The sequence below is a fragment of the Janibacter melonis genome (assembly GCF_003721155.3).
GTDB classification, from domain to species: domain Bacteria; phylum Actinomycetota; class Actinomycetes; order Actinomycetales; family Dermatophilaceae; genus Marihabitans; species Marihabitans melonis.
The window spans coordinates 3364794-3419274 of the sequence record NZ_CP044548.2; the positions used below are offsets into that span (position 1 = coordinate 3364794).

Genomic DNA, 54481 nt, shown 5'->3' on the forward strand with positions numbered 1-54481 from the left:
CCCGTCGACGGCGGACCGGTCGTGCCCGACGCTGTCTTCGCCGACGAGACGGTGACCTTCGTCGCGCCCAAGCCGGTGCACCTGCTGCCGCCCACCGAGTCGACGACCGGCCTGCTCACGGTCATCGACATCGGTGTCCGGGCGCCCGGCGAGCCGGCCGTCACCTCGCTCGACCCCGACGACGTCGCGGCCCTGTGGCCGGTCCCGCAGCGCGGCGACGACAAGTACTCCCGCGGCGTCCTCGGGCTCGTCGCCGGCGGCGAGTCCTACACCGGGGCGGCGGTGCTCTCCGCGACGGCGGCGGTCACCGCGGGCGTGGGGATGCTGCGCTACGTCGGCACCCCCGAGCCCGAGGCGCTCGTGCGCGTCTCCGTGCCCGAGGCCACCCACGGGCCCGGACGGGTGCAGGCCTGGGCGATCGGCCCCGGTCTCGACGTCGCGTCCCGGGCGAAGGGGGCCAAGGCGCAGCTCGACGTCGCGCGAGAGGCCCTCGACTCCGGTCTGCCGGTCCTCCTCGACGCCGGCGGCCTCGACCTCGTCACCGGGGTCCGCGACGCCCCGACCCTGCTCACGCCGCACGCCGGCGAGGCCGCCCGGCTGCTCTCGCGGCTCGGGGGCGGCGAGGTCGAGCGGGCCGACGTCGAGGCCGACCCGGTGACGCACGCCCGGCGGATCGGCGAGCTCACCGGCGCCACCGTCCTGCTCAAGGGCGCGAGCACCCTCGTCGTGCCCCCGAGCGGTCCGGTCCTCGTCCAGTCCAGCGCCCCGGCCTGGCTCGCGACGGCCGGCTCCGGCGACGTCCTCACCGGTCTCGTCGGCACCCTGCTCGCCGCCGGGCTCGACCCCGCGACAGCCGCCGCCCTCGGCGCGCTCGTCCACGGCGAGGCCGCGCACGACGCGAGCGGCGGCGGCCCCGTCCGGGCCCTCGCCGTCGCCGAAGAAATCGGTCGAACCCTCGCGCGCCTCCTGGCAGCATCGCCGGGGTGACCGACACCCCCTTCGCCGCCGCCACCCCCGACCGGGCCGCGCTCCTCGCGCTCTACGACGAGCACCTGCGTGCCGAGGGCGAGGTGCCCTCCGCCGACCGCGTCGAGCGGGTCGGCCCGGTCCTCGTCGGGCGCTACGGCGCCGAGCGAGGCTTCGTCACCTACCGCGACCTCGGCGGTCTCGACGCCGACGGCGTCGCCGACCTCGTCGCGCGGGTCGTGCGTCCGCTCCTCGACGACCCGGCGGTCGACGTCGTCGAGTGGAAGACACGCGGCCACGACGAGGCCCCGGGCCTTGACGAGGCGCTGCGCGCGCACGGCCTGCAGCCGCAGGAGGTCGAGTCGGTGATGATCGGCGCGGCGAGCGCGCTCGCGCTCGACCTGCCGCTGCCGCACGGCGTGACCATCCGTCGGGTCGAGGACGAAGGGGGGCTGCGCGCGGCCGAGGCGTGCGCGGCTGCCGTCTTCGACAGCTCGCCGCAGGACGCGCGCCGGATCGCCGACGAGATCGTGCGACGGGTGATGTCGGGGCGCGACGACCTCGAGATGTGGGTCGCCGAGCACGACGGCCAGGTGATCTCGTGCGGCCGGCTCGAGCCGGTGGGTGACTCCGGGGTCGCCGGCATCTGGGGCGGGGCCACCCTGCCGCAGTGGCGCCGTCAGGGCGTCTACCGGGCGCTCACCGCCGAGCGGGCCCGCTCGGCGATGCGGCGCGGGGTGCGCTGGATCCACTCGGACTCGACCGAGGGGTCCCGGCCCATCCTCGAGCGCTCGGGCCTCGTGCGGGTGACGACGACGACCCCCTACGAGTGGCGCCGGACCCGCTGAGCGGCCTGCGCGGTCGCCCGGGGCGGCCGACCTAGGATGGGACGACCATGTCCACCGCCTCGCTCGAGCCCACCTCGTCAGCCCCGCCCTACCTCGGCACGAGCCGCGTGAGCGTCGACCTCGACGCGATCCGCGACAACGTCGTCGAGCTCGACCGCCGGGCCGGTCAGGCCGGCGTCATGGCCGTCGTCAAGGCCGACGCGTACGGCCACGGCCTCGTCCCCTCGGCCCGGGCCGCGCTCGCCGGCGGGGCGCGCTACCTCGCCGTCGCCCAGCTCGCGGAGGCCCTCGGGCTGCGCCGCGCCGGTGTCGACGCGCCGCTGCTCACCTGGCTCTTCGCCCCGGGCGACGACCTCACCGAGGCGGTCCGGGCGGGCATCACCCTGTCCGCCGGCTCCCCGTGGGCGCTCGAGGCGATCGCCGGTGCCGCTCGCGAGACCGGCCTGACCGCCCGCACCCACCTCAAGGTCGACACCGGCCTGGGCCGTGGCGGGTCGTGGGGCGAGGACCTCGAGCACGTCCTGCGCCGGGCGGCCCAGCTCGCGACCGAGCAGGTCGTCGAGGTCGAGGGCATCTGGTCGCACTTCGCCTGGGCCGACGCCCCCGAGCACCCGACGGTGCGCGCGCAGCAGGAGGTCTTCGAGACGACGTGCGCGCGGGCCGAGCGGCTCGGGCTGCGGATCCCCCTTCGTCATCTCGCGAACTCCGCGGCGACCCTCACCAACCCCTCCGCCGCCTTCGACCTCGTCCGTCCTGGTCTGGCGGTCTACGGGCTGTCGCCGGTGCCCGACCTCGGGTCGCCCGAGGACCTCGGGCTGCGCGAGGCGATGCGGCTGACCGCTCGGCTCGTGTCGGTCAAGGACGCCCCGGCCGGCCAGGGCGTCTCCTACGGCCACGAGTACACGACCGCGCGGGCGACCCGCCTCGGCCTCGTGCCGCTCGGCTACTCCGACGGCATCCCGCGCCACGCGGGCAACGCCGGCCCGATCCAGGTCGGGGGAGACCGCCTGCGTATCGCCGGACGCGTGTGCATGGACCAGGTCGTCGTCGACCTCGGCCCGGGCAGCGACGCGCAGCCCGGTGACGAGGTCGTGCTCCTCGGCCGCGGCGTCGACGGCGAGCCGACCGCGCAGGACTGGGCGGAGGCGGCCGGCACGATCAACTACGAGGTCGTCACCCGCATCGGCGCCCGCGTGCCGCGGGTCTACCTCGGCGGGGCCGGCGCGGGAGAGCGGGCGTGATGGCCTCGCGACGCACGAAGACCGCGCTCGGGGCCTCGCTGGGCGCCGGTGTCATCGCCGCGGGCGCCGGGGCGATCGCCGCTCGCCGTGGCCACGGCCCGGTCCGCACCTCGCACCCCGACGGCACCCACCCGTGGGGCTTCACCCCCGGTCGGGTCGAGTCGGTCCTCGCGACCGACGGCACCGTCCTGCACGTCGAGGTCGACGAGCCGAAGGGGGCGACCCGCCGCGGTCGTCCCACCGTCGTCCTCGTCCACGGCTTCACCATCGACCTCACGACGTGGGCGCACCAGCGCCGGCGCCTCGTGCTCGAGGGCTACCGCGTCGTCACCTACGACCAGCGCAACCACGGGCTGTCCGGGCAGGGCGACCTCTCGGACTGCACGATCGAGCAGCTCGGCCGGGACCTGCGCAGCGTCCTCGAGGCCGTCGTCCCGAGCGGCCCGGTCGTGCTCGTCGGGCACTCCATGGGCGGCATGACGATCATGAGCCTGGCCCAGCAGCAGCCCGCGCTCGTCGAGGAGCGGGTGCGCGCGGTCGGGCTGGTGTCGACGAGCGCGGGCGGCGGCGGACTCGTGAGCGTCGGCTTCGGGCCCCTGCTCGACGGCCTCGTCGTGCGCCTCGGCCCGGGCCTGCTGCGCCGCCTCGGTTCGCGCGACGGCGTCTGGGGCGGTCTGCGGCGCGTCGGTCGTGACGCCGAGCGCACGGCGGTCCAGCGCTACGGCTTCGGCGAGAGGGCCGACGACGAGACGCTGTCGTACTTCTCCGACGTCATCTTCTCGACCCCGCTGGCGACGATCGCGGCCTTCCTGCCCCAGCTCGACGAGCTCGACGTCCGCGACGCACTCCCCGGGCTGGCGCGCACCGAGGTGCTCGTGCTCGGCGGCAGCCGTGACCAGCTGACTCCGCCGTCGCACAGCGAGGCCATCGTCGACCTCGTGCCGCGGAGCATGCACGTCGTCGTGCCCGGCGCGGGTCACCTCCTGCCGATGGAGCGGCCCGACGTCGTGACGAGCGAGCTCCTCGCGCTCGTCGAGCGCGGCGTCGCCGCGCGGGCCCGCAGCGGCCGCTCCGCCGCAGGGGCCGAGGTGCGCGACACCGGGTCGGGCGTCGGGGCGAGCGCATGACCTCGATCTCGCTGCCGACCCCGGAGAGCACCCGAGAGGCCGGCCGACGTCTCGGCGAGGCCCTGCGTGCCGGCGACCTCGTCGTGCTCACCGGCGGCCTGGGCGCCGGCAAGACGACGATGACCCAGGGCCTGGCCGACGGGGTGGGCGTGCGCGGGCCGATCACCTCGCCGACCTTCGTCATCGCCCGGGTGCACCCGAGCCTCGTCGGCGGGCCGGCTCTCGTGCACGTCGACGCCTACCGGCTCGGGGGCGCCGCCGAGCTCGACGACCTCGACCTCGACACCGACCTCACCGACAGCGTCACCGTCGTCGAGTGGGGCAGCGGGCTCGTCGAGGACCTCAGCGAGGACCGCCTCGAGATCACCCTCGCCGCCGACCCCGAGACCGAGGCGCGCACGCTGACCCTCACCGGCCGTGGCCGGTGGGCCGGCGCGCCCGCCGACGCCCTCGTCCGATCCCTCACCGCGGAGGTCTGATGCTCCTCGCGCTCGACACCTCGACCTCGGCCGTCGCCGTCGCCCTGCTCGACCTCGACGGCGGCCTGCTGGCGCAGGAGCACGTCGTCGACCCCCGGGGCACGACCGAGCTCCTCGCGCCGCTCGTGCAGCGGGCGCTCGCCGCCGCCGGTGCGACGCCGGCCGACGTCGAGCTCGTCGCGGTCGGCACCGGCCCCGGTCCCTTCACGAGCCTGCGGGTCGGCATCGTCACCGCGCGGACCTTCGCCCTCGCCCGCTCGGTGCCCGTCCTCGGGGTCCCCTCGCACGACGCGATCGCCCACGAGTGGTACCTCGCCGGGGGGCGGGGCCCGCTGCTCGTCGCGACCGACGCCCGACGCAAGGAGGTCTACGCGAGCGTCTACGCGCAGGCCGCGGGCGACGAGAGCGCGCTGCCCTGGCAGCTGACGCGCGGTCCGCTCGTCAGCCGCGCCGTCGACCTGCCCGAGGGCGAGCGCGTCCTGCCCACCGCCGGTCGTGGTCCCTCGCTCTACCCCGAGGCGCTGGCGAACGCCGACGGCCCGCTCGACGTCTCCGCCGCCGCGCTCGGCGGGGTCGCCCTGGCCCGGCACCGCCTCGGACTCGACCAGCCCACCGACCCGCTGTACCTCCGCCGCCCCGACGCCACCCCGTCGGTGCCACGCTCGGCGATCGGCGCCCAGCGCCAGGACGAGCAGACGCCCGGCACCGCCTCCGCCGGGCCCGCGGGGGCGACCCAGCAGTGAGCGCGACCGCGACGACGCCGACGTGGCGCGCGGTCGGGTGGCGAGACATCCCCGCGCTCGCCGCGCTCGAGCAGCAGATCTACCCCGACGACGCGTGGTCCGAGCAGTCCTGGTGGGGCGAGCTCGCCGCGCGTCCGCGGCGCGACTACGTCATCGTCGAGGACGACGAGGGCGTGCTCGGCTACGCCGGTCTGGACCACGGCGGCGAGGTGGGTGACGTCATGACGATCGCCGTCGCGCCGCGCGGCCGCCGCCGCGGGCTCGGTCGGTCGCTGCTCGACGAACTCGTCGCCCGGGCGCGGGCCGGGGGCGCCGCCCGCCTGCTGCTCGAGGTGCGCGCCGACAACGTCCCGGCCCGTGCCATGTACGAGGCCGCCGGGATGAGGCTGCTGAGCACCCGACGCGGCTACTACCCCGGGGGAGTCGACGCGCTCGTCCTCGGGCTCGACCTCGACACCCCTTCGCCGCCCGACGGACCGGAGAGCCGATGACCCCGCCCACCACCTCCACCCCGCTCGTCCTCGGCATCGAGACGTCGTGCGACGAGACCGGCATCGGGATCGTCTGCGGCGAGGAGCTGCTCGTCGACGCGATCGCCAGCTCGGTCGAGGAGCATGCCCGTTTCGGCGGCGTCGTGCCCGAGGTCGCCAGCCGCGCCCATCTCGAGGCGATGGTCCCGACCCTCGAGCGTGCGTGCGCCCAGGCCGGTGTGCGCCTGCAGGACCTCGACGGCATCTCCGTGACCTCCGGGCCCGGTCTGGCCGGCGCGCTCATGGTCGGCGTCGCCTCGGCGAAGGCCCTGTCCGTCGCCCTCGGCGTCCCGCTGTACGGGGTCAACCACCTCGCCAGCCACGTCGCCGTCGACATCGTCGAGCACGGGCCGTTGCCCGAGCCGACCCTCGCGATGCTCGTCTCGGGCGGGCACTCCTCGCTGCTGCTCGTCCCCGACGTCACGCACGACATCCGCAGCCTCGGCTCGACGATCGACGACGCGGCCGGCGAGGCCTTCGACAAGGTCGCGCGGGTGCTCGGGCTGCCCTTCCCCGGCGGGCCGCACGTCGACCGGGCCGCGCGCGACGGGCAGGTCGTCATCGACTTCCCCCGCGGGCTGACGACCGGTCGCGACATGCAGCGCCACCGCTTCGACTTCTCCTTCTCGGGGCTCAAGACCGCCGTCTCGCGGTGGGTCGAGCACCAGCGCGCCGACGGCGTCGCGATCTCCGTGCCCGACGTCGCCGCGTCCTTCCAGGAGGCGGTCGTCGACGTGCTCACCCGCAAGGCCGTCCTCGCGTGCACCGAGCACGACGTCGCCGCGCTGCAGGTCGGCGGAGGTGTCGCCGCCAACTCGCGGCTGCGGGCGATGGCCCAGGAGCGCTGCGACGCGGCCGGCATCGAGCTGCGCATCCCGCGACCGGGCCTGTGCACCGACAACGGCGCGATGGTCGCCAGCCTCGGCGCGCAGATGATGATCAAGGGCCGCCCCGCGAGCGACCTGTCGCTCCCCGCGGACTCCTCGATGCCGGTGACCGACGTGCAGTCCGGGCTGCCGGTGCACGTCGACCACGACCACGCCCACTGAGGCCGCCGCCCCCTTCGCACCCCGCCGCGCCCCCTTCGTGCTCGGCTACGCCTCCACCTACCACGCCGTAGGTGGGGCGATCACGACCAGTACGGCGTGGTAGCCGGGTCGGCAGCCGGCGGCGAGGGGGGGCTGGCGACGGGGGGCCGGCGGAGGGGCGAGCGCGGACGGGGTCAGCCGCAGCGCAGCAGGCCCATGTCCTCCTTCAGAGTGAGGACGCGCGTCACCGAGGCCTGCACCTGCTCGGCGAAGTCCTCGTCGGACGCCGCCCGGCGCACGATCGCGGAGGTCATCGTCTGCGTCTGGGTCGCGTCGGCGGTGAGGACGACGTCGCCCCCGGCGGCGATGAAGCGGGTCGCGCGCTGGCCGACGGGCACGTCCGCGACCGCCTTGGCCACCCCGACGTCGTCGGTGACGACGACGCCGTCGAAGCCCATCTGCTCGCGGAGCAGGTCGGTGACGACCGCCCGGCTGAAGGGCGCCTGGTTGTCGGCGTCGATCTTCGGGTAGCGGGCCGACCCGACCATGACGAGCGTCGGCGTGGCCCGCATCGCGGCGGCGAAGGGGGCGAGGTGCGGGTCCGACGTCGTCGCCGTGGAGTCGGTGATGCCCGAGGCCGTCGCGTCGGTGTTGCCGGTGATCCGGCCGATGCCGGGGAAGTGCTTCGTCGTCGGCATGACACCCGCCGCGTGCATGCCCTTCGCGAAGGCCGTCGCGCCCCGCGTCACGGCCGCGGGGGTCGAGCCGTACTCGCGCCCGTACTGCCCGATGGGGGCGTTGCCCCGGCCGATCTCGGCGGGGACGGTGTCGGTCGTCGGGGCGAGGTTGACGTTGACCCCCGCCTGCTCGAGCTCGGCTCCCCACCCCTTCGCCTGCCGGGTGAGCTCGGCCGGTGCGAGGGCACCCTGCTCACGCCCGGAAGGGATGGTCGAGAAGCCCTCGCCGGTGAGCTGCTGGACCTCGCCGCCCTCCTGGTCGGCCGCGACGAGCACACCGACGCGGGTGCCGCCGACGCGCACCGCGGAGTCCTGCAGGTGCTCGCTCGTCGCGGCGACGTTCGCCCGGCCGGTCCAGCCGCCGAGGTAGAGCATGCTGCCGAGCCCGTCGGCGAGCTGTACGTCGAGGCCGTTCGTGCCCATCTGGGGGGTGAGCGCGACCATGAGCAGCTGGCCGGCGTGCTGGGTCGGCGTCATCGCCGCGACGGTGCGGCTCACGCAGGACGAGACGACCGGGGTGCTCGACGTGCTGCTCGTGGCGCTCGAGGTGGTGCTGCTGCTCGGGCTCGAGGCGCTGCTGGGGGAGGTGCTGCTCGAGGTGCCGCTGGAGGACGCGCTGCTGGAGGACGTGCTGCTCGTGCCGGTGCTGCTCGAGACGGGGGAGTCCCCCGAGCACGCGGCGAGGGCGAGGACCGCCAGGGTCGCGGGGGTGAGGAGGTAGCGGTGCGTCACCCGGGTCACGCTACGCGAGCGGCTCGACGACGACCGCCGCGCTCTCGCCGGCCACCCGCGTCAGCACGACGACCGCCTGGGCCCCGTCGCCGGCCCCGCGGCCGATGCGCAGCCCGCGTCGCAGCTGCTCGTCGTCGACCCGGATCCCGCGCTTCTTGATGGTCAGACCGGTGATGCCGCGCTCGCGCAGCCAGGCGCGCAGCACCTTGACGTTGTAGGGCATCGCCTCGACGACCCGGTAGCCGCGGGCGAAGGGGACGTCGTGCGCGCTCTCGCTCGTCACGAGCCCCAGACCGGGCTCGACCTCCGCCCCGCCGACCTCTCGGGTCAGCGCGCCGACGAGACCGGCCCGCACCACCGCGCGGTCGGCCTCGTAGAGGTGCGCGCCGAGCCCGCCGAGCGAGGCGACGGCGGGCGGGTCCTCGTCGGCGTGCGACTGGTCGACCCGCACGCTCGGCGCCCCGTGGCGCATGACGAGCGCGCTGCGCCCGGCGGTGCGCACGAGGGGGCCCCACCACACAGAGCACTCGAGGACCGTGCCGTCGTAGGAGACCCACTGCGCCTCGGTGCCCAGCGGGGGCACGTCGTGCGGCAGAGAGGGCGACATCTTCACCCCGGTCGCCGGCACGGCGGTGGCCAGCTCGAGGACGAGGTCCCACGACGGCGAGAGCTCCTCGAGCCGGAAGACCCGACGGGTGCGCCCCTGCGCGTCGGCGACACCGGGGGTGCGCCGCGCGGGGTCGAGCCAGATGCCGACCCGGGCGTGGATCGGGTCCGCCGGGGGCTGCAGGTCCTCGGCCAGGCCGACGCGTGCGCGGCTGTCCGGCCACGGCCGCAGGTTGCTGTCGGCGACGGCGGCGGTCACGGGGTCGCGGTCGAGGCCCTGGACGGTGACGCCGAGAGAGCTCATCGCCATCGCGTCCGAGCCGATGCCGCAGCCGAGGTCGTGGACGGTCGCGAGCGAGGCGGCGGCGAAGCGGGCGGCGTGAGTGGCGGCCACCTCGAGCCGGGTGGCCTGCTCGAGCCCGTCGGGGGTGAAGAGCATGCCGTCGGCGAACTCGCCGAACTTGTCCCGGGCGCGGTGGCGCAGCCGGTGCTGGGTGAGCGCCGCGGCGACGAGCTCGGGGGAGTGCCCCTGCGCCCGCAGCCGGCCCTGCACCGCGAGCACCTGCGACTCGTCGTACGGGGGGAGCGAGCTCAGCAGCTCGTGCCCCTGGGGACCCGCGAGGGCCTTGACCGTCGTGACGTCCACCGCCCCACCCTCTCACCCCCCTTCGCGCGGTGCGCCGCTCGGCCCGGCCTCCCCAGGCCGTGCCGTGCTGCGCGCTGCGCGAAGGGGACCCGTCGTCGGCGTGGCCCCCTGAGACCTCCTCCGGTCGGCCAGACCCCACGCGAAGGGGGACCTCTCTGGCCCCTTCGCCAGTGAGGTCCCCCTTCGTCCCTCCGGGGGCTGCCAACGGTCCCTGCGCCGGGCAGACGGGTGGCTGATCTCCTGCGCGCGCCCGCACCAGCGGGGTCACGCGGTCGAGCTCAGCTCGGGAGGCTCCTTCCGCGCAGACCGGCGCGACGTCATGATGTGTCACGCCCGGATCTGGCTGTGGTCTCGGTGCGATTCGTCCAGGTGACATGCTCTGACGGAGCACACCCCTTCGTGCAGAGATGAAGTGAATCCCTTGAAGGCCTTGCCCGCGCCCGACGAGCTCGTGTACCGGCTCACGCCGACCGAGCTCATGACGTCGCGCTTCGGCATCTCCGCCCTCACCGAGGCCTGCCTCTCGCTGCGCGTCATCCGTCGGCCGGAGGACTACCCGCACCTGCGCGAGTGGCGTCGGCACGTGCTCGCGACGACGCCGCTGCCCGTCCTGCAGACCCTCGCCGCGCTCGTCTCCGACGACATGTCGACCCCGGAGTTCCTCAACCCGCGGCCGCACGCGGGGGCGCCGGACTTCGCCGCCGAGATGCGCGAGCTGGCCCGCATGGACCCGGCCGTCGTCGGTGCCGAGCTCGACGTGCTCTTCCCCGACCGTCGCCCCCTGGCGCTGCAGGGCTCGGACGTCGCCGTGCACCGCCAGGTCGTCGCCGCGATGCAGGCGTACTGGACCCACAGCTTCGCGCCGTGGTGGGAGCGGATCAGCGCCGCGCTGCGCGAGGACATCGCCGTGCGCTCCGACGTCGCGGTGACCGCGGGGCTGCTGCCGGCTCTCGACCAGCTGAGCCCCCATCTCGAGGTCACGGCGACGCAGGTCGTCTGCCGCAACCCCAACGGGCCGAATTTCGAGGCCGACGTCGACGGGCGAGGGCTCGTCTTCGTGCCGACCCTCTTCGCGCCCTTCCCGGCCTGCCCGGTGCACGAGGGGGCGCAGCCCTACGTCCTCTACCCGGCGCGTCCGGTGCCGCTCGGGGCCGCACCGCACCGCCCCGACCTCTCCGCCCTGCTCGGCCCGGCCCGCGCGGCGGCGCTGTCCTCGGTGGGCCTGGAGACGACGAGCACCGCCCTCGGTCGCCACCTGGGCGTCTCCACCTCGGCCGCCGGCCAGCACCTGCGGTGGCTCACGAGGGCCGGCCTGCTCGAGCCGAGCCGGCGGGGGAGCAGCGTCTACTACGCACCGACCGCGACGGGCCGCCAGGTCCTCAGCTCCCACCACCACGGCCCGCGCTGACCGCCTGCTGGCACTCAGGTTGACCGAGTGCTAACGAGCGGCCTAGATTTCTGCTTGGCACTCTCCACTGGTGAGTGCCAGGACCAGAGCCGGTCGACCCCCGCGACGGCGAGCGGCTCTGACCACCGAAGACAAGCGAAGTAACTTCCATCGAAGGAGCCAACGTGTCGGTTTCGCTCAAGCCGCTCGAGGACCGCATCATCGTCAAGTCGCTCGAGGCCGAGCAGACCACGGCCTCCGGCCTGGTCATCCCGGACACCGCCAAGGAGAAGCCCCAGGAGGGCGAGGTCGTCGCCGTCGGTCCGGGCCGCGTGTCCGACGCCGGTGAGCGCGTCGCCATGGACATCTCCGTCGGCGACCGCGTCATCTACAGCAAGTACGGCGGCACCGAGGTCAAGCACGGCGGGACCGAGTACCTCATCCTCTCGGCGCGCGACGTCCTCGCGATCGTCGGCTGACCCACCTCTCAGCACGCTGACGCCCCGGGTGCGGGCCCGCCCGGGCTCCCCGGGGCGTCGCGCTGACCTCCCCCCTTCGATCAACAGTAAGGACTGACATGGCCAAGGAACTGGCGTTCAACGACTCCGCCCGTGACGCCCTCCAGCGTGGCGTCGACCAGCTCGCCAACGCGGTGAAGGTGACGCTCGGCCCCAAGGGCCGCAACGTCGTCATCAACAAGTCGTGGGGCGCCCCCACGATCACCAACGACGGTGTGACGATCGCCCGCGAGATCGAGCTCGAGGACCCCTACGAGAACCTCGGCGCGCAGCTCGCGAAGGAGGTCGCGACCAAGACCAACGACGTCGCCGGTGACGGCACGACGACCGCGACCGTCCTCGCCCAGGCCATGGTCAAGGAGGGCCTGCGCAACGTCGCCGCGGGCGCCGCCCCGTCCGGCCTCAAGCGCGGCATCGACAAGGCCGTCGAGGCCGTCTCCGGGCGTCTGCTCGAGACCGCCCGCGAGGTCGAGGGCAAGGACGAGATCGCCCAGGTCGCCTCGCTCTCCGCGCAGGACCAGACCATCGGCGGGATCATCGCCGAGGCCTTCGACAAGGTCGGCAAGGACGGCGTCATCACGGTCGAGGAGTCCTCGACCGCCGAGACCTCGCTCGACTTCACCGAGGGCATGCAGTTCGACAAGGGCTACATCAGCCCCTACTTCGTCTCCGACGCCGAGCGCATGGAGGCCGTCCTCGAGGACGCCTACGTCCTCATCAACCAGGGCAAGATCTCCACGGTCGCCGACATCCTCCCCGTCCTCGAGAAGGTCGTGCAGTCCGGCAAGCCGCTGCTCATCATCGCCGAGGACATCGAGGGCGAGGCGCTGTCGACGCTCGTCGTCAACAAGATGCGCGGCACCTTCAACGTCGCGGCCGTCAAGGCCCCCGGCTTCGGCGACCGCCGCAAGGCGATGCTGCAGGACATGGCCATCCTCACGGGTGCCCAGGTCATCGCCGAGGAGGTCGGCCTCAAGCTCGACCAGGCCGGTCTCGAGGACCTCGGCCAGGCCCGTCGCGTCGTCATCACCAAGGACGCCACGACGATCATCGACGGCCAGGGTGAGAGCTCGCAGGTCGAGGGCCGGGTCAACCAGATCAAGGCCGAGATCGAGCGCACCGACTCCGACTGGGACCGCGAGAAGCTCCAGGAGCGCCTCGCCAAGCTCGCCGGTGGCGTCTGCGTCATCCAGGTCGGTGCCCACACCGAGGTCGAGCTCAAGGAGAAGAAGCACCGGATCGAGGACGCGATCTCCGCGACGCGCGCCGCGATCGAGGAGGGCATCGTCGCCGGTGGCGGCTCCGCCCTCGTGCACGCCGTCTCCGTCATCGACACCCTCACCCTCGAGGGCGACGAGGCGACCGGCGCGAGCATCGTGCGCAAGGCCGCTGTCGAGCCGCTGCGCTGGATCGCCGAGAACGCCGGCCTCCAGGGCTACGTCGCGGTCTCGAAGGTCTCCGAGCTCGAGCCGGGTCAGGGCCTCAACGCCGCGACCGGTGAGTACGGCGACCTCGTCGGCGCCGGCGTCATCGACCCGGTCAAGGTCACCCGCTCCGCGCTCGTCAACGCCGCGTCGATCGCGTCGATGGTCCTCACCACCGACACGCTCGTCGTCGACAAGCCCGAGGACGAGGAGCCCGCTGCCGCGGGCCACGGTCACCACCACTGACCCGACCTCACCCACGACGGGGCGACGCACCACGGTGCGTCGCCCCGTCGTCGTCTCGGTGACCCGGCACCGATGGGACCCGTGGGGGTCAGAAGGACCCCGAGGACCCGCCGTCGCCGCCTCCGCCCCCTCCCCCGCCGAAGCCGCTCCCGCTGTCGAAGCCGCCACCCATGTGCCCGCCGTGATGGTGATGGTGGTGCGACATGCCGAGCGCGACGCCGGCCGCGCTCGAGCGGTGGCGCGAGGACCCGCGACCGCCTGTCACCACGGCCACGAGCCCGAGGACGACGACGAGGCCCCCGACGAAGGCGAAGGGGACGCCGTAGAGGTCCTGCCCCGTCGCGACCCCGTCGTCGCCGACGTCCCACGGCCCGCCGAGCATCTCGTCGTGCTCGACCCAGTCGCTCTCGGTGTCGGCGCCGGTGCGCTGGGCGGGGCTGCCGGCCTCGGCCGCGGCGAGCTCGACGGCCCGGGCCACCGCGGTCTCCCAGCGCCCGTCACGCAGAGCAGGTCGGACCTGCCCGATGATGCGCGCGGCCTCGCGGTCGGTGAGCCGCGCCCGCTCGCGGCTGCCGACCTGGACCCGGATGCGGCGGTCCTGGGTCGCGACGACGACGAGGACCCCGCGTCCGACGCCGGCCCGCCAGCTCGTCCCCACCCGCCGGGCGTAGGCCTCGACGTCCTCGTCACCGGTCGTGCGCACGACGAGCGCCCGGACGACGACCCGGGGCTCGGAGCGGGCGGTCTCGCGCAGCGAGCGTGCGAGCCGGCTGCGCTGACCCGAGGTCAGCACGTCGTCCGGGTCGGCGAAGCGGGTGGCCGAGGAGGGCGCCGGCGGCACCGGCACGCGCTCGGCCGCGGCGGCGGGCGCCAGCACGAGCAGGGGCAGCAGCGCGGCAAGCAGCACCTGCAGCGCACGGACGGACCTGCTCATGACGACCCCTTGCCGACATCGCGGGCCCTGCACCCGCGTGTGCGGAACCTACCGGCTCCCGCACCTCCCCGCTCGTCGCCGCGCAGCGGGCAGGAGAGCTCGGCTCAGCAGGTCAGGGCGTCGAGGAGCACGCGGACGGCGGGGGACTCGCGCATCGACACCCGCGACAGCGCGAGCACCTCGCGGGTCGGCACGGGGTCGACGACGGGCACCGCGACGAGGTCCGCCGTGAGCTCGGAGCGGCCCATGCGCGGCACGAGGGCGACCCCGAGACCGGCGCGCACGAGCGCCAGCTGGGCGTCGAACTCGGCCGACTCGTGCACGACCCGCGGCCGAGCCCGGTGCAGCGCATGCATGTGGACGAGCCACTCGCGGCAGATCGTCCCCTCGGGCGTCGCCACCCAGCTCTCGTCGACGAGGTCGGCGGCGCGGACCTCATGGGCCGTGGCGAGGGGATGACCCGCCGGGACGACGAGGTCGGCCCGGTCCTCGCGAAGCGGGCGGACGTCGACGTGCTCGGGGATCGACAGCGGCACCGTCCCCCACGAGTGGGTGATGCCGAGGTCGACCCGACCGGCGGCGACGAGCTCGACGGTCTGCCACGGCTCGCTCTCGCTGAGGCGCAGGCGCAGGTCGGGCCAGGTGCGCAGTACGTCGCGGGCGACCGGGGCCACGAGCCCGCGCAGCGCCGTCGAGAAGGCCGCGACGCTCAGCTCGCCGACGACGCGGTCGGCGGCGGCCTGCAGCCCGGCCTCGACCTGCTCGACGGCGCGCAGGACCTCGCCACCGGAGTCGCAGAGCCGCCGGCCGTGCTCGGTGAGGATGACGCCGCGCCCCACGCGCTCGAGGAGCGGCAGGCCGACGGCCCGCTCGAGCCGCTTGACCTGCTGCGAGACCGCACTCGTCGTGTAGCCGGTCGCCTCCGCCGCGGCGACGACGGTGCCGTGGTCCTGGACGGCGCGCAGCGCGCGGACGGCGTCGAGATCGATCATGCAGCGAAGGTACACGGTCAGCACGCAGATCATTTGCTGGTGCTACGAGGTCGTCGCGCGCAGACTGGCACGCATGACCCCTCGCGACACCGGGCTCGCCGCCCTCATGGCCCTCATCTGGGGGAGCAACTTCGTCGTCATCGAGTGGGGTCTGCAGGACGTCCCGCCGCTGCTCTTCGCCGCGATGCGCTTCGTCCTCGTCCTGCTGCCGGCGATCTTCCTCGTGCCGCGCCCGGCGCTGTCGTGGCGGGTGCTCGCCACGGTCGGGCTCACCGTGAGCCTGGGCCAGTTCTCGATGCTCTACCTCGCGCTGCACCTCGGGATGCCGAGCGGGATGGCCGCGCTCGTCCTGCAGGTCCAGGTGCCCCTCACCATCGTCATCGCGGCCGTCGTCCTCCACGAGCGGGTCGCCCCGGCGGTGGCGATCGGTGTGGGCGTGGCCGTCGTCGGACTCGCCGTCGTCGCCCTCGGCCGGGGAGCGGCCGGCCTGCTCCCCTTCGCCGTCACCCTGCTCGCCGGCCTGTCCTGGGCGGTCGGCAACGTCGTCGTGCGGGCGAAGGGGGTGCCCGGTGGCCTCGGTCTGACGGTCTGGTCCTCGCTCGTCGTGCCGCTGCCGCTGCTCGCGCTGTCCCTGCTCGTCGACGGCCCGGCGACCGTCGTCGACGCCCTCTCCGGGCTCGGCTGGCGCCCGCTGCTGTCGACGGCATGGACGGCGGTCGTCTCGACGCTCGTCGGCTACGGGATCTTCTACTCGCTGCTCCACCGCAACCCCAGCGCGACCGTCGTCTCGTGGGTGCTCGCGGTGCCGCCGCTGGCGATCCTGCTCGCCTGGGTGCTGCAGGGCGACCAGCCCTCGGCGACCGACCTCGTCGGTGCCGGCATCGCGATGACCGGCCTGGCCGCGGCCCAGCTGCTCCAGGCCCGCGCGCGCCGCGCCCCGGTGCTGCCCGAGGTCGTCCCGGCCCGCTGACCCGCCCTGGGTGTCGGACGGCGGGTCGCCGGCGACGGACGAGCCCTGGCGGGTCGTCCCCCTTCGCCCGCCCGAGGTGCCGTCCGACGCGCCGGACGGGCAGGCCTCAGGAGGTGATGACGCGGACCTCGATGGTCTCGTCGAGCTCGCGCAGGCGCTGCTCGACGTCTCCGGGCAGGGAGCCGGCGAGGTCGGTGACGGCGTAGCCGTACTCGCCCCGCGTCGAGAGCTGCTGGCTGTCGATGTTCGCCCCGCCCTCGGAGAGCAGCGTGTTGACCCGGGCGAGGACGCCAGGGACGTTGCGGTGCAGGTGGAGGATGCGGGTGTCTCCGGGCGACTGCGTGAGCGCGACGGGGGGCACGTTGACCGACATCGTCGTCGCACCGGTGTGGGCGTAGTCGCGCAGCTTGCCGCTGACATAGCGCCCGATGTCGTACTGCGCCTCCTCGGTGGACCCGCCGACGTGCGGGGTGAGGATGACGTTCGGCAGACCCTGGAGGATCGAGACGAAGGGGTCGCCCGCCTTCTTCGGCTCCTCGGGGAAGACGTCGACCGCCGCGCCGGCGATGTGACCGCTCACGAGATGCTCGCGCAGGGCCTCGAGGTCGACGACGAAGCCGCGGCACAGGTTGAGGAAGAGGCTGCGCGGTCGCATCTGGGCGAACTGCTCGGCGCCGAAGACCCCGGCGTTGCCGTCGCGTCCGTCGACGTGGAGCGAGACCGTCTCGCAGGTCTCGAGCAGCTCCTCGAGGCTGTCGCAGCGACGCGCGTTGCCCAGCGGCAGCTTGTCGTCGACGTCGTAGTAGCTGACGTGCATGCCGAAGGCCTCGGCGATGACGGAGAGCTGGCTGCCGATGTTGCCGTAGCCGACGATCCCCAGGCTGCGTCCGCGGACCTCGTGCGCCCCCTTCGCCGACTTGTCCCAGACGCCCGCGTGGAGCGCGGAGTTCTTGTCGGTGAGGTGACGGGCCATCGCGATGATCTCCGCCATGGCGAGCTCGACGACGCTGCGCGTGTTGGAGAAGGGCGCGTTGAAGACGACGGTGCCGTGCGCGGCGGCCGCGTCGAGGTCGACCTGGTTGGTGCCGATGCAGAAGGCGCCGATGGCCCGCAGCTCCGGCCGGGCCTGGAGCACCTCCCGGGTGACCTGCGTCTTGCTGCGGATGCCGAGCATCTCCACGCCCTCCAGCGCGGAGATCAGCTCGGCCTCGTCGAGGGCGCCGGAGCGCGTCTCGACCTCGAAGCCGGCGTCGGTGAGCGCGGCGGTGGCGCACTCGTGGATGTTCTCGAGGAGCAGGACCTTCACGTCGCACGAGCCTAGATCGCCCGGGGAGGACGGTGCGCAGGGTGTACGCCACTCGGACGCGCGCACCCCGGCCCCCCGTGGTTAGGGTGAGCGCCATGAGGCTCCTGGGTGTCATCGGCGGCATGGGTTGGTCCGCGACGGCTGAGTACTACCGGCTGCTCAACGAAGGGGTGGAGGCGCGCCTGGGTGGTCTGCACAGCGCGCGGGTGCTCCTGCACAGCGTCGACTTCGCGCCGGTGACGGACTTCGAGCACGCCGGCGACTGGGACGGCATGGCCGAGGTCCTCGTCGACGCGGCCCGCTCGCTCGAGCGCGGGGGAGCGGAGGGCCTGCTCATCGCGGCGAACACGATGCACGCCGTCGCCGACCGGGTCTCGGCCGCGGTCGACATCCCGCTGCTCCACATCGCCGAGTCCGCCGCCCGGCGGGTCGAGGAGCAGCGCCAGAGCCGCGTGGGCCTGCTCGCCACGGCGACGACGATGGGCGCCGACTTCTACACGGGGCCGCTGTCGGCCCGCGGGCTCGAGGTGATCCTCCCCGAGGAGAGCGAGCGCCCCGAGGTCGACGCGCTCATCTACGACGAGCTCGTGCACGGCGTCATCAAGGACGCCTCGCGCAAGCGGGTGCGTCAGGTCATGGAGGGCATGGTCGACCGCGGCGCCGAGGCCGTCGTCCTCGCCGGCACCGAGCTCGGGCTGCTCATCGAGCCCGACGACTGCCCGGTGCCCCTGCACGACACGACGGAGATCCACGTCGCGGACGCGCTCGACTGGATGCTCGCCGGCTCCTGAGCGACCCGCACCGCGTCGAGGTGATCCCATGAGCCAGGGCTCGCCCCATCACCTCGACCGGGTCGGTGGCGTCACCAGGGGACGTCGATCTCCGGCTCGCCCTGGACGACGGTGATCTCCTGGCCGTCGAGCGCGACGACCTGGCCGGGGCGGATCTGGGCGCCGCGTCGCGTGTCGACCTCGCCGTCGACGCTCACCCGGCCCTCGCTGATGACCTCGCGGGCGGTGGCGCCGTCGTCGACGAGCCCGGCGAGCTTGAGCAGCTGGCCGAGCCGGATGACGTCGTCGCGGATGTAGACGGACTCGTGCGTGCTCACGCGGACCAGCGTAGGCGGGTCGGCGCGTGCCGCGGTCGCCGCCGGGTCAGCCGGCGAGGGCGGCGCGGGCGAGCTGGTGCTCGCGCTCGTCCTCGGTCATGCCGCCCCACACGCCGAAGGTCTCGCGGGTGGCGAGGGCATGCGCGCGGCAGGCCGCGATGACCGGGCAGGTCGCGCAGATCTCCTTGGCCGCCGTCTCGCGCAGCCGGCGGGCAGCCCCTCGCTCGCCCTCCGGGTGGTAGAAGACGTCGGTGTCGATGCTGCGGCACCGGCCCTCGTACTGCCACTCCCACAGGTCCGCCACCGGTCCTGGCAGGTGTCCTAGGTCGGCCATCGCGGTACCCCGTTCTGCTCTGCTGATCTAGGGCGGCCCTGGTCATGTCGACCCCTGGGCGGGCTGCCCTCGTGGCACGGAACGCTACGGAGAGGGCGCCCAGGTCCAACACCCCTCGACGTCAGGATTCGCCCAAGAAATCGGGGGTCTTCGTCAAGAGATGGTCATGCCGGGTTGCGGGTCGGCGCGATCGCGCTAGGGGCGACCGCCTCGCGGACGTCACGGGACCGCCCCGCGGACGTGGTCGAGCCCGGTCGTGGGGGTGTCCGGACCACCTGCCGACGCGGCCTAGACTTGTCCAATGGCTCTCGGCTCCTCCTCCGACCCTCGCCACGACGACCTCGCCGCCCAGGCGGCGGCGCAGGCGGACCCCTTCGCCAAGGTGGGGCTCACCTACGACGACGTGCTCCTCCTGCCCGGCTTCAGCGACCTGGCGCCCGACGAGCTGGACACGACGACGCGGCTGACCCGTGAGCTCTCGCTCAACGCGCCGCTGCTCTCCGCCGCGATGGACACCGTCACCGAGTCGCGGATGGCGATCGCCATGGCGCGCCAGGGCGGCATCGGCGTGCTGCACCGCAACCTCTCCATCGAGGACCAGGCCTACCAGGTCGACCTCGTCAAGCGCACCCAGACCGGGATGATCTCCAACCCGGTCGTCATCGGGCCCGACGCGACGCTCGAGGAGCTCGACCAGCGCTGCGGCGAGTACCGCGTCTCCGGGCTGCCGGTCGTCGACGAGGGCGAGCACCTCATCGGCATCATCACCAACCGCGACCTGCGCTTCACCCCCGTCGCCGAGTGGGCCACGACGCTCGTGCGCGACGTCATGACGAAGATGCCGCTCATCACCGCCCCCGTCGGCATCTCGCAGGAGGACGCGACGACGCTGCTGCGCCAGCACAAGCGCGAGCGCCTGCCGATCGTCGACGACGAGGGCCGTCTCGCCGGTCTCATCACCGTCAAGGACTTCGTCAAGAGCGAGCAGTTCCCCCTCGCGAGCAAGGACGCCGACGGCCGTCTGCTCGTCGGCGCCGCCATCGGCTACTTCGGCGACGCGTGGGAGCGCGCGACGACGCTCATCGAGGCCGGGGCCGACGTGCTCGTCGCCGACACCGCCCACGGCCACGTGCGGATGCTCCTCGAGATGGTCGGCCGCCTGAAGTCCGACCCGGCGACCCGTCACGTGCAGGTCATCGGCGGCAACGTCGCGACCCGTGAGGGCGCCCAGGCCTTCGTCGACGCGGGCGTCGACGCGGTCAAGGTCGGCGTCGGTCCGGGCTCGATCTGCACCACCCGCATCGTCACCGGTGTCGGCGCCCCGCAGATCACCGCGGTCTACGACGCCTCGCTCGCGTGCAAGCCGGCCGGCGTGCCGGTCATCGCCGACGGCGGCATGCAGCACAGCGGCGAGATCGCCAAGGCGATCGTCGCCGGCGCCGACTCGGTCATGGTGGGCTCGATGCTCGCCGGCTGCGAGGAGAGCCCCGGCGAGCTGATCTTCGTCAACGGCAAGCAGTACAAGTCCTACCGGGGCATGGGCAGCCTCGGCGCGATGAGCAGCCGCGGCAAGAAGTCCTTCTCCAAGGACCGGTACTTCCAGGCCGAGGTCGACAGCGACGACAAGCTCGTCCCCGAGGGTGTCGAGGGGCGTGTCGCCTACCGCGGCGCCGTCTCGGCGGTCACCCACCAGATGCTCGGCGGGCTGCGCCAGTCGATGTTCTACGTCGGCGCCCGCACGGTCTCCGAGCTGCAGGCGAAGGGGAAGTTCGTCCGGATCACCTCCGCCTCGCTCAAGGAGAGCCACCCGCACAACCTCCAGGGCATCGTCGAGGCGCCGAACTACTCCGCCCGCTGAGCCCGGCGCGCTGAGCGCGGCTCAGCCGACGAGGGCGTCCCGGTAGGAGCGCAGGACCGCGCCGCCGTCGGCGCTGCGGTCGACCGAGGTCGCCGCGAGCATCGCGGACACGATTGCCCGGGTCACGCAACGGGCCGCCTCGGTCTGCAGGACGACGAGGTCGAGCGGCGAGGGGGTGGGCCCCTCGCCGGTGGCGAGGGCGAAGACCGTGTCGCCGTCGAAGGCGGTGTGCACCGGTGAGATCGCCCGGGCCATGCCGTCGTGGGCGACCCGGGCGAGCATCGAGGCCGCGGGCTTGGTGAGCCTCGCGTCCGTCGCGACGACCGCGATCGTCGTCGCGGTGCCGGCCCGCAGGGCTGCCTGCTCCTGCTCGAGCCCGGACCAGTAGGCGCTGACCCGCTCGGGGTCGGGCACGGGCAGCTCGGCCGCGTCCTGCGGACCGAGCAGGTGAGCCCCGAGGAGCCTGCCGTCGGGCGCGACGGGGGAGCCGACGGCGTTGACCACGACGACAGCGGCGACGGTCGAGCCGTCGGCGAGGACGGCGCTCGCCGTGCCCACCCCGCCCTTGAGGCCCCCGGCGCGGGCCCCGGTGCCGGCGCCGACGACCCCTTCGTCCACCGGGCCGGTGGTCGCCGCGTCGTACGCGGCCCGGCCCTCTGCTGCCCCCGGGTGATGACCCCACACGCCCCCGCGGCCGAGGTCGAAGACGATGGCGCCGGGCACGATCGGCACGACCTCGCCGGGGCCCGGGCCCGCCGGCCACCCCCGCCCGTCGGCGAGCAGGCCGGCGCTCACGCCGTCGCAGGCGGCCAGGCCGAGGGCGCTGCCCCCGCCGAGGACGACCGCGTCGACGAGGTCGACGGTGTGGCGGGGGTCGAGCAGGTCGGTCTCACGGGTGCCGGGGCCGCCGCCGCGCACGTCGACCCCGCCGACGGTGCCGACGGGGGGCACGACGACGGTCGTGCCGGTGAGCCAGCCCGGCTCGTCACGGGTCGCGTGGCCGACGCGCACGCCGGGCACGTCGGTGATGGCGTCGAGCGGGCCGGCGGGGGCGAGGTCCATGCGCCCAGCATGCTCGACGGCTGGTTGACTGCCGGGCATGGCGAGCCCCGACATCACCGGCATCCGCGTCCTCGACGGTCACAACGACCTCCCGTGGCACCACCGCGAGATCGCCGGGTACGACCTCGACCGCTGCGACATCGCGCTCGAGCAGCCCGAGCTGCACACCGACCTGCCGCGGATGCGCGCGGGCGGGCTCGCGGCCCAGCTGTGGTCGGTCTGGGTGCCCTGCGAGCTGCCGGGCGAGGCCGCGGTGACCGCGACCCACGAGCAGGTCGACTTCGTCGAGGCCATGTGCGCGCGCTACGAGGAGATGGAGCTCGCCCGCACGGCCGCCGACGTCGAGCGGGTGTGGGAGCAGGGGCGTCACGCGGCGCTGCTCGGCATGGAGGGCGGGCACAGCATCGACGGGTCGCTCGAGCACCTCGCGGCCTTCGCCGCCCGCGGCGTGCGCTACATGACCCTCACGCACAACGACAACACCGCGTGGGCGGACTCCGCGACCGACGAGCGCGTCCACGGCGGCCTCACCGACTTCGGGCGCGAGGTCGTGCGCACGATGAACGCCCTCGGCGTCGCCGTCGACCTCAGCCACGTGAGCGCCGAGACCATGCACCACGCGCTCGACGAGACGAGCCGGCCGGTCCTCTTCAGCCACAGCAACGCGCTCGCGCTGTGCTCCCACCCTCGCAACGTGCCCGACGACGTCCTCGAGCGGATGCCCGGGAACGGCGGGGTCGTCATGGCGAACTTCGTGCCGTACTTCCTGCGCGAGGACTGGGCGCAGTGGCGGCTCGGGGGCTTCAAGGGCAAGGCGCCGGCGCCGGCGACCGCGGCGGACGTCGTCGCGCACCTCGAGCACCTGCGCGAGGTCGTCGGCATCGAGCACGTCGGTCTCGGCGGCGACTTCGACGGCGTCGACGTGCTGCCCGCCGATCTCGGCGACGTCTCGCGCTACCCCCACCTGCTCGGTGCGCTCGCCGAGCGCGGGTGGTCACGGGCCGACCTCGAGGCGCTCGCCCACGGCAACGCCCTGCGCGTCCTGCGCGACACCGAGGTCTGACGCGGGGCGCGGTCGTGCACGCAGGCCTGACGCAGCTACTCGGCAGTAACGGGACTCCTGGTGCGGTTGCCCCGGCATGGGGAGGGCCAGGCACTCACGGGTCCCGTTGCTGACGGGTCACCACGCACGACGAAGGGGCGACGCACCGTGGTGCGTCGCCCCTCGTCGGACGTGGCGTCAGCTCACCGGGGGCGGCGGCGTCTGCGAGGAGGGCGGGGGCGTCGTGCCCGGGGCGGGAGGTGCGGTGGTGGTGCCACCGCGGTGCCCGCCGCCGACCGCGCCCTTCGCCTTGCCGGTCGCCGAGGTGATCTGGCGCGAGTACTTGCCCTTGGTGCCCTTGTCGACGGCGGCGCCCGCCTTGTCGATGTAGGCGCCGGCCTTGTCGGGGTTGTTCTTCGCCCACTGACGGGCGGCCTCAGCCGCCGTGGCGAGCACTGTAATCCTGCCGAGCCTGGCCATGGTCTTCTCCTTCGGGTCGAGGACGCTTCGTCCATGTGTAACGCAGCGGTGCGCCCGATTGCTCCCCGCGCACCCGCCCATCGGGCTACCCGTACGCTGACGGGGTGAACGAGATCGAGATCGGGCGAGGCAAGCGCGGCCGTCGGGCCTACTCCTTCGACGACATCGCGGTGACCCCCACGCGGCGCACGCGCGACCCGGAGGAGGTCTCGCTGGACTGGCAGATCGACGCCTACCACTTCGAGATGCCGGTCATCGCCGCGCCGATGGACTCGGTGATGTCGCCGGCCACCGCGATCGCCCTCGGCAAGCACGGCGGGCTGCCCGTCCTCGACCTCGAAGGGGTGTGGACCCGCTACGAGGACCCGGAGCCGGTCCTCGCCGAGATCGCCACCCTCGACCCCGCCGTCGCGACGGCGCGGATGCAGGAGATCTACTCCGCCGAGATCGTCCCCGAGCTCATCACCGAGCGGCTGCGCGAGATCCGCGAGGCCGGCGTGACCGTCGCCGGCGCGCTCAGCCCGCAGCGCACCCAGCAGCACTGGCGCACCGTCGTCGAGGCCGGGGTCGACCTCTTCGTCATCCGCGGCACGACCGTCTCGGCCGAGCACGTGAGCAGCCGGGCCGAGCCGCTCAACCTCAAGCGCTTCATCTACGAGCTCGACGTCCCCGTCATCGTCGGCGGCGCGGGCAGCTACACGGCGGCCCTGCACCTCATGCGCACCGGTGCGGCCGGCGTGCTCGTCGGCTTCGGCGGGGGAGCGGCCCACACGACCCGGCAGACCCTCGGCATCCACGCGCCAATGGCCAGCGCCGTCGCCGACGTCGCCGCCGCCCGCCGCGACTACCTCGACGAGTCCGGCGGCCGGTACGTGCACGTCATCGCCGACGGCGGCCTGGGCACGAGCGGCGACATCGTCAAGGCGATCGCCGTGGGCGCCGACGCCGTCATGCTCGGCGCCGCGCTGGCGCGCGCGACCGACGCCCCCGGCCGCGGCTACCACTGGGGCGCCGAGGCCCACCACGGCGAGCTGCCCCGCGGCTCGCGGGTCGAGGTCGGCTCCGTCGCGAACCTCGAGGAGGTCCTCTTCGGGCCGAGCCGCCACTCCGACGGCACGACGAACCTCATGGGCGCCCTGCGCCGCGCGATGGCGACGACCGGGTACACCGACGTCAAGGAGCTGCAGCGGATCGGCGTCGTCGTCGCCCCGCACCAGCCGAGCTGACCCCCCTTCGTCCCGGCCCATGCCGGCTGGCGTACAAAACCCTGCTGGCTGCCCTTCGACGTGCCAGGACCCTTTCGACAGGGTCCTGGCACATCAAGAGGCAGCCGGCAGGGTTTTGTCGCCCTCGGGCCGGTGCGGGTGAGCAGAGCCACAGGCGCGAGCGTGGCGACGGCATTACCGTGGAGTAATGACGTCCGAGATCATCGCCGATCCCGAGCTCGACCCCACCGCGGCCTACGCCGTCGACCCGGCACGAGCCCGCCGCCTCTCCGCACGCGTCGTCGCGGCGCCGCGCGCGCAGACCTTCACGCGGACCTCGCCGATGACCGGTGCGCCGCTGGCGGCCCTGCCGATCTCGACCCCCGAGGACGTCGCCCGGGCCTTCGCGTCCGCGCGCGCGGCCCAGCCGCGGTGGGCGGCGACGACGCACGACGACCGCCGGCGGGTCATGCGCCGCTTCCACGACCTCGTCCTCGAGCGTCAGGTCGAGCTGCTCGACCTCGTCCAGCTCGAGGCGGGCAAGGCGCGCCTCCACGCCTTCGAGGAGGTCCTCGACTGCGCGATCGCCGCCCGTCACTACGCCGCGCGGGCGGAGAGCTACCTCGCGCCGACCCGCCACCTCGGCGCCCTGCCGCTGCTCAGCCAGGCGCGCACCCTGCACCACCCGAAGGGCGTCGTCGGCATCGTCTCGCCGTGGAACTACCCGCTGAGCCTGGCCGTCACCGACGCGATCCCCGCGCTCATGGCGGGCAACGCCGTCGTCCTGCGCCCTGACGAGCAGGGCTCGCTCACCGCGCTCGCCGGCGTCGAGCTGCTCCGCGAGGCCGGGCTGCCCGACGGCGTCCTCCAGGTCGTCCTCGGGCCGGGCGGGTCGACCGGGCAGGCCGTCGTCGACGCCGGCGACTACGTCTGCTTCACCGGGTCGACGGCGACCGGTCGCTCCGTCGCGCGCTCGGCCGCCGAGCGCCTCGTGTCCTACAGCCTCGAGCTGGGCGGCAAGAACTCCGTCTACGTCGCCGACGACGCCGATCTCGACCGGGCCGTCGAGGGAGCGGTGCGGGCGTGCTTCTCCTCCGCCGGCCAGCTGTGCATCTCGGCCGAGCGCGTCCTCGTCCACGACGGCATCTACGACCGCTTCGTGCCCGCCTTCGTGGAGGCGGTCCGCGCGCTGCGCCTCGGCACCTCGCTCGAGTACGGCTACGACATGGGCAGCCTCGTCTCGCAGGCCCAGCTCGACACCGTCACCGAGCACGTGCGCGACGCCGTGGCGAAGGGGGCTCGCGTCCTCGCCGGCGGGTCCGCCCGGCCCGACGTCGGCCCCTTCGTCTTCGAGCCGACCGTCCTCGACGGGGTGACCTCGGCGATGACCTGCCGCGACGAGGAGACCTTCGGGCCGCTCGTCTCGCTCTACCGCGTGGCCGACGACGACGCGGCGGTCGCGCTCGCCAACGACACCGACTACGGCCTCAACGCCTCGGTGTGGACGCGTGACGTGCGCCGCGGGCGCGCGGTCGCCGCGCGGATCCGCACCGGCACGGTCAACGTCAACGAGGCCTACGCCGCCGCCTGGGCGTCGATGGGTGCCCCGATGGGCGGCATGAAGGACTCCGGTGTCGGCCGCCGGCACGGCGCCGAGGGGATCCTCAAGTACACCGAGAGCCAGAACGTCACGGCCCAGCACGTCCTGCCGATCGCGCCGTCGATGGGGCTGGACCAGCGCCGGTACGCGAAGGTCATGACGCTCGGGCTGCGCGCGCTGAAGTCGGTGGGGCTGTCGTGAGCGCCCTCGAGAGCGCGGCCGACCGCGCGGCCGGCCCCGCCGTCGAGCCCGATGTCGACGTCCTCGTCGTCGGGTCCGGCTTCGGCGGGTCCGTCGCCGCGCTGCGGCTCGCCGAGAAGGGCTACTCCGTCCTCGTCCTCGAGGCCGGACGCCGCTTCGCGGACGAGGACTTCGCCCGCACGAGCTGGGACCTGAAGAACTTCCTCTGGGCGCCCCGCCTCGGGTGCTACGGGGTGCAGCGCATCCACCTCCTCAAGGACGTGATGATCCTCGCCGGGGCAGGCGTCGGGGGCGGCTCGCTCAACTACGCCAACACCCTCTACGTGCCGCCGCGGGCCTTCTTCGAGGACCGGCAGTGGGGGCACATCACCGACTGGGAGGCCGAGCTCGCGCCGCACTACGCGACAGGGCAGAGCATGCTCGGCGTCGTCACCAACCCCTGCGACGGGCCCGTCGAGCAGGCCATGCGCGACGCCGCGCACGACCTCGGGGTCGGCGACACCTTCCGCAAGACCCCCGTCGGGGTCCTCTTCGGCGAGGGCAACCGGCCGCAGGAGCAGGGCCGCACGATCCCCGACCCGTACTTCGGCGGCGCCGGGCCGCAGCGCACGACGTGCACCGAGTGCGGCAACTGCATGGTCGGCTGCCGGGTCGGCGCGAAGAACACCCTCGTGAAGAACTACCTCGCCCTCGCCGAGGGCCTCGGGGCGCGGGTGACCCCCCTTCGCACGGTGACCCGGCTCGGTCTCGTGCCCGGCGGCGAAGGGGGGACCCCCACCTACCGCGTGCGCCACGAGGCGACCGACGACCGGGGCGACCGCTCGGCGCGGGTCACCACCGCCCGCCACGTCGTCCTCGCGGCGGGCACGTGGGGGACCCAGCACCTGCTGCACGAGATGCGCGCCGAGGGCGAGCTGAGCGCGACGAGCGACCGGGTCGGCGAGCTGACCCGCACGAACTCCGAGGCCCTCGTCGGGGCGCTCGCGGCGACCCCGCCGACGGGCGAGCACGACCTCACCCGCGGCGTCGCGATCACGAGCTCCTTCCACCCCGACGCGGACACGCACGTCGAGAACTGCCGCTACGGGCGGGGCTCGGACGCGATGGGTCTGCTGACGACCCTCCTCGCCCCGCCGCGCACCGGGCGCACGCCCCGGTGGCTGCGGCTGCTCGCCGAGCTGCCCCGCAACCTGCCCGCGCTGCGGGCCTGGGCGCCGCCCGGCACCCACTTCGCCGACTCGACGGTCATCGGTCTCGTCATGCAGTCGCTGGACAACTCGCTGACGACCTCGCTGACGACGAAGGGGGGCCGTCGCCGGCTCACCTCGACGCAGGGTCACGGAGAGCCCAACCCGACGTACATCGAGGCCGGGCATCGCGGCATCCGGGCGCTGGCTCACCGCCTCTCCGAGCGCATCGGCATCCCCTTCTACCCGGGGGGCACGTGGAGCGAGGCCTTCGACATCCCGCTCACCGCGCACTTCCTCGGCGGGGCGCCGATCGGCGACACGGCGCAGTCGGGCGTCCTCGACCCTTACCACCGGCTGTGGGGCTACCCCGGGATCAGCGTCGTCGACGGCTCCGCGGTGAGCGCCAACCTCGGGGTCAACCCCTCGCTGACGATCACGGCGCAGGCCGAGCGGGCCTTCGCGCTGTGGCCCAACCGCGGCGAGGACGACCCGCGACCGGCCCAGGGCGAGGGCTACCGCCGGCTCGACCCGGTGCCCGCGCGCACCCCGGCCGTCACCGCCTTCACCCACGTCGAGTCGCGCCAGGTCGACCTCGGCATGCCCCCGGTCGCGCCCCCGCCGGAGGAGGTCGACGTCGTCGGCCCCGCCGACGACTGGCGCACCGCGAGCGTCTGAGCCCGTGCAGGGAGCCCTCAGGGGCGGGACGTAACCTGGGCGGGTGCTCAGGACCGCGACCCGCCCGAAGTGGCTGGGTCTGCTGGTCCTCGCGCTCCTCGGTGCCGCGCTCGCCGTGACCGCCGGGCGCTGGCAGTGGGCCGTCGCCCACGACCGGGCCCGCGAGGAGGCCGTGCGCGAGGTGCAGGAGCGTCCCGTCGAGCCGATCGCCGACGTCATCGCGCCCCACGAGGGCTTCCCCGACGACGGGTCCGGCCAGCGCGTCGACGTCACCGGCGAGTACGAGCCCGGCAGCGGCTTCGTCGTCGTCGGCCGGCTGCTCGACGGGCGCGAGGGCGGCTGGGCCGTCGAGCGGCTCGTCGTCGAGCAGACCGGGGCCAACCTGCCCGTCGTGCGCGGCTGGCTGCCGAAGGGGGAGGAGCCCCCGGCGCCCCCGACCGGCACCGTCGACGTCGTCGCCTCGCTCGCCCCGGGCGAGGCCCCCGACACCGCGACCGGGCTCGCCCCCGGCACCGCCTCGACCGTCGATCTCGCCGCCCTCGTCAACGACTGGCCGGGCGAGCTGTACAACGGCTTCGGCTTCGTCGTCGACGAGCGCGACGGGTCCGTCGCCACCCCGCCCGACGGGCTGGAGCGGGTGCCCCCGCCCCTGCCCGACACCTCGCTGGACTGGCGCAACGCCAGCTATGCGGCCCAGTGGTACGTCATCGCCGCCTTCGTCATCTGGATGTGGTGGCGGATGATGCGTCAGGAGGCCCGACGCGACGAGACGCCCGCGCAGGAGCGCGCGGTCGTGCAGACAGGAGAGTCATGACCCAGACGAGCAGGACCGGCACCGGGGCGAGCCCCCGCCAGGTCGCGAGCGCGCTGTCCTTCTTCCGGGTGAGCGCGATCGTCGCCGGTCTGGCGATGTTCGTCCTCATCCTCGAGATGGTCCTCAAGTACGGCATGGGCAACGACGTGCTCACGTGGTGGAGCCCCGTCCACGGCCTGATCTTCATGGTCTTCGCCGCGGCGACGGCCAACCTCGGTCTCAAGGTGGGCTGGGGGATCGGGCGGATGGTCGCGATCCTCCTCCTCGCGTGCATCCCCTTCGTCGCCTTCGTCGAGGAGCGCCGCGTCGTGCGCGAGGTCGCGCCACTCACCAGCTGAGCACACCCCCTTCGGGTGGACGAGCGGGCGAAGGGGGCGCGAGACGCACCCTCTCGCCCCGGTAACCTGGGCGCGTGACGGAATCGCTGAAGCAGCACCCTGTCCTCGTCGTCGACTTCGGCGCCCAGTACGCCCAGCTCATCGCCCGTCGGGTGCGTGAGGCGAAGGTCTACAGCGAGGTCGTCCCCCACGAGACGAGCGCCGCCGACCTCCTCGCGAAGGAGCCGGCCGCGATCATCCTCTCGGGCGGCCCGAGCTCGGTGTACGAGGAGGGCGCGCCCGAGCTGCAGGCCGAGCTGCTCGAGGCCGGGGTCCCCGTCTTCGGCATGTGCTACGGCTTCCAGTCGATGGTCCAGGCCCTCGGCGGGACCGTCGAGCGCACCGGGCTGCGCGAGTACGGCAGCACCCGGGCGCGCATCGCCGACCGCGAGTCCACGCTCTTCAACGGCCAGCCCGAGGACCAGTCGGTGTGGATGAGCCACGGCGACTCGGTCATCGAGGCGCCCGAGGGCATGCGGGTCACCGCGACGACCTCCGGCGCCCCCGTCGCCGCCTTCGAGGACGACGAGCGCCGTCTCTACGGCGTGCAGTGGCACCCCGAGGTCATGCACTCGACCTTCGGGCAGCGAGTCCTCGAGAACTTCCTCCTGCGCGGCGCCGGTCTCTCCGCCGACTGGACCGCCAGCAACGTCGTCGACGACCAGGTCGCGGCGATCCGCGAGCAGGTCGGCGAGGACCGCGTGCTGTGCGCGCTCTCCGGTGGTGTCGACTCCTCCGTCGCGGCCGCGCTCGTCCAGCGCGCCGTCGGCGACCAGCTGACGTGCGTCTTCGTCGACCACGGCCTGCTGCGCCAGGGCGAGGCCGAGCAGGTCGAGCAGGAGTTCGTCGCGGCGACGGGGGTCGACCTCGTCGTCGTCGACGCCAAGGAGCAGTTCCTCGGTGCCCTCGCCGGGGTCACCGAGCCCGAGGCGAAGCGCAAGATCATCGGCCGAGAGTTCATCCGGGTCTTCGAGCAGGCCGCCCGCGACGTCGTCGAGGACCGCGGAGACGCCGAGCACCCCGTGAAGTGGCTCGTCCAGGGCACGCTCTACCCCGACGTCGTCGAGTCCGGCGGCGGCTCGGGCGCGGCGAACATCAAGAGCCACCACAACGTCGGCGGGCTGCCCGACGACCTGCAGTTCAGCCTCGTCGAGCCGCTGCGCGCGCTCTTCAAGGACGAGGTGCGCCAGGTCGGCCGCGAGCTCGGCGTCCCCGACCCGATCGTCGACCGCCAGCCCTTCCCCGGGCCCGGTCTGGGCATCCGCATCATCGGCGAGGTCACCGAGACCAACCTCGACATCCTGCGTCGGGCCGACGCGATCGCCCGCGAGGAGCTGACGCAGGCCGGTCTCGACAAGGAGATCTGGCAGTGCCCCGTCGTGCTGCTCGCCGACGTGCGCTCCGTCGGCGTCCAGGGCGACGGCCGGACCTACGGCCACCCGGTCGTCCTGCGTCCGGTCTCCTCCGAGGACGCGATGACCGCCGACTGGACCCGCGTCCCCTACGACGTGCTCGCCCAGATCTCCACCCGCATCACCAACGAGGTCGAAGAGGTCAACCGGGTCGTCCTCGACGTCACGAGCAAGCCGCCGGGCACCATCGAGTGGGAGTGAGCGCGGCGCCGCGCCGGGTCTAGGCCCGGTCCTGCAGCAGCTGCCACAGCGCGGCGCCGCCGCCGCACACGAGGACGACGACGACCGCCATCGCGACGTTCGTCAGGACCGTCCGCGCGTGCGGTGCCGCCGAGCGCTGCTGCGGGACCAGGCCGATCATCCCCTTCGCCTCCGAGGTCCGGGGCAGCGCGTAGTGCACGTCGACCTGCCCGCCCGGCGGGACGTCGATGACGAGCTCGGCCTCGCCGTAGCGCGCGACGAGCTGGTAGATGCCGTAGCAGGAGATCGTGTGCTGACCCGGCGCGACCGGCACGAGGGTGCTCGACCCGCTGCCGACGCTCGGCAGCAGCTGCACCTCGTGGCCGTCGACGCGGCAGCGCACCTGGCCCCCGCTCGCCCCGCTCACGGCATGCACGACGACGGTGCTGCCCGGCCGCGGATGAGCTGTCATGGGCGGTGAGCGTATCGGGGCAGGAGGGCAGTGCTCCCCATGGTCGCGCGGCTCGTCGCGCCCCTAGCCTTCGAGCAGACAGGGGCGCAGCCGCCGACGCGACGGGCAGGGGGATGCAGATGACGGTCACCGAGGGGATGGACGTCGAGCGGGTGCGCTCGATCGCCACGCAGCTCATGGATCTCGGGTCGAGGGTCGAGGACGTGCGCCAGGAGGGCCAGACCCGGGTCGACGTGCTCGACGACGTGTGGGCCGGGCCCGACCTCGAGCACTTCCAGCGCTCCTGGCGTGCGACCGTGCCGCGCCTCACCCACGCGGGTCAGGCGATGCGCGACTACGGGCAGCGCCTCGACGACCAGGCCGAGGACCAGGACGACGCGTCCGCCTCGATCGGGGGTCGAGCCCCCGGTGCGCCGACGCCGCCCGTCCCGCTCCCGCTGCCGCCCCTCCCGCCGGGTCGCACCGGGCAGGGCCAGTCGCTCCTCGACCGCATCTGGGACGCGCTGGACCGCGTCACCCAGCCGGTCCGCGACCTCGTCACCGGGGTGCTCGACGGCATCACCGGCGTCTTCAACAACCTCGACGTGAAGTTCTCGATGATCGCCGCCGACCTCGTCGACGCCTTCCGCGAGATCTCCCCGAAGTTCAAGGCCTGGCTCGCCGCGACCGGTGGCGTCATCAGCCGCTTCGTCGCCAAGTGGGCGCCGAAGCTCGTGCCGCTCGGTCGCTCGCTGCTCCCCGTGCTCGGCATCGGTGCGAAGTTCCTCAAGGCGCTGCCCTATGTCGGCGCCGGTGTCGCGCTGTGGGAGATGAAGGGCGTCTTCTCCGACGCGTGGAACGGCAGGGCCAACCCCCACGAGATCTGGAACAAGGTGATCCTCGGCGGCGGCTCGTCGGTCGCCGCCTTCTTCCCGCCCTACGGCACGCTCGTCTCGGTCGGGCTGACGCTCGAGCAGCTGCGCCACGAGCACATGCCCAAGCTCGACGGCTGGCTCGCGGAGCAGACGGGGATCTCCGAGGACGTCATCCGGATCGGCCGTGTCGGCCTCATGGCACCGATGAACCCGCTCGTCCTCGCCGACCTGCTGCCCGACACGGACTTCGACCTGCCCGGCCCGTCGCCGTCGGAGATCGCCAGCGGCACGTGGGACACGATCAAGGACGTCGCGACGAACCCGATCCCGCTGCCCTCCCTGCCCAACCCCCTGCCGTGGCCGTGACCGACCCGAAGGACGCCATGACCCTCACCAGCGAGACCACCAGCACCGACGAGGCCGTGGCGGCGGTGGTCGCGCTCGCCCGGGCCGGCGACGAGCCGGTCGACCTCGCGGTGCTCACCGACGAGGAGCTCTACGCCTACTGCGACGAGCCGGCTGACTCCACTCCCCACGGGCTGTGGTTCGCCAACCTCACCGGGGAGGCCCAGCAGGCGGCCGCGCTCGGGGCGCTGCGCTCCGCCGCCGCCCGGGACGCGGTCGACGTCGAGCTCGACACGACGGGCGAGGACGCGGTCGGTCACGTCGTGCTCGACGACCAGGTGGTCGCGGCGCTCGCCCTGCGTTCGCGCGAGATCCGTCTGTCGCTGCGCGTCGTGGGCTCGATGGGCGAGACGTGGTACCTCCTGCGGCACGTCGAGGACGACCTGTGGTGCCGCGAGGTCGTCACGACGCACGGCTTCCACCTCGTGAGCCTCGTGCGTCTCGACGCCGCGGAGCGCGAGGTCTACCTCGGCCGCTTCCAGCTGCCCGACGGGGCGGCGCAGGCCGCCGCGCCCGACGTCGACGTGCTCCTCACCGAGGCCGAGCTGGGGGCCGCGGCCCGCCGCGACGGCGACGAGCTGGGCTTCCTCACCCGGACCCGCCACATCGGCAACCTCGTGCGCTTCCCGGGCCCGGACGGCGAGACCGAGTCGCTCATGGTGCACGTGCAGCCCGAGGGGTCGGTCGTCGTCGGCGACATCGGCGGGGGGGCCGTGCGCTACCGCGGGGGAGTGGGCGCCGACCTCGGCACCGACTGGGACGGCTGGGTCGCGCGCAGCGCGGCCGGGCTCGACGCCCCGCCCGCCGACCCGACGGGCGAGGCGGGTCCCCCTTCGCTCAGCTGAGCAGGATCGGGCCGCCGACGCAGAGCGCGACGACGAGGACGACGACGGCGAGCATCGCGACGAGGACGCCGACGCCCTTGCGCTTCTGCGTCTCGTGCCCGATGGAGCCCGTCGTGAACTGGTGCCACGGCACGGCGTAGAAGACGGGGACGACCTGGCCCTCGCGGACGTCGACCTCCATGCCGGCCTGGCCGTAGCGACGCAGCCACTGGGTGTGCACGTCGACGCGGTGACGGCCCGGGCGAAGGGGGTACAGCGTCGCCCCGAAGGCGCCGCTCACGCGGTGCCCGTCGACGTGGACCGCCGGGGTGAGACCGGTCGTCAGCGCGTTGCCCTGGAGGGTGACGAGGAGCGCGCCGTAGCCGGGTGGGGGCGCCATGGTCCGGGCGTGCTCGCCGTGCACCGGCATGACCGCGCCGCCGTGGGGCGGCTGGGGAGCGGGAGGGCCGGACGGGTGGTGCGGGGCCTGGTGGTGCTGGGGCGGCGGGGCGGGCGGCCCGGGGTGGTGGTGCGGGGGCTGCTGCGGCGGAGGCGGTCCCACGGGCGGAAGGCTCGACATGGGCCCGACCCTAGGTGACTACCCTGGCCGCATGCCCGCCAACCTGCCGACCCACGTCGCCGAGGTGATCCTGCGCAAGGTGCTCGTCGGGCCGCCGCTCAAGGCCTACCTGCGGATGCGCGTCGAGGGGCGCGAGCACGTGCCCGCCACCGGCGCCGTCATCATCGCGAGCAACCACCTCAGCTTCGTCGACTCGATGGTCATCCCGCTCGCCGCGGGCCGCAAGGTCGGCTTCCTCGGCAAGGCCGAGTACGTCGAGGGCACCGGGGCGAAGGGATGGCTCAAGCGGCTGTGGTTCGGCGAGTTCGCCGGGATGATCCCGGTCGACCGCGACGACCCCCGGGCTGCCGCCCGGTCGCTCGAGGTCGCCGAGGAGCACCTGCGCTCCGGCGGTGCCTTCGGCATCTACCCCGAGGGCACGCGCAGCCGCGACGGCCGCCTGCACAAGGGCAAGACCGGGGTCGGCCGGCTCGCGGACGCGACCGACGCCGTCGTCGTGCCGTGCACCCTCGTCGGGACCGACCGCGTGCAGCCGGTCGGCGCGCGCGGGCTGCGACCGCACCGGGTGACGGTCCGCTTCGGCCCGCCGGTCGACGTCGCGAGCCTCAAGCGCCAGCACGTGAAGACCCGGCTCTACCGGGCGATCACCGACGCGGTGATGGAGGAGATCGCGCAGCGCTCGCCGCAGGAGCGCTCCGACGGCTTCTCCGACCGCAGTGCCTCCTGACCGCCGTGCCTCCTGACCGCAGTGCTTCGTGACCCGACCGGGCGCGACACGGGCGCGCGGACCCCGGTGCGCCGCACGGGCGTCCGGCCCGCCTCCTAGACTGACCGCGTGCTGAGGACGACCGCCGCCGTCATCGCCGGCAAGGCCGCGCGTACCGCCGCCCGCATCAGGGGCGGTGGGTCCGGGGGCTCGGCGCTGCCCGGCCTCGTCGCCGAGCGGGTCGACCCCGGCTTCCTCGCTCACGCCCTCGCCGGGGTGCGCGACGGCGTCGTCGTCGTCAGCGGGACGAACGGCAAGACGACGACGACGAAGATGCTCGTCGCGCTCCTGCGGGCCCACGGGCGCACCGTCTTCACCAACCCCACCGGCTCGAACTTCACCCGCGGCGTCATCTCGGCGATGCTCGAGGAGCTGCCCCTGCGCGGCCGGCTCGAGGCCGACCTCGCCGTGCTCGAGCTCGACGAGGCCCACGCGCTGCACTTCGCGCGGGCGGTCGCCCCGAGCCACGCCCTGCTGCTCAACGTCGCCCGCGACCAGCTCGACCGCTTCGCCGAGATCGACCACACCGCGCGGCTGCTCACCGAGCTCGCCGGCATGACGACGACCGGCGTCGTGCTCAACCGCGACGACTCCTACGTCAACCGGATCGCCGCCGAGCTCGCCGACGGCGTGCAGGTGAGGTGGTTCGGGCTCGACGAGAGCATCGCCGCGCGGCTCGGCGAGCTGCAGGAGCAGGACGTCCGGGCCCAGGACGCCTACACCCCGCCGCTGGCCGGGCCGCTCGACGGCCTGCTCGCCCCGATCGACGAGCAGCAGCTGCTCGTGCGCTGGGGCGAGGAGCACGAGGGCGGCGTCCTCGGACCGGTCACCCTCAAGCAGCGCGGGCTCGCCGCGATGATCAACGCGACCGCCGCGACGACGACCGCCCGGATGCTCCTCGGCGACGACTTCCGCGAGGACGCGACCCTGCACGCGCTGCGCACGGTGGCTCCCCCCTTCGGCCGCGGCGAGGTCATCGACGCCGACGGCCAGCCGCTCGAGCTCGTGCTCGTCAAGAACCCCGCGGGCTTCACCGTCGCGCTGGGCACGTACGGCTCGACGCCCGTCGCGTCGATGATCGCGATCAACGACGACTACGCCGACGGCCGCGACGTCTCGTGGCTCTACGACGTCGACTTCACCCCGCTGCGGGCGAAGGGGGTGGCGCTCACCTCGGGTGTGCGCGGCTGGGACATGGCCCTGCGGCTCGAGTACGACGACGTCGAGGTGGGCCGGACCCTCACGGATCTCGAGGAGGGGCTGAGCACCTTCCTCGCCGAGCACCGCGACGAGCCCAAGCGGGTCTTCTGCACGTACACGGCGATGCTCGCCCTGCGCCGGATGCTCGGCGAGCGCTACGACGTGCCCGAGATGGGCACCGACGCACCCGAGGCAGGTCAGGCATGAGCGATCTCGACGTCACCATCCTCGGCGAGCCCCTCGGCTCGTCGCTGCCGGCGGACCCCGGCGGGGAGGGCAAGGGCGAGATCCACCTCGTCCACCTCTACCCGCGCGAGATGAGCATCTACGGCGACCTCGGCAACACCCGCTGCCTCGCCGCCCGGATCCGGCGGCACGGCTACGTGCCGGTCGTCCACCAGCACCACCCGGGCCGGCCCTTCCCGGAGCGCGTCGACCTCGTCGTCGGCGGCGGCGGGCAGGACTCCGGTCAGGTGACCGTCGAGGACGACCTCGAGCGGATCGCCGACCGGCTGCGCGAGCTCGCCGACCAGGGCGTGCCGATGCTCATGATCTGCGGCATGTACCAGCTCTTCGGCAACGCCTTCATCACCGTGGACGGGCAGCGCCTGCCCGGGCTGGGCATCCTCGACGTCACGACCCAGGGCAACGCGAAGCGGATGATCGGCCCCGTCGTGCTGAGCACCGACCACGGCGACGTCGTCGGCTACGAGAACCACTCCGGCTCGACGACCCTCGGGCCCGGCCAGGCCCCCTTCGGGCGGGTGCGCAGCGGTCTGGGCAACAACGGCTCCGACGGCACCGAGGGCGCGATCACCGGGCACGTCATCGGCTCCTACCTGCACGGGCCGATCCTGCCCGCGAACCCGGTCCTCGCCGACACGCTCGTCGGGTGGGCCGCCGAGCACGCGACGGGGTCCCCCTTCGTGCCCGAGACGCTCGACGACTCGACGGCACGCGAGGCCCAGCAGCGCCAGGTCCGCCGCCTCGTCGGCTAGGCGACCGGCTCGAGGTCGTCGTCGGCGGTGCTCGCCCGGCGCGGCATGACCGTCCACGCGAGCCACCCGATGGCCCCGAGCGGCACCTCCATGAGGTGGGTGAAGACGGAGAAGAGCACGACGCCGGCCATCGCGGCGGCGGGGTCGGCGCCCCACGCGACGAGGGCGGCGGCCGTGCCGGTCTCGGTGACCCCGAGGCCGCCGGGGGTGACGCCGACGGCCGTGAGCAGACGCCCGATGGCGTACGCGGCGAAGAGCTGGCCGAAGGGCAGGTCGACGCCCGTCGCGCGCGTGACGAGCAGGAAGAGCACGTAGTACAGCCCGAAGAAGCCGACCATGCCGAGGGTCATCGACAGCCAGCCGGTGCGCAACGTCTCGGCGATGCGTGAGCGCAGGTCGCGCGCGGCCCGCTCGACCTGGTCGGCGTGCCGACGCCGCACGACGCGGATGGCGCGGTCGACGGCCGAGCCGACGAGCGCGGCCCCTCGGTCGGTCGCGACGGCGAGGGCGAAGACCGCGAGGACGACGACGCCGGTGACGATCGCCGCCCAGGACGCCTCGCGCATCGAGGTCGGCAGGTCCGTGGCGCCGACGGACAGCCCGGCGATCGCGACGACGGGCAGGGCGGCGCGGGTGAGGACGTTCCACACGCCCGTGACGACGGCCATCGTCGTGACGCGGGCGGCGGAGAAGCCCCACGACTTCGCGATCGTGTACGTCGCGGCGAGGCCGACGGCGCCGCCGCCGGGCAGGAGGTTGCTCACCGACGAGCCGCACAGGTTGAGCACGAGCGCACGTCCGTGGCTCAGGCCGGGCATCGCGCCGACCATGACGAAGGTGTAGCAGTACAGGCCGGCGAGGACGAGGGCGACGTAGATCAGGGCGGAGGTCGCCGGCACGGTGCCGAGCACCGAGAAGACCTCCGACCAGCTCGTCTTGGCGAAGTGGGGCAGGCCCCACACGAGCATGACGGCGGCGAGCCCGAGACCGAGGGTGACCTGCAGCCCGCGGCGCACGAGGACGCGGCGGCGGTCGGGGGCCTGGGTCGTCATGAGCCGGCCTCGACGTCGGCGAGGAGGTCGCGGCGCACGGGGGAGCCCGCGGGCAGGGCCGGGTCGCGGTACCACTCGCGGCCGAAGACGAGGTCGTAGAGCGGGCGGGGGATGCGCAGCAGCATCCCGAGCGTCCGGGCGTCGCCGGCGGAGCCGCTCGTCTGGCTCGCGTGGGCGCGCATGGAGGCCCGCTTCGCGCGGATGTGGGAGCGCACGGAGATGCGGTGGGTGATCTCGGAGCGGGCCGAGTAGGCCCGGTCGAAGGACGCGCGGTCGAAGGCCTCGGGGAAGCGGTAGACGTGCCCGACGAGGTCGAGGGCCCGGCAGATCGTGTCGCGGGGGACCGTCGCCTCGAGGACGCGAAGGGGGAGCCCGCTCGCCTCGCGGTAGCGCTGCGCCGCGGCGGCACCGACGTGGTGGACGTGGACGTGGTCGCGGTGGCCGTAGCCGCCGTGGCGGTCGTAGGTGAGCAGGACGTCGGCGCGCTCCTCGAGCAGCACCTCGGCTACACGCTCGGCGGCCTCCTCGACGGGTACCCGGGCGAAGCGGGTGGCCCCCGCGGGGTCGGGCTCCATCTGCGGGTCGCTGCCGGAGTCGGCGTAGCCGAGCTCGACGACACGGGCGACGCCCAGCGCGCGGGCGCTCGCGGCGAGCTCGCGGCTCCGGGTGGCGGCGAGGTGGTCCCCCTTCGCGCCGTAGGCCGAGGCGTCGGCCAGCCCCTGCGCCCCGTCGGTGGCGACGACGAGGACGACGCGGTGGCCCTCGGCGGCCGCGCGGGCCATCGTGCCGGCGGTGAGGAGGGCCTCGTCGTCGGGATGGGCGTGGAGGGCGACGATCGTGCGGCCGCCCCCGCCTGCGGGCTGCGAGGTCATCGGCCACACCCTCCCACACCCGGCCGTGGCACCCTGGCACCCGTGAAGGTCGCCCTGCTCACCGACTGCTACCCCCCGCGTGTCGGGGGCATCGAGTCGCAGGTCGCCGACCTCGCCGCGCATCTCGTCGACGACGGTCACGAGGTCGAGGTCTTCACGGCGACGACGGGCGCGGCGGGTCAGTCCCGCGGCGACGTCGAGGAGGGCCCGGTGCGGGTGCACCGCCTCGCCGAGCCGCTGCTGCGGGTGCCGGTCAACCCCTTCGCGGTGCCCGAGCTGCGCCGCCGGCTGGCGGCGGGGAGCTTCGACGTGGCGCACGTGCACGTGGGGGTGGTCAGCCCCTTCGCGTGGGACGCGGCTCGGGTGAGCACGGGTCTCGGGCTGCCGACGGCGATCACGTGGCACTGCGTGCTGCACCGGGCGACGGCGCTGTACCGCGCGTCGGGGGTGCTCGCACGGTGGACCGGGCGGGGAGCGGTGCTGTCGGCGGTGTCGACCTTCGCCGCGGGCCAGGTGCGCGCGGCCGCACCCGCGGGCACGCAGGTGGCGGTGCTCCCCAACGCGATCGACCTCGACCGGTGGCGCCCCCACCTACCACGCAGTACTGGTCGCGATGACGACCAGTACGGCGTGGTAGCCGGCGGCGAAGGGGGGTCGACGGCGGGCGACGGGGGGTCGGCGGCGGGCGACGGGGGGCCGGTCCGGCTCGTCTCGACGATGCGGCTGGCCCCGCGCAAGCGGCCCCTCGAGCTCGTCGACGCCTTCGTCGCCGCGGGGCTGGGGGACCGGGCGCGGCTCGAGGTCGTCGGTGACGGCCCGCTGCGCGACCGGCTCGAGCGCCGGGCCGCGGAGCTGCCCACCGGACAGGTCGTCGTGCGCGGGCGGCTGCCCCGCGAGGACCTGCGCGCGCTCTACGCCGACGCCGACGGCTACCTCGCGCCGACCCGGCTCGAGGCCTTCGGCATCGCGGTGCTCGAGGCCCGCGCCGCCGGGCTGCCCGTCGTCGCGATGGGTGGCTCGGGGGTGGACGACGTCGTCGACGACGGCGTGTCCGGTCTGCTCGTGCCCGACGACGCGGGGCTGACGCGTGCCGTCGCCCGCCTCGTCACCGACGACGCCCTGCGCGCGCGGATGGCGGCGCACAACCGGACCACCCCGCCGCGGCAGGTGTGGTCGCACGTCCTGCCCGAGGTGCTCGCGGAGTACGAGCGGGCGGGGGCGCGATGAGCAGGGTGCTGCTGCGGGTCTGCGCCGACGGCGGGGGAGCGTCCGGTCTGCTCGACGAGTGCGACCCGACCGCGCTCGTCCCCCTTCGCCACGGCGAGGACCCGCGGGCCGCGCTCGCAGCGGTGGGGTGGCACGACCCGCGCTGGCTCGGCGCGAGCCGACCGGCGGGCGAGCCCGAGACCGTCGAGATCGAGGTGACCGCCCGTCGTGGCGAGGTCACCCCTTTCGTGCCGGCGGTCGCGCCGCTCGACGCCGGTCTCGACCTCGCACCGGGCGAGGAGGTCGTGCCGCACCAGCGGGTCGCCGCCTACGCCGTCGTCGTCGAGGGGGGCGCGCTCCTGCTCACCCAGCTCTCGTCGCGGGTGCACGCCGCCCCCGGCCGCTGGACCCTGCCCGGCGGCGGGCTCGACCCCGGCGAGGACCCGGTCGCCGGGCTCGTGCGCGAGGTGTGGGAGGAGAGCGGCCAGGACGCCGAGATCGGCGGGCTGCTCGACGTGCAGACGCAGCACTGGGTGGGGCGGGCGCCGAGCGGTGCGCTCGAGGACTTCCACGCCGTGCGCCTGGTCTACCGGGCCCGGGTGGCCGCGCCGAGCGCCCCGGTCGTGCACGACGTGGGCGGCTCGACGGCTGACGCCCGGTGGGTGCCGCTCGACGAGGTCGACGCCTTGCGCCTCGTGCCGACCGTGCTCCTGCTGCGCGAGGCCGGGCACCTCGGCGATACCCCCGGCCCGTAAACTCCGCGGCATGGAAGCCCTGCGCCTCGTCCTCTACGTCCTGCACATGATCGCGATGGTGGCGATCGTGCTCTCCCCCTTCGTCGCGGCCCTCGGGCGCACGACCCAGGTGTGGGCTGCCCGGGTCCAGCTGCTCATCGGGCTCCTGCTCGTCGGCGTCCTCGAGATGCAGGACGCGAGCCTGAACCACACGAAGATCGGCGTGAAGCTGCTCGTGGCGCTCGCCGTCGTCGCCTGCGCCGAGATCGCGAACGCGCGCGCCCGCCGTGGCGAGAGCCACCGCCCGCTCATGCTCGCCGCGGCCGGTCTCACCGTGGTCAACGCGCTCGTCGCCTTCCTCTGGTGACCGCGCGCGTCGGACTGTGCCTCGTCATCGGGGAGCGCTGACGCCCCCGGCATCTCGTCCCCGTCTGCGTGCTGGGACTCAGGGGAGCAGGAGCAGCTTGCCGGTGCTGCGCCGGCCCTCGAGGTCGGCGTAGGCGCTCGCGGCGTCGTCCCAGGAGTAGCGGCCGCCGACGTGCACGTCGAGCCGGCCCTCGGCGACGGCGCCGAGCAGCTCGGCGGCGCGGCCGCGCAGCTCCTCGGTCGTCGCGATGTGGTGGGCGAGGGTCGGGCGGGTGAGGAAGAGCGAGCCGCCGGAGTTGAGGCGCTGGATGTCGAAGGGGGGCACCTGGCCGCTCGCCCCGCCGAAGAGCACCATGAGCCCTCGCGGTCGCAGCGAGGCCAGCGAGGCGTCGAAGGTCGCGGCCCCGACCCCGTCGTAGGCGACGTCGACGCCGTCCTCCCGACCGAGGCGGTGGGCGGCGCCCTCGATCTCGGAGGCGAGGTCGTCCCCCTTCGCCTCGCGGTAGTCGACGACCTCCCGTGCGCCGAGGCCGCGGGCGATCTCGCACTTCTCCGGGCCGCCCGCGGTGGCGATGACCGTGCCGCCGAGGTCGGTGATCATCTGCACGAGGAGGCGGCCGACGCCGCCGGCTGCGGCGTGCACGAGAGCGAGCGTGCCCGGCCGGACCTCGAAGGTCGAGCGGGTGAGGAAGTGCGCGGTGAGCCCCTGGAGCAGGGCGGCGGCGGCGATCTCGAGGTCGACGCCGTCGGGCACCGGGACGACCCGCGCCGCCGGGAGCACGGTGACCTCGGCGGCCGAGCCGAGGGTGAAGGGCCACGCCACCCGGTCGCCGGGGGTGAGGTCGTGGACCCCGTCGCCGACGGAGCGCACGACGCCTGCCCCCTCGTTGCCGATGACGAAGGGGGTCTGCGTCGGGTAGACCCCTTCGCGCTGGTAGACGTCGATGAAGTTCACCCCGACGGCCGCGACCTGCACGGCGACCTCGCCGGGTCCGGGGGAGGGCTCGAGCCGGGACTCGACGGCGAGGACGTCGCCCCCACCGGTGGACGTGGCGACGAGGGCACGGATGTCGGTCATGCTGCTCACCCTGGCAGAGACGCGAGGACGTCGTCGAGCATGTCCTGCGTCAGCCTCCCGGTGAAGGTGTTCTGCTGGCTCACGTGGTAGCAGCCGACGAGCTCGACGGGTCGGCCGGACGGGGTTACGACGGCCGCGCGGGCGCCGTGCCCGAACCGTGGCTTGGGCCGCGGCACCTGCCACCCGGCGCCGCGCAGCGCGGTGACGGTCGCGTCCCAGCCGATCGAGCCGAGGCACAGGATCGCCTCGACGTGTGGCTCGCTGATGCGCAGGCTGGCCTCGAACCACGGCGCGCAGGTCGCCCGCTCCTCGCCGGTCGGCTTGTTCGCCGGCGGGGCGCAGCGCACGGGCGCGACGATGCGCACGCCGGTGAGCTCGAGGCCGTCCCCGGCGGCCCACGACTGCGGATGGCTCGCGTAGCCCGCGCGGTGCAGCGCGGCGTAGAGCCAGTCGCCGGAGCGGTCCCCGGTGAAGTTGCGCCCCGTGCGGTTGGCGCCGTGCGCCGCGGGCGCGAGCCCGACGACGAGCACCCGGGCGTCGAGCGGGCCGAGCCCGGGCACCGGGCGGCCCCAGTACGGCTGGTCGGCGAAGGCGGCGCGCTTGGTCGTCGCGACCTCCTCGCGCCAGTCGACGAGCCGGGGGCACGCACGGCACACGGTGATCCGGGCAGCCAGCTCGGCCGGGTCGGGCGTCGCCGCGAGCCGGCGCACGCCGGCCGCCGTGCGCGCGACGGGCGTCTGCGCGGTCGCCGGGTCGCCGGGCCAGCCGGTGCCCGGCGGGACCGGGCTGGCGAAGGGGGCACCCGTCACCGGGTGGGGGAGGAGGGTCACGCGTCGTCCTCGTCCGGGTCGGGCGGCACCTGCTCGCCCGCGGCCTCGTCGCGCTCGGCCCACTCGAGGAGCGGGGTGAGGTCGTGGGCGACGTCGTCGATGCCGGCGTGGAGGTCGCCGAGCTCGGCGAAGCGGGCCGGCACGGTCGCGATGGTGCACTCCTGCGGCTCCACGTCGGTGATCTCGTCCCACGTGATCGGGGTCGAGACCGTCGCCCGGGCGTTGCCGCGCACGGAGTACGCGGCGGCGATCGTGTGGTCCCTCGCGTTCTGGTTGTAGTCGACGAAGACGGCGGAGGGGTCGCGGTCCTTGCGCCACCACGTCGTCGTCACGAGCTGGGGCGCGCGCCGCTCGACCTCACGGGCGAAGGCGAGCGCCGCGCGCCGCACCTCGCCGAACACCCACCGCGGCTCGACGCGCACGTATACGTGCAGCCCGCCGCCGCCCGAGGTCTTCGGGTAGCCGACGATGCCGAGCTCGTCGAGCACCTCGTGGACGACGCCGGCCACCTCACGCACCCGGTCCAGCCCGGCCTCGGGCATCGGGTCGAGGTCGATGCGCCACTCGTCAGGACGGTCGACGTCGGCGCGGCGCACGTTCCACGGGTGCAGCTCGACGGTGCTCATCTGCACCGCCCAGACGATCTGCGCCAGCTCGGTCGGGCACAGCTCGTCGGCGTGCAGGCCGTAGCGCGGGAAGTGCAGGCGCACGGTCTCCACCCACGGCGGCGCCCCCTGGGGCAGCCGCTTCTGGTGCACCTTCGCGCCCGACACCCCCTTCGGGAAGCGGTGGAGCATCGTCGGCCGCTCCCGCAGCGCCCGCAGGATGCCGTCGCCGACCGCGACGTAGTACTGCGCGAGGTCGAGCTTCGTCGCGCCCGTCTCGGGGAAGTACACCCGTTGCGGCGAGGAGATGCGCACGTCGCGCCCGCCGACCTCGAGATGGACGTCCTCGCCGTGCTCTCCCTTGGCCATGGGGGCAGCGTAGGAGCCGCGGCGTGCTCGGTGGCGGCGAAGGGTGCGTCCACGATGCGGAACGCCTACTGACTTGGTAGGAGATGGGTGGTGGGATCGGGGCATGACCTCGACGACGCCGCTGCACCGACGCCGGCACGTCGACCTCATGCGCCTCTCCGCCTCGATGTGTCCGGGGCCTCGCCCCCGCCCGCACACCTCGCACCCCAGGAGAGACCATGCCCGTCCCCAGCACCACCGCTGATCTCGCGGCCGACGCCCGCGACCTCACCCCCGTCCAGCTGCTGCGCCTCGCGCGGCTCTTCGCCGGCCGCCCCGGCATCGCCGACGAGGCGACCGCGCGCCCCGACGCCGACCCCCACGAGCGCACCTGGCTCCAGCTCGCGGGCGCCCCGCACCTGCAGGTCTGGCTCATCCGCTGGCCCCCCGGCACCTCGACCGGCTGGCACGACCACGGCAGCGCGGTCGGCGCCTTCACCGTCGTGCGGGGCGCGCTCACCGAGCGCACCCGCGTCGCCCAGGTGCAGGAGGAGCGCCTCGGCGCCGGAGACGGGCGCGCCTTCGGGGCCTCTCACGTCCACGACGTCGTCAACCTCGGCGAGGATGAGGCCGTGAGCATCCACGCGTACTCGCCGTCCCTGGAGCAGATGACCCACTACGACCTCGTCGACGGCCGGCTGCGCCCGGCCGGTGTCGAGCGCCGGGAGGCGTGGTGAGCACCCCCGGCATCGAGGGGCGGCTCGAGGCCGCCCGGGCCCAGATCGACCGGGTGACTCCCGAGGAGGCCTGGCGCGAGGTCGAGGACGGCGCCGTCGTCGTCGACATCCGGCCGGTCTCGCAGCGCGAGACCACCGGCGAGCTGCCGGAAGGGCCGGGCTCGGTCGTCATCGACCGCAACGTCCTCGAGTGGCGTCTCGACCCCACCTCGGGCGCCAGCCTGCCGATCGCGTCGACCGACCTGCGGGTGCTCGTCCTGTGCCAGCAGGGCTACGCGTCATCGCTGGCCGCGCAGACCCTGCGCGAGGTCGGCATCCACCGCGCGGCCGATGTCGTCGGCGGCTTCGACGCGTGGCTCGAGGCGGGCCTGCCCGTCCGCAGGCCCTAGGGCGAAGGGGGAGCCCCGCCCGCCCGCGGTGGGCGGGGCTGTCCGCGCCGCGACGTAGGGTTGGACCCGAGATGAGCAGCCTCTTCGACGACCTCCCCGACGCGATCCCCGGCGACTGGTCCACCGCCGTGACCGACTCCGGCGTGCCCACCTGGGCGATGACCGACGAGGGCCCGGCCCGGGCGGGGACGCACCCCGCCCACCCCGGCGGGCGCGACCCCGACGAGCTGCTCGAGGGGCTCAACCCGCAGCAGCGTGAGGCCGTGCTCCACGAGGGCTCCCCGCTGCTCATCATCGCCGGCGCGGGCTCGGGCAAGACCCGCGTGCTCACGCACCGCATCGCCCACCTGCTGGCAGCCCGCGGGGTCCAGCCGGGCCAGGTCCTCGCCATCACCTTCACCAACAAGGCCGCCGCCGAGATGCGCGAGCGGGTCGAGGACCTCGTCGGCCCGCGTGCCAAGGCGATGTGGGTCATGACCTTCCACTCGGCGTGCGTGCGCATCCTGCGCCGCGAGGCGACGAAGGTCGGGATGCGCAGCAGCTTCTCGATCTACGACGCCGCCGACAGCCAGCGCCTCATCGCGCTCGTCATGCGCGACCTCGACCTCGACTCCAAGCGCTACCCGCCGCGCTCCTTCGGCCACCAGATCAGCAACCTCAAGAACGAGCTCGTCGACGAGGAGGACTTCGCCCGCCGGGTCGGCAGCGAGCACGACGAGGCGCCCGGCGGCACGCACCAGGAGCAGGTGCTCTCCGAGGTCTACACCGCCTACCAGCGGCGCCTGCGCGAGGCCAACGCGCTCGACTTCGACGACATCATCATGACGACGGTCGGCATCCTCCAGGCCTTCCCCGACGTCGCCGAGCACTACCGGCGTCGCTTCCGCCACGTCATGGTCGACGAGTACCAGGACACCAACCACGCGCAGTACATGCTCATCCGCACCCTCGTCGGCGGCAGCCCCGACCACGAGCCGGCCGAGCACGCGGTCGGCCAGAGCGAGCTCGTCGTCGTCGGCGACGCCGACCAGTCCATCTACGCCTTCCGCGGCGCGACGATCCGCAACATCGCCGAGTTCGAGCAGGACTACCCCGACGCCCGCACGATCCTGCTCGAGCAGAACTACCGCTCGACGGAGACGATCCTGCGCGCGGCGAACGCCGTCATCGAGCGCAACGAGTCGCGCCGCCCCAAGCGGCTGTGGACCGAGTCCGGTGCGGGCGACGCGATCGTCGGCTACGTCGCGGACAACGAGCACGACGAGGCGTCCTTCATCGCGACGCGGATCGACACCCTCTCCGACGAGCACGGGGTCAAGCCCGGCGACGTCGCGGTCTTCTACCGCACCAACGCGCAGTCGCGCGCCATCGAGGAGGTCTTCGTCCGCGTCGGCCTGCCCTACAAGGTCGTCGGCGGCACGCGCTTCTACGAGCGGCGCGAGATCAAGGACGCGCTCGCCTACCTGCGCGTCATCGCCAACCCGACCGACACCGTCAACCTGCGCCGCATCCTCAACGTGCCGAAGCGCGGCATCGGCGACCGGGCGGAGGCCGCGGTCTCCCAGCTCGCCGAGCGCGAGCGGATCCCCTTCGTCGCAGCCCTCGGCCGCGCCGAGGACGCGCCGGGACTCGTCACCCGCTCGCTCACCGCGATCCGCGGCTTCACCTCGTTGCTCGAGGGGCTGCAGGGCGTGCGCGAGAGCGGCGAGGGAGTCGGCGACCTGCTGACGGAGGTCCTCGAGCGCTCCGGCTACGTCGACGAGCTGCGCGCCAGCCGTGACCCGCAGGACGAGACCCGGCTGGAGAACCTCGCCGAGCTCGTCGCCGTCGCCCGCGAGTTCGACGCGACCCGGGTCGCCACCGGCGAGGAGATCAGCCTCGACGACTTCCTCGAGCAGGTCAGCCTCGTCGCCGACGCCGACGAGATCCCCGACCAGCCCGACGGCGAGGTGGAGGACCGAGGGGTCATCACCCTCATGACCCTCCACACGGCGAAGGGGCTCGAGTTCCCCGTCGTCTTCCTCACCGGCATGGAGGACGGGACCTTCCCGCACATGCGCAGCCTGGGCAAGGCGAGCGAGCTCGAGGAGGAGCGGCGTCTGGCCTACGTCGGCATCACCCGCGCCCGCGAGCGGCTCCACCTGTCGCGGGCGAGCGTCCGCTCGGCCTTCGGCACCCCGCAGTACAACCCCGCCTCACGATTCCTCGCCGAGATCCCCGAGGAGCTCCTCGAGTGGGAGCGCACGGGGCCGACCTCACCGGTCGCGCGCCGCGGCGAGCCCGCCGTGGCCCGGCTCGCCGCCCGTCCCGGCGTGCGCTCGCCGGGCAACCGACCGGTCATCGCGCTCGACGCCGGAGACCGGGTGACGCACGACGCCTTCGGGCTCGGCACCGTCGTGCGGGTCGAGGGCGAGGGCGAGAAGTCGATGGCGCACGTCGACTTCGGGGGCGAGACCGGCGTCAAGCGCCTGCTCCTGCGCTACGCGCCGCTCACCAAGCTCTAGACCCGGGCGTCGAGGACGACGGGTCGTCCCAGCGGCTCTCACCCGCCGCCGTGGACCGGACGGGCGTGCGGCGGGGGCTCGCCGACCTCGGCGACGGTGTGGCCGGTGCACGGGGTCCTCGTCACGGTGGCCGACACGACCCGCGACACGGTGAACCACCGCATCGCGTCGCGGGTCCGGCACCAGGCCACGAGGTGCCACCGGCCGCCGGTGGACGCGAAGAGCACGGGCTCGACGTCACGCGTCGTCGTGACCCCCTGTGCCGACGTGTACCGGATGCGGACGACCCGCTGCTCGGCCATCGCCTCCTCCAGCGCCGACCTGACCCGCCGGGAGGGGGAGGGGGCGCATCGACCCACACGCGGCCGGCCAGCTCGAGGGACCGCGCCCGGGTCCGGGGGTCGAGCACGTCGACGATCTTGCGGACCCCCGCCGCGGCGAGATCTGCGTACGGGGCGTCCGGGGCGGCGGACACGGCGGCCATGAGCGCCACCGCCTGTGCCGGCGACAGGCTGACGGGCGCGAGCGACGCGCCGGCCGCCATCCCGTACCCGCCGCCGGGGGTCGAGGAGCTGGAGCTGCCCCCCTTCGCCGTCCTCGCCGAGCAGGCGAGCCTCAAGGGCCTGAGCCCGGAGGTGCTCGACACCTTCCGGGCCAGGGCGGTGCCCGAGCCGGCCCCGGTGCTCCGCCAGGCGGTCGAGCTCACGCACGACGACCGGCACGACGTGCCGACCACCCTCGTGTGCTGCTCGATCGCGAGCGCGCAGGTGCTCGAGCTGGCACGTGGCGGGCACCCGATGTTCGCCGACGTCGCCCGGCTGACGACCGTCGACGTCCTCGACCTGCCGACCGGTCACTGGCCGATGTGGAGCCGCCCGGACGAGCTCGCCGCCGTCATCGCGGCGGCGGCGTCGAGCCCCGCCTGAGACCTGCGACGGGCACGTCCGTCCCTGGGCGCGAGAGAGGGCCGCACCCGTCATCGGTGCGGCCCTCTCTCATGCCCACGACCCCGTGGACGGGTCGGATCAGTAGGTCAGACCCTTGGCGGCCAGCCAGGAGCGCGGCGCGACGGGCTCGCCACCGCCCGGGTGGATCTCGAGGTGCAGGTGGGGCCCGGTCGAGCGGCCCGAGTTGCCGGACAGGCCGACCTGCTCGCCCGCGGAGACCTTCTGGCCCACGGTGACCTGGAGGCTGCTCATGTGGCCGTAGCGCGAGATCGTGCCGTCGCTGTAGCGGATGTCGACCATCGTGCCGTAGCCGCTCTGCTGCCCGGCGAAGACGACCTCGCCGTTGCTCATCGCGCGCAGCGGGGTGCCGATCGGCACGCCGAAGTCGTCACCAGCGTGCATGCGACCCCAGCGGGGGCCGAAGCCGGAGGTGAAGACGGGGTTGGTCAGCGGCAGGACCCAGGCGCCGTCGGCCACGGCGGGGGTGCCCGCGGCGTCGACCGTGACGTCCTCGGTGGAGACGCCGAGCTCCTTGGCCGCGGCCTTCTTCTCTGCGGCACGCTGCTTCGCGGCCTCGCGCTTCTGCGCGGCCAGCTCCTTGCGCTTCTTGTCGCGGGCGACGCGCTGGCGCTCCTGCGCCCGCCCCTGGCCCTCGGCCACGGACTGGCTGCTCTCCTGGCGTCGCTGCGCCAGGTCGGTGTAGCCGGCGACGGTCTGGGCGACCTCGCCCTTCGAGCGCTCGGCGAGCGCCGGGTCGGCGAGCGCCTCGCTGTGCTGGGCAGCCGGGGCCGTGAAGGCGCTGACGGCCGTGCCCGAGGCGAGCGCGGTGCTCTGGGCTGCGGTCGCTCCGCCGGCGGTCACGACGAGCGTCGCGGCAGCGGCGGTGGGCAGGGCGTATCCGGCACCGAAGGCCTTGGGGAGGCGACGACGGCCGGTGGCGGCGCGTCGCTCGGCGCGGGTGGGCGTGCGGTGGCGCCCGGAATAGCTTGACATCGAGAAAGTCCTCGCAGGGGGTCGCGGACAAATCTCGGCGAGCCTAGCGTGACCACTTCGTTACACAAAACTCGGGCTGTGGACAGCGGCTGGCCCGAGTCCGCGAGGACCCGTGCGAGTGGCGATATGCGGTTGTCGGCGCTAGGCCGGGGTGATCGAGGTCACTGACGCGGTGGGCGCTCCGTCGTTGTCGAGCTGGGTCAGGGTCGTGGAGATCCGGTGGGCCACGCTGGGCAGGATCGGCAGGGACAGGTGGCCGACGCCGGTGAGGGGGACGTCGGTCACCGCGAGGTCGGGGTGTCGCAGCTGGGCGTGGTGGGCCGGGAGCACGGCCTCGTCGGTGTCGGACCAGAAGCACACGAAGCGCGTCGTGCACCCCGGGACCGGTCGGTCGAGCTCCTCGAAGAGGGGGCTGCCCGGCCGCAGCTGGCGGGCGATCCGCAGCGGGAGCAGGCGGGCCATGTGCGTGCCCTGGTGGGGGGAGCCGAGGGTGACGACCGTGTGCACTCGGTCGTCACCACCGAGACGGGTCACGTAGTAGCGCGCGATCAGCCCACCGAGGCTGTGCGCGACGACGTGGATCCGCTCGTACCCGGTCTCCTCGCAGATCTGCTCGATCTCCGCGGCCAGCTGTGCCGCGGCGGTGCGCACGTCGGACGTGCGCACCGAGTAGTTCATCGAGTAGACCCGGCTGAAGCCGCGCCGCTGCAGACCCCGTCGCAGCAGCGCGAAGATCGAGTGGTTGTCGACCATCCCGTGGATGAGGAGGATCGGCGTGCCGCTCTCGGCCACACCGGAGACGACCATGCCGCGCTGGAGCGGGGTGAGGTGCTCCATGCGGTAGCGATGACCGGCTCCGCCCCGCCGCGGCGCGAGCGCCCCGAGCGGGTAGACCGCGAGATGGCTCAGCCCCCACATCGCCTCGACCATCGACCCCAGGACGGCGTGCGGGCTGGCCAGGGCGCGGGCACGCTCGACGACGTACGACCCGAGATCCCCGGATGTCGGCGGGGTGCTCGGCTCGTGCGTGACGAGGCGTGGCTGCGGCTCCATGACGAGATCGACAGTAACCGTCTGACCTGCCCCGATGGCCTTGTGTGTCGAGGGTTTTCGTGCGTCCTCGTGCGGTCGGGCCGACGACGGGGGTGGGCGCCCCCTTCGCCGGGGCCTGCGTCCCACCCGCAGGACCGGGCGTGCCCGGGTGACGGCGGGAGGTCTAGGCTCCGGGACTACACCCGTGGGGCATGTGCGACAGCCATGCCCCTGTGCCCGAGAAAGAGGACGGATAACGCTCGTGGATCTCTTCGAGTACCAAGCACGTGACGTGTTCGAGAAGCACGGTGTCCCGGTCCTGGCCGGCGCCGTGGCCACCACCCCGGCGGAGGCCCTGGCCGCGGCCGAGCAGATCGGCGCCCGCAGCGGCGGCGTCACCGTGGTCAAGGCCCAGGTCAAGACCGGTGGCCGAGGCAAGGCCGGTGGCGTCAAGGTCGCCAAGACCGCGCAAGAGGCCGAGGTCCACGCGCAGGCGATCCTCGGGATGGACATCAAGGGCCACACCGTGAAGAAGGTGATGATCGCCCAGGGCGCGAAGATCGCCGAGGAGTACTACTTCTCGATCCTGCTCGACCGCGCGAACCGCCGCTACCTCGCCATGTGCTCTGTCGAGGGCGGCATGGAGATAGAGCAGCTCGCCGAGGAGCGCCCCGAGGCGCTGGCGAAGATCGCCGTCGACCCCAACGTCGGCATCGACGACGCGAAGGCCACCGAGATCGTGCAGGCCGCCGGCTTCGACGCCGAGACGGCCCCCAAGGTCGCCGAGGTCCTCAAGTCGCTGTGGACCGTCTACCGCGAGGAGGACGCGACCCTCGTCGAGGTCAACCCCCTCGTCAAGGACGAGGACGGCAACATCGTCGCCCTCGACGGCAAGGTGACCCTCGACGGCAACGCCGACTTCCGCCAGCCCGGCCACGCCGAGCTCGAGGACAAGGACGCCGCCGACCCGCTCGAGGCCAAGGCCGCGGCGATGGGTCTCAACTACGTCAAGCTCGACGGCAACGTCGGCATCATCGGCAACGGCGCGGGCCTGGTCATGTCGACCCTCGACGTCGTCGCCTACGCCGGGGAGGACCACACCGGCGGCGCGAGCAAGCCGGCCAACTTCCTCGACATCGGCGGCGGCGCCTCCGCGGAGGTCATGGCCAACGGCCTCGACGTCATCCTCGGCGACGAGCAGGTCAAGTCCGTCTTCGTCAACGTCTTCGGCGGCATCACCGCGTGCGACGCGGTCGCCAACGGCATCGTCGGCGCGCTGAAGACCCTCGGCGACTCGGCGACCAAGCCGCTCGTCGTGCGTCTGGACGGCAACAACGTCGTCGAGGGTCGGCAGATCCTCGCCGACTTCGACCACCCCCTCGTGACCATCGAAGAGACCATGGACGGCGCGGCCCGCAAGGCCGCCGAGCTGGCCGCCAAGTAAGGACGAAGAGACTCAAATGGCAATCTTCCTCACCGCTGACTCCAAGGTCGTCGTCCAGGGCATGACCGGCTCCGAGGGCATGAAGCACACGACGCGCATGCTCGCCTCCGGCACGAACGTCGTCGGCGGCGTCAACCCGCGCAAGGCCGGCCAGACCGTCGACTTCCCCGAGGGCAAGCAGGTCCCCGTCTTCGGCTCCGTCGCCGAGGCGATGGAGGCCACCGGCGCCGACGTCACCGTCGTCTTCGTGCCCCCGGCCTTCGCCAAGTCCGCCGTCGTCGAGGCGATCGACGCCGGCATCGGCCTGGCCGTCGTCATCACCGAGGGCATCGCGGTCAAGGACTCCGCGGAGTTCTACAACTACAGCCTCGGCAAGGGCACCCGGATCATCGGCCCGAACTGCCCCGGCCTGATCAGCCCCGGTCAGTCCAACGCCGGCATCATCCCGGCCGACATCGCCGGCCCGGGCCGCATCGGCCTGGTCTCGAAGTCGGGCACGCTGACCTACCAGATGATGTACGAGCTCAAGGAGTTCGGCTTCTCCTCGGCGGTCGGCATCGGCGGCGACCCGGTCATCGGGACGACGCACATCGACTGCCTCGAGGCCTTCGAGGCCGACCCCGACACCGACGCGATCGTCATGATCGGCGAGATCGGCGGCGACGCCGAGGAGCGTGCCGCGGCCTACATCGCCGAGCACGTCACCAAGCCGGTCGTCGGCTACGTCGCGGGCTTCACCGCTCCCGAGGGCAAGACGATGGGCCACGCCGGCGCCATCGTCTCGGGCTCCTCGGGCACGGCCGCCGCGAAGAAGGAGGCCCTCGAGGCCGCCGGGGTCAAGGTCGGCAAGACGCCGTCCGAGACCGCGGCCCTCATGCGCGAGATCATGGCCCAGATCAGCGCCTGACCTCCCGCACCACCTCTGCCGAAGGGGGACCACCCGCGAGGGTGGTCCCCCTTCGTCGTGCGCGCGGGCACCTCGACCAGCGAAGGGGGGCTTTGGTGGTCGAGGTGCGAAGGCCGCCAGGCCTGAGCCTCGAGGCCACGAGGGGTGGTCTCGAGGCTCCTTCGTCGCACCTCGACCAGCGACGGGGTGGTCTCGACGCTCCTTCGTCGCACCTTGACCGACGAGGGGGTGGTCTCGAGGCTCCTTCGTCGCACCTCGGCAGCGAGGGTGATCCATCTTTCAACGGCAGATTTCGCGTCTGCGTGGCGCGAGCGGGCGAGAGGCCCTAGTGTTGCTCTCACCAGCGCCGACCCGGTCGACACCCCCCTGCTCCCGGGTCGGCGCTGCCTCATGTCCGGGCCGGGTCTCGTGCCGCCCGACGAGAAACCTTCGCCGTGTTTCGCCGCGCCCGGCGTTGCCTCCACGGTGCGACGCGCACCGTGACGGACGATGTGGGCGATGACCGTCATCGACCGCATCCGCTCGGCCACCGCCGACGAGACGGGCGACCAGCGCCCCGAGCTCGCCGCGCTCGGTCGTGGTGCCCTGACGGCCGCCGCGACCTGGGTCGTCGTCACCGCTCTCGTCCTCACGGCGGTGCTGCTCTCGGGCGGCGCCGCTCCCGTCGGCGGCAGCATCGGTGCCGGCTCGGCCGTGTGGCTCGCCCTCGGCGGCGCCCGCCTCGGCCTCGGCACCGCGACGATCGCCCTCGTGCCGCTCCTCGCGCTCGCCCTGCTCGTCTGGGCGGCCCGGACCGGGGCCCGCCGGGCGCTGCGGGAGGTGGAGGGGTCCCCCTTCGCCCCCGAGCTCACCTGGCGCGAGCGGGTCGTGCAGCCGCGGACCCGCGTCGCCGGCGCCTGGCTGGCCGGCTACGCGCTCGCCGCGCTCGCGGCGTGGGGCGCGAGCCTGACCGGCCCCTTCGACGTGCGACCGCTCTCGCTGCTCCTGCCCGTCCTGCTCGTGCCGCTCCTCGGTCTCGTCCTCGGCGACGACGAGGTCGGCGCGGGGCTGCTCGGGGTGCTCCCGGTCGCGCTGCGCCGCGCCGTCGTGCCTGGTCTGCGCACGGCCGGCGCGCTCGTCCTCGCCGGTTCTCTCCTCGTCGTCGTCATGGTCGTCGTGCACCTCAGCCGGGTGCTCCACGTGCACTCCGAGCTCGACGCCGGGGTGGCCGGGGGAGCGCTCCTCGCCGCCCTCCAGGTCCTCGCGCTGCCGAACCTCGGTCTGTGGGGGCTCGGCTGGCTCGCCGGACCCGGCTTCTCCGTCTCGCTCGGCGCTGAGACGACGTGGGCCGAGTCGCAGAC

At 73.9% G+C, this 54481-nt stretch carries 55 protein-coding genes and 2 pseudogenes (2 of these 57 only partly in view); 38 read left to right on the top strand and 19 right to left on the bottom strand.

The genetic code is table 11. From position 1 onward, the window contains the following. The 8 genes in view from EEW87_RS16210 to tsaD are tightly spaced (at most 47 nt apart) and all read left to right on the top strand, a layout consistent with a single transcriptional unit that may run on beyond the window. Positions 1–987, top strand: the 3' portion of a protein-coding gene (locus tag EEW87_RS16210; protein WP_240341620.1) for a bifunctional ADP-dependent NAD(P)H-hydrate dehydratase/NAD(P)H-hydrate epimerase. 483 nt of this gene lie to the left of the window's left edge; 987 of the gene's 1470 nt are visible here — the last part of the coding sequence; its start codon lies beyond the left edge, outside the window; the stop codon is at positions 985–987. After that, positions 984–1814, top strand: a complete 831-nt coding sequence (locus EEW87_RS16215) for a GNAT family N-acetyltransferase (RefSeq protein WP_123091214.1) — start codon at positions 984–986, stop codon at positions 1812–1814. Before EEW87_RS16210 ends, EEW87_RS16215 begins: the two co-directional genes overlap by 4 nt. Positions 1815–1861: 47 nt before the next feature. Further along, complete coding sequence (gene alr, locus EEW87_RS16220) at positions 1862–3055, top strand: alanine racemase (protein WP_123091213.1); 1194 nt, start codon at positions 1862–1864, stop codon at positions 3053–3055. Further along, on the top strand, positions 3055–4182 hold the full coding sequence (locus EEW87_RS16225; RefSeq protein WP_123091212.1) for an alpha/beta fold hydrolase: 1128 nt from the start codon (positions 3055–3057) through the stop codon (positions 4180–4182). Before alr ends, EEW87_RS16225 begins: the two co-directional genes overlap by 1 nt. Continuing rightward, entirely contained in the window at positions 4179–4661 is a 483-nt protein-coding gene (gene tsaE / locus EEW87_RS16230; protein WP_123091211.1) for a tRNA (adenosine(37)-N6)-threonylcarbamoyltransferase complex ATPase subunit type 1 TsaE, read from the top strand. The genes EEW87_RS16225 and tsaE overlap by 4 nt, the downstream gene beginning before the upstream one ends. Beyond that, positions 4661–5404: a tRNA (adenosine(37)-N6)-threonylcarbamoyltransferase complex dimerization subunit type 1 TsaB gene (tsaB, locus tag EEW87_RS16235; protein ID WP_318825923.1), complete on the top strand. Its 744-nt coding sequence runs from the start codon at positions 4661–4663 to the stop codon at positions 5402–5404. Before tsaE ends, tsaB begins: the two co-directional genes overlap by 1 nt. Further along, positions 5401–5895 carry a ribosomal protein S18-alanine N-acetyltransferase gene (gene rimI, locus EEW87_RS16240; protein ID WP_123091210.1) on the top strand — a complete coding sequence of 165 codons (495 nt, stop codon included), beginning with the start codon at positions 5401–5403 and terminating at the stop codon, positions 5893–5895. Before tsaB ends, rimI begins: the two co-directional genes overlap by 4 nt. Next, positions 5892–6983 (top strand): tRNA (adenosine(37)-N6)-threonylcarbamoyltransferase complex transferase subunit TsaD, encoded by a 1092-nt coding sequence (gene tsaD / locus EEW87_RS16245; RefSeq protein WP_123091209.1) that lies wholly within the window; start codon positions 5892–5894, stop codon positions 6981–6983. Before rimI ends, tsaD begins: the two co-directional genes overlap by 4 nt. A gap of 173 nt (positions 6984–7156) precedes the next feature. On the opposite strand, the gene EEW87_RS16250 is transcribed toward tsaD, so the two are convergent. Then, the gene (locus EEW87_RS16250; RefSeq protein WP_123091558.1) at positions 7157–8176 is read right to left on the bottom strand and encodes a glycoside hydrolase family 3 N-terminal domain-containing protein; all 1020 of its coding nucleotides are present in this window, start codon (positions 8174–8176) and stop codon (positions 7157–7159) included. Here EEW87_RS16250 and EEW87_RS16255 point away from each other — a divergent pair. Then, positions 8142–8420, top strand: a complete 279-nt coding sequence (locus tag EEW87_RS16255; protein ID WP_148041535.1) for a hypothetical protein — start codon at positions 8142–8144, stop codon at positions 8418–8420. The genes EEW87_RS16250 and EEW87_RS16255 overlap by 35 nt on opposite strands. Before the next feature lie 21 nt (positions 8421–8441). Here the strand turns inward: EEW87_RS16255 and EEW87_RS16260 are convergent, their stop codons facing one another. Beyond that, positions 8442–9683, bottom strand: a complete 1242-nt coding sequence (locus tag EEW87_RS16260) for a class I SAM-dependent methyltransferase (RefSeq protein WP_123091207.1) — start codon at positions 9681–9683, stop codon at positions 8442–8444. Positions 9684–10104: 421 nt separating this feature from the next. Here EEW87_RS16260 and EEW87_RS16265 point away from each other — a divergent pair, with 421 nt between their 5' ends. From EEW87_RS16265 to groL, 3 genes are all read left to right on the top strand, one after another. Beyond that, positions 10105–11091, top strand: a complete 987-nt coding sequence (locus EEW87_RS16265; protein ID WP_148041534.1) for an ArsR/SmtB family transcription factor — start codon at positions 10105–10107, stop codon at positions 11089–11091. 164 nt (positions 11092–11255) lie between these two features. Then, positions 11256–11549: a co-chaperone GroES gene (gene groES, locus EEW87_RS16270; RefSeq protein WP_068273266.1), complete on the top strand. Its 294-nt coding sequence runs from the start codon at positions 11256–11258 to the stop codon at positions 11547–11549. Positions 11550–11647: 98 nt separating this feature from the next. Continuing rightward, positions 11648–13258 (top strand): chaperonin GroEL, encoded by a 1611-nt coding sequence (gene groL, locus EEW87_RS16275; protein ID WP_123091205.1) that lies wholly within the window; start codon positions 11648–11650, stop codon positions 13256–13258. Positions 13259–13346: 88 nt separating this feature from the next. Here groL and EEW87_RS16280 read toward each other — a convergent pair whose 3' ends face one another. Next, positions 13347–14192 (bottom strand): TPM domain-containing protein, encoded by an 846-nt coding sequence (locus tag EEW87_RS16280; RefSeq protein ID WP_123091204.1) that lies wholly within the window; start codon positions 14190–14192, stop codon positions 13347–13349. Between the two features lie 104 nt (positions 14193–14296). Continuing rightward, on the bottom strand, positions 14297–15184 hold the full coding sequence (locus EEW87_RS16285) for a LysR family transcriptional regulator (protein WP_123091557.1): 888 nt from the start codon (positions 15182–15184) through the stop codon (positions 14297–14299). Positions 15185–15257: 73 nt separating this feature from the next. Between EEW87_RS16285 and EEW87_RS16290 the strand changes: the two genes are divergently transcribed. After that, a complete protein-coding gene (locus EEW87_RS16290) occupies positions 15258–16154 on the top strand; it encodes an EamA family transporter (RefSeq protein WP_123091203.1) in 897 nt (298 codons plus the stop codon). Positions 16155–16260: 106 nt separating this feature from the next. On the opposite strand, the gene serA is transcribed toward EEW87_RS16290, so the two are convergent. Next, complete coding sequence (serA, locus tag EEW87_RS16295) at positions 16261–17460, bottom strand: phosphoglycerate dehydrogenase (protein WP_123091202.1); 1200 nt, start codon at positions 17458–17460, stop codon at positions 16261–16263. Between the two features lie 95 nt (positions 17461–17555). On the opposite strand from serA, the gene EEW87_RS16300 reads away from it, so the two are divergent. After that, complete coding sequence (locus tag EEW87_RS16300) at positions 17556–18251, top strand: aspartate/glutamate racemase family protein (protein WP_123091201.1); 696 nt, start codon at positions 17556–17558, stop codon at positions 18249–18251. A gap of 71 nt (positions 18252–18322) precedes the next feature. Here the strand turns inward: EEW87_RS16300 and EEW87_RS16305 are convergent, their stop codons facing one another. Both EEW87_RS16305 and EEW87_RS16310 read right to left on the bottom strand, forming a co-directional pair. Next, entirely contained in the window at positions 18323–18568 is a 246-nt protein-coding gene (locus EEW87_RS16305) for an RNA-binding S4 domain-containing protein (protein ID WP_123091200.1), read from the bottom strand. A gap of 46 nt (positions 18569–18614) precedes the next feature. Further along, positions 18615–18902 carry a WhiB family transcriptional regulator gene (locus EEW87_RS16310; RefSeq protein ID WP_068273287.1) on the bottom strand — a complete coding sequence of 96 codons (288 nt, stop codon included), beginning with the start codon at positions 18900–18902 and terminating at the stop codon, positions 18615–18617. Between the two features lie 301 nt (positions 18903–19203). Here EEW87_RS16310 and guaB point away from each other — a divergent pair, with 301 nt between their 5' ends. Beyond that, entirely contained in the window at positions 19204–20760 is a 1557-nt protein-coding gene (gene guaB, locus EEW87_RS16315; protein WP_123091199.1) for an IMP dehydrogenase, read from the top strand. Between the two features lie 21 nt (positions 20761–20781). Here the strand turns inward: guaB and EEW87_RS16320 are convergent, their stop codons facing one another. Then, a complete protein-coding gene (locus tag EEW87_RS16320; protein ID WP_225985053.1) occupies positions 20782–21822 on the bottom strand; it encodes a P1 family peptidase in 1041 nt (346 codons plus the stop codon). A gap of 37 nt (positions 21823–21859) precedes the next feature. On the opposite strand from EEW87_RS16320, the gene EEW87_RS16325 reads away from it, so the two are divergent. Continuing rightward, positions 21860–22885 (top strand): dipeptidase, encoded by a 1026-nt coding sequence (locus EEW87_RS16325; RefSeq protein WP_123091197.1) that lies wholly within the window; start codon positions 21860–21862, stop codon positions 22883–22885. A gap of 177 nt (positions 22886–23062) precedes the next feature. Here the strand turns inward: EEW87_RS16325 and EEW87_RS16330 are convergent, their stop codons facing one another. Continuing rightward, positions 23063–23320: an antitoxin gene (locus tag EEW87_RS16330; protein ID WP_205473748.1), complete on the bottom strand. Its 258-nt coding sequence runs from the start codon at positions 23318–23320 to the stop codon at positions 23063–23065. 128 nt (positions 23321–23448) lie between these two features. Between EEW87_RS16330 and EEW87_RS16335 the strand changes: the two genes are divergently transcribed. The 6 genes from EEW87_RS16335 to guaA all read left to right on the top strand — a co-directional run bounded on the left by EEW87_RS16335 (position 23449) and on the right by guaA (position 31019). Further along, on the top strand, positions 23449–24570 hold the full coding sequence (locus tag EEW87_RS16335) for a GuaB3 family IMP dehydrogenase-related protein (RefSeq protein ID WP_068273296.1): 1122 nt from the start codon (positions 23449–23451) through the stop codon (positions 24568–24570). Between the two features lie 187 nt (positions 24571–24757). Further along, entirely contained in the window at positions 24758–26350 is a 1593-nt protein-coding gene (locus tag EEW87_RS16340) for a succinic semialdehyde dehydrogenase (protein ID WP_123091196.1), read from the top strand. After that, positions 26347–28215, top strand: coding sequence for a GMC oxidoreductase (locus EEW87_RS16345; protein WP_123091195.1), 1869 nt, complete (start codon positions 26347–26349; stop codon positions 28213–28215). The genes EEW87_RS16340 and EEW87_RS16345 overlap by 4 nt, the downstream gene beginning before the upstream one ends. 43 nt (positions 28216–28258) lie before the next feature. After that, positions 28259–29029: an SURF1 family protein gene (locus EEW87_RS16350; RefSeq protein ID WP_123091194.1), complete on the top strand. Its 771-nt coding sequence runs from the start codon at positions 28259–28261 to the stop codon at positions 29027–29029. Continuing rightward, entirely contained in the window at positions 29026–29367 is a 342-nt protein-coding gene (locus EEW87_RS16355) for a DUF3817 domain-containing protein (RefSeq protein ID WP_068273305.1), read from the top strand. The genes EEW87_RS16350 and EEW87_RS16355 overlap by 4 nt, the downstream gene beginning before the upstream one ends. A gap of 74 nt (positions 29368–29441) precedes the next feature. Further along, positions 29442–31019 (top strand): glutamine-hydrolyzing GMP synthase, encoded by a 1578-nt coding sequence (gene guaA, locus EEW87_RS16360; protein WP_068273307.1) that lies wholly within the window; start codon positions 29442–29444, stop codon positions 31017–31019. 19 nt (positions 31020–31038) lie between these two features. Here the strand turns inward: guaA and EEW87_RS16365 are convergent, their stop codons facing one another. After that, positions 31039–31470, bottom strand: coding sequence for a hypothetical protein (locus EEW87_RS16365; RefSeq protein WP_148041533.1), 432 nt, complete (start codon positions 31468–31470; stop codon positions 31039–31041). 119 nt (positions 31471–31589) lie between these two features. On the opposite strand from EEW87_RS16365, the gene EEW87_RS16370 reads away from it, so the two are divergent. Both EEW87_RS16370 and EEW87_RS16375 read left to right on the top strand, forming a co-directional pair. Continuing rightward, positions 31590–32690: a WXG100 family type VII secretion target gene (locus tag EEW87_RS16370; RefSeq protein ID WP_148041532.1), complete on the top strand. Its 1101-nt coding sequence runs from the start codon at positions 31590–31592 to the stop codon at positions 32688–32690. Between the two features lie 17 nt (positions 32691–32707). Further along, positions 32708–33574 (top strand): hypothetical protein, encoded by an 867-nt coding sequence (locus EEW87_RS16375; RefSeq protein WP_148041531.1) that lies wholly within the window; start codon positions 32708–32710, stop codon positions 33572–33574. On the opposite strand, the gene EEW87_RS16380 is transcribed toward EEW87_RS16375, so the two are convergent. Further along, positions 33567–34115 (bottom strand): hypothetical protein, encoded by a 549-nt coding sequence (locus EEW87_RS16380; RefSeq protein WP_148041530.1) that lies wholly within the window; start codon positions 34113–34115, stop codon positions 33567–33569. The genes EEW87_RS16375 and EEW87_RS16380 overlap by 8 nt on opposite strands. A gap of 49 nt (positions 34116–34164) precedes the next feature. Between EEW87_RS16380 and EEW87_RS16385 the strand changes: the two genes are divergently transcribed. The 3 genes from EEW87_RS16385 to EEW87_RS16395 all read left to right on the top strand — a co-directional run bounded on the left by EEW87_RS16385 (position 34165) and on the right by EEW87_RS16395 (position 37097). Continuing rightward, positions 34165–34860 carry a lysophospholipid acyltransferase family protein gene (locus EEW87_RS16385; protein WP_068273315.1) on the top strand — a complete coding sequence of 232 codons (696 nt, stop codon included), beginning with the start codon at positions 34165–34167 and terminating at the stop codon, positions 34858–34860. Between the two features lie 108 nt (positions 34861–34968). Then, positions 34969–36306 carry a Mur ligase family protein gene (locus EEW87_RS16390; protein ID WP_123091189.1) on the top strand — a complete coding sequence of 446 codons (1338 nt, stop codon included), beginning with the start codon at positions 34969–34971 and terminating at the stop codon, positions 36304–36306. After that, entirely contained in the window at positions 36303–37097 is a 795-nt protein-coding gene (locus EEW87_RS16395) for a type 1 glutamine amidotransferase (RefSeq protein WP_083968532.1), read from the top strand. Before EEW87_RS16390 ends, EEW87_RS16395 begins: the two co-directional genes overlap by 4 nt. Here the strand turns inward: EEW87_RS16395 and EEW87_RS16400 are convergent. After that, the gene (locus EEW87_RS16400) at positions 37094–38149 is read right to left on the bottom strand and encodes a lysylphosphatidylglycerol synthase transmembrane domain-containing protein (RefSeq protein ID WP_123091188.1); all 1056 of its coding nucleotides are present in this window, start codon (positions 38147–38149) and stop codon (positions 37094–37096) included. The genes EEW87_RS16395 and EEW87_RS16400 overlap by 4 nt on opposite strands. After that, positions 38146–39021: a PIG-L deacetylase family protein gene (locus EEW87_RS16405; RefSeq protein ID WP_123091556.1), complete on the bottom strand. Its 876-nt coding sequence runs from the start codon at positions 39019–39021 to the stop codon at positions 38146–38148. The genes EEW87_RS16400 and EEW87_RS16405 overlap by 4 nt, the downstream gene beginning before the upstream one ends. 42 nt (positions 39022–39063) lie before the next feature. Between EEW87_RS16405 and EEW87_RS16410 the strand changes: the two genes are divergently transcribed. From EEW87_RS16410 to EEW87_RS16420, 3 genes are read left to right on the top strand one after another with little or no spacing between them, the layout of a single operon-like run. After that, the gene (locus EEW87_RS16410) at positions 39064–40248 is read left to right on the top strand and encodes a glycosyltransferase family 4 protein (RefSeq protein ID WP_240341621.1); all 1185 of its coding nucleotides are present in this window, start codon (positions 39064–39066) and stop codon (positions 40246–40248) included. Then, positions 40245–40982 carry an NUDIX hydrolase gene (locus EEW87_RS16415; RefSeq protein ID WP_192826135.1) on the top strand — a complete coding sequence of 246 codons (738 nt, stop codon included), beginning with the start codon at positions 40245–40247 and terminating at the stop codon, positions 40980–40982. The genes EEW87_RS16410 and EEW87_RS16415 overlap by 4 nt, the downstream gene beginning before the upstream one ends. A 10-nt stretch (positions 40983–40992) precedes the next feature. Then, the gene (locus EEW87_RS16420; protein ID WP_068273328.1) at positions 40993–41328 is read left to right on the top strand and encodes a hypothetical protein; all 336 of its coding nucleotides are present in this window, start codon (positions 40993–40995) and stop codon (positions 41326–41328) included. 78 nt (positions 41329–41406) lie between these two features. Here EEW87_RS16420 and EEW87_RS16425 read toward each other — a convergent pair whose 3' ends face one another. Genes EEW87_RS16425 through ligD form a run of 3 tightly spaced genes read right to left on the bottom strand, consistent with a single transcriptional unit; the run spans position 41407 to position 44209 of the window. Next, the gene (locus tag EEW87_RS16425; protein WP_123091553.1) at positions 41407–42405 is read right to left on the bottom strand and encodes a quinone oxidoreductase family protein; all 999 of its coding nucleotides are present in this window, start codon (positions 42403–42405) and stop codon (positions 41407–41409) included. 5 nt (positions 42406–42410) lie between these two features. After that, complete coding sequence (locus EEW87_RS16430; RefSeq protein WP_123091187.1) at positions 42411–43235, bottom strand: uracil-DNA glycosylase; 825 nt, start codon at positions 43233–43235, stop codon at positions 42411–42413. Next, positions 43232–44209 carry a non-homologous end-joining DNA ligase gene (gene ligD / locus EEW87_RS16435; protein ID WP_123091186.1) on the bottom strand — a complete coding sequence of 326 codons (978 nt, stop codon included), beginning with the start codon at positions 44207–44209 and terminating at the stop codon, positions 43232–43234. Before ligD ends, EEW87_RS16430 begins: the two co-directional genes overlap by 4 nt. A 103-nt stretch (positions 44210–44312) precedes the next feature. Between ligD and EEW87_RS17280 the strand changes: the two genes are divergently transcribed. From EEW87_RS17280 to pcrA, 4 genes are all read left to right on the top strand, one after another. Beyond that, the gene (locus tag EEW87_RS17280) at positions 44313–44453 is read left to right on the top strand and encodes a putative leader peptide (protein WP_404812360.1); all 141 of its coding nucleotides are present in this window, start codon (positions 44313–44315) and stop codon (positions 44451–44453) included. Next, complete coding sequence (locus EEW87_RS16440; protein ID WP_123091185.1) at positions 44428–44925, top strand: cupin domain-containing protein; 498 nt, start codon at positions 44428–44430, stop codon at positions 44923–44925. The genes EEW87_RS17280 and EEW87_RS16440 overlap by 26 nt, the downstream gene beginning before the upstream one ends. Continuing rightward, on the top strand, positions 44922–45314 hold the full coding sequence (locus EEW87_RS16445) for a rhodanese-like domain-containing protein (protein ID WP_068274254.1): 393 nt from the start codon (positions 44922–44924) through the stop codon (positions 45312–45314). Before EEW87_RS16440 ends, EEW87_RS16445 begins: the two co-directional genes overlap by 4 nt. A gap of 71 nt (positions 45315–45385) precedes the next feature. Continuing rightward, complete coding sequence (gene pcrA / locus EEW87_RS16450; RefSeq protein ID WP_123091184.1) at positions 45386–47818, top strand: DNA helicase PcrA; 2433 nt, start codon at positions 45386–45388, stop codon at positions 47816–47818. Between the two features lie 38 nt (positions 47819–47856). Here pcrA and EEW87_RS16455 read toward each other — a convergent pair. Further along, positions 47857–48437, bottom strand: a pseudogene (locus EEW87_RS16455) (helix-turn-helix transcriptional regulator). Between EEW87_RS16455 and EEW87_RS16460 the strand changes: the two are divergent. Next, a pseudogene (locus EEW87_RS16460) lies at positions 48373–48744 on the top strand (alpha/beta fold hydrolase); the annotation flags it as partial. The pseudogenes EEW87_RS16455 and EEW87_RS16460 sit on opposite strands and share 65 nt — an antisense overlap. Positions 48745–48843: 99 nt before the next feature. Here the strand turns inward: EEW87_RS16460 and EEW87_RS16465 are convergent. Together EEW87_RS16465 and EEW87_RS17195 are read right to left on the bottom strand one after the other, a co-directional pair. Next, the gene (locus EEW87_RS16465) at positions 48844–49758 is read right to left on the bottom strand and encodes a M23 family metallopeptidase (RefSeq protein WP_123091183.1); all 915 of its coding nucleotides are present in this window, start codon (positions 49756–49758) and stop codon (positions 48844–48846) included. Between the two features lie 141 nt (positions 49759–49899). Next, entirely contained in the window at positions 49900–50811 is a 912-nt protein-coding gene (locus EEW87_RS17195) for an esterase/lipase family protein (RefSeq protein WP_191564101.1), read from the bottom strand. A gap of 241 nt (positions 50812–51052) precedes the next feature. On the opposite strand from EEW87_RS17195, the gene sucC reads away from it, so the two are divergent. The 3 genes from sucC to EEW87_RS16485 all read left to right on the top strand — a co-directional run. Further along, positions 51053–52234, top strand: a complete 1182-nt coding sequence (gene sucC, locus EEW87_RS16475) for an ADP-forming succinate--CoA ligase subunit beta (RefSeq protein WP_068273341.1) — start codon at positions 51053–51055, stop codon at positions 52232–52234. A 16-nt stretch (positions 52235–52250) separates the two neighbouring features. Further along, the gene (sucD, locus tag EEW87_RS16480; RefSeq protein ID WP_068273342.1) at positions 52251–53141 is read left to right on the top strand and encodes a succinate--CoA ligase subunit alpha; all 891 of its coding nucleotides are present in this window, start codon (positions 52251–52253) and stop codon (positions 53139–53141) included. 498 nt (positions 53142–53639) lie between these two features. Beyond that, positions 53640–54481, top strand: the 5' portion of a protein-coding gene (locus tag EEW87_RS16485; protein WP_123091182.1) for a cell division protein PerM. It continues 361 nt past the right edge of the window; 842 of the gene's 1203 nt are visible here — the first part of the coding sequence; the start codon lies at positions 53640–53642; the stop codon falls past the right edge of the window.

What these genes read in the sequence shown, in the direction of transcription:
- alr (WP_123091213.1), top strand. Translation starts at nt 1,862, where the DNA reads ATGTCCACCGCCTCGCTCGAGCCCACCTCGTCAGCCCCGCCCTACCTC.
- EEW87_RS16225 (WP_123091212.1), top strand. Translation starts at nt 3,055, where the DNA reads ATGGCCTCGCGACGCACGAAGACCGCGCTCGGGGCCTCGCTGGGCGCC.
- tsaE (WP_123091211.1), top strand. Translation starts at nt 4,179, where the DNA reads ATGACCTCGATCTCGCTGCCGACCCCGGAGAGCACCCGAGAGGCCGGC.
- tsaB (WP_318825923.1), top strand. Translation starts at nt 4,661, where the DNA reads ATGCTCCTCGCGCTCGACACCTCGACCTCGGCCGTCGCCGTCGCCCTG.
- tsaD (WP_123091209.1), top strand. Translation starts at nt 5,892, where the DNA reads ATGACCCCGCCCACCACCTCCACCCCGCTCGTCCTCGGCATCGAGACG.
- EEW87_RS16255 (WP_148041535.1), top strand. Translation starts at nt 8,142, where the DNA reads ATGAGCAGCTGGCCGGCGTGCTGGGTCGGCGTCATCGCCGCGACGGTG.
- EEW87_RS16250 (WP_123091558.1), bottom strand. Translation starts at nt 8,176, where the DNA reads ATGACGCCGACCCAGCACGCCGGCCAGCTGCTCATGGTCGCGCTCACC.
- groL (WP_123091205.1), top strand. Translation starts at nt 11,648, where the DNA reads ATGGCCAAGGAACTGGCGTTCAACGACTCCGCCCGTGACGCCCTCCAG.
- EEW87_RS16280 (WP_123091204.1), bottom strand. Translation starts at nt 14,192, where the DNA reads ATGAGCAGGTCCGTCCGTGCGCTGCAGGTGCTGCTTGCCGCGCTGCTG.
- EEW87_RS16285 (WP_123091557.1), bottom strand. Translation starts at nt 15,184, where the DNA reads ATGATCGATCTCGACGCCGTCCGCGCGCTGCGCGCCGTCCAGGACCAC.
- EEW87_RS16290 (WP_123091203.1), top strand. Translation starts at nt 15,258, where the DNA reads ATGACCCCTCGCGACACCGGGCTCGCCGCCCTCATGGCCCTCATCTGG.
- EEW87_RS16300 (WP_123091201.1), top strand. Translation starts at nt 17,556, where the DNA reads ATGAGGCTCCTGGGTGTCATCGGCGGCATGGGTTGGTCCGCGACGGCT.
- EEW87_RS16310 (WP_068273287.1), bottom strand. Translation starts at nt 18,902, where the DNA reads ATGGCCGACCTAGGACACCTGCCAGGACCGGTGGCGGACCTGTGGGAG.
- guaB (WP_123091199.1), top strand. Translation starts at nt 19,204, where the DNA reads ATGGCTCTCGGCTCCTCCTCCGACCCTCGCCACGACGACCTCGCCGCC.
- EEW87_RS16320 (WP_225985053.1), bottom strand. Translation starts at nt 21,822, where the DNA reads ATGGACCTCGCCCCCGCCGGCCCGCTCGACGCCATCACCGACGTGCCC.
- EEW87_RS16325 (WP_123091197.1), top strand. Translation starts at nt 21,860, where the DNA reads ATGGCGAGCCCCGACATCACCGGCATCCGCGTCCTCGACGGTCACAAC.
- EEW87_RS16340 (WP_123091196.1), top strand. Translation starts at nt 24,758, where the DNA reads ATGACGTCCGAGATCATCGCCGATCCCGAGCTCGACCCCACCGCGGCC.
- EEW87_RS16355 (WP_068273305.1), top strand. Translation starts at nt 29,026, where the DNA reads ATGACCCAGACGAGCAGGACCGGCACCGGGGCGAGCCCCCGCCAGGTC.
- EEW87_RS16365 (WP_148041533.1), bottom strand. Translation starts at nt 31,470, where the DNA reads ATGACAGCTCATCCGCGGCCGGGCAGCACCGTCGTCGTGCATGCCGTG.
- EEW87_RS16370 (WP_148041532.1), top strand. Translation starts at nt 31,590, where the DNA reads ATGACGGTCACCGAGGGGATGGACGTCGAGCGGGTGCGCTCGATCGCC.
- EEW87_RS16375 (WP_148041531.1), top strand. Translation starts at nt 32,708, where the DNA reads ATGACCCTCACCAGCGAGACCACCAGCACCGACGAGGCCGTGGCGGCG.
- EEW87_RS16385 (WP_068273315.1), top strand. Translation starts at nt 34,165, where the DNA reads ATGCCCGCCAACCTGCCGACCCACGTCGCCGAGGTGATCCTGCGCAAG.
- EEW87_RS16395 (WP_083968532.1), top strand. Translation starts at nt 36,303, where the DNA reads ATGAGCGATCTCGACGTCACCATCCTCGGCGAGCCCCTCGGCTCGTCG.
- EEW87_RS16400 (WP_123091188.1), bottom strand. Translation starts at nt 38,149, where the DNA reads ATGACGACCCAGGCCCCCGACCGCCGCCGCGTCCTCGTGCGCCGCGGG.
- EEW87_RS16405 (WP_123091556.1), bottom strand. Translation starts at nt 39,021, where the DNA reads ATGACCTCGCAGCCCGCAGGCGGGGGCGGCCGCACGATCGTCGCCCTC.
- EEW87_RS16415 (WP_192826135.1), top strand. Translation starts at nt 40,245, where the DNA reads ATGAGCAGGGTGCTGCTGCGGGTCTGCGCCGACGGCGGGGGAGCGTCC.
- EEW87_RS16420 (WP_068273328.1), top strand. Translation starts at nt 40,993, where the DNA reads ATGGAAGCCCTGCGCCTCGTCCTCTACGTCCTGCACATGATCGCGATG.
- EEW87_RS16425 (WP_123091553.1), bottom strand. Translation starts at nt 42,405, where the DNA reads ATGACCGACATCCGTGCCCTCGTCGCCACGTCCACCGGTGGGGGCGAC.
- ligD (WP_123091186.1), bottom strand. Translation starts at nt 44,209, where the DNA reads ATGGCCAAGGGAGAGCACGGCGAGGACGTCCATCTCGAGGTCGGCGGG.
- EEW87_RS17280 (WP_404812360.1), top strand. Translation starts at nt 44,313, where the DNA reads ATGACCTCGACGACGCCGCTGCACCGACGCCGGCACGTCGACCTCATG.
- EEW87_RS16440 (WP_123091185.1), top strand. Translation starts at nt 44,428, where the DNA reads ATGCCCGTCCCCAGCACCACCGCTGATCTCGCGGCCGACGCCCGCGAC.
- pcrA (WP_123091184.1), top strand. Translation starts at nt 45,386, where the DNA reads ATGAGCAGCCTCTTCGACGACCTCCCCGACGCGATCCCCGGCGACTGG.
- EEW87_RS16465 (WP_123091183.1), bottom strand. Translation starts at nt 49,758, where the DNA reads ATGTCAAGCTATTCCGGGCGCCACCGCACGCCCACCCGCGCCGAGCGA.
- EEW87_RS17195 (WP_191564101.1), bottom strand. Translation starts at nt 50,811, where the DNA reads ATGGAGCCGCAGCCACGCCTCGTCACGCACGAGCCGAGCACCCCGCCG.
- sucD (WP_068273342.1), top strand. Translation starts at nt 52,251, where the DNA reads ATGGCAATCTTCCTCACCGCTGACTCCAAGGTCGTCGTCCAGGGCATG.